The sequence below is a fragment of the Streptomyces sp. NPDC048606 genome, from assembly GCF_040650855.1.
Lineage (GTDB): Bacteria > Actinomycetota > Actinomycetes > Streptomycetales > Streptomycetaceae > Streptomyces.
Map to the genome: position 1 here is coordinate 55,247 of NZ_JBEZIB010000034.1, position 50,148 is coordinate 105,394.

The 50,148-nt window shown below is 74.2% G+C and carries 42 protein-coding genes, 3 tRNA genes and 1 pseudogene (1 of these 46 running past the window's edge); 26 read left to right on the forward strand and 20 right to left on the reverse strand.

Annotated features, from left to right (window positions below):
• Positions 1 to 1,192, reverse strand: the 5' portion of a protein-coding gene (locus AB0D01_RS30495; RefSeq protein WP_363060878.1) for a glycoside hydrolase family 3 C-terminal domain-containing protein. The gene continues 1,286 nt to the left of window position 1, outside the view; 1,192 of the gene's 2,478 nt are visible here — the first part of the coding sequence; the start codon lies at positions 1,190 to 1,192; its stop codon lies beyond the left edge, outside the window.
• A 201-nt stretch (positions 1,193 to 1,393) separates the two neighbouring features.
• On the opposite strand from AB0D01_RS30495, the gene AB0D01_RS30500 reads away from it, so the two are divergent.
• Both AB0D01_RS30500 and AB0D01_RS30505 read left to right on the forward strand, forming a co-directional pair.
• The gene (locus AB0D01_RS30500; RefSeq protein ID WP_363060880.1) at positions 1,394 to 1,969 is read left to right on the forward strand and encodes a TetR/AcrR family transcriptional regulator; all 576 of its coding nucleotides are present in this window, start codon (positions 1,394 to 1,396) and stop codon (positions 1,967 to 1,969) included.
• 67 nt (positions 1,970 to 2,036) lie between these two features.
• A complete protein-coding gene (locus AB0D01_RS30505) occupies positions 2,037 to 2,780 on the forward strand; it encodes a carbon-nitrogen hydrolase family protein (RefSeq protein ID WP_363060882.1) in 744 nt (247 codons plus the stop codon).
• 4 nt (positions 2,781 to 2,784) lie between these two features.
• Here AB0D01_RS30505 and AB0D01_RS30510 read toward each other — a convergent pair whose 3' ends face one another.
• Positions 2,785 to 3,120, reverse strand: coding sequence for a helix-turn-helix domain-containing protein (locus AB0D01_RS30510; RefSeq protein ID WP_363060884.1), 336 nt, complete (start codon positions 3,118 to 3,120; stop codon positions 2,785 to 2,787).
• 97 nt (positions 3,121 to 3,217) lie between these two features.
• On the opposite strand from AB0D01_RS30510, the gene AB0D01_RS30515 reads away from it, so the two are divergent.
• A complete protein-coding gene (locus AB0D01_RS30515) occupies positions 3,218 to 4,117 on the forward strand; it encodes an NAD(P)-binding domain-containing protein (RefSeq protein ID WP_363060886.1) in 900 nt (299 codons plus the stop codon).
• A gap of 33 nt (positions 4,118 to 4,150) precedes the next feature.
• Here the strand turns inward: AB0D01_RS30515 and AB0D01_RS30520 are convergent, their stop codons facing one another.
• From AB0D01_RS30520 to AB0D01_RS30530, 3 genes are all read right to left on the reverse strand, one after another.
• Positions 4,151 to 4,999: an EI24 domain-containing protein gene (locus tag AB0D01_RS30520; protein ID WP_363060888.1), complete on the reverse strand. Its 849-nt coding sequence runs from the start codon at positions 4,997 to 4,999 to the stop codon at positions 4,151 to 4,153.
• Positions 5,000 to 5,065: 66 nt separating this feature from the next.
• Positions 5,066 to 5,488 (reverse strand): organic hydroperoxide resistance protein, encoded by a 423-nt coding sequence (locus AB0D01_RS30525; protein ID WP_363060890.1) that lies wholly within the window; start codon positions 5,486 to 5,488, stop codon positions 5,066 to 5,068.
• Between the two features lie 64 nt (positions 5,489 to 5,552).
• Positions 5,553 to 6,575, reverse strand: a complete 1,023-nt coding sequence (locus tag AB0D01_RS30530) for an NADP-dependent oxidoreductase (RefSeq protein WP_363060892.1) — start codon at positions 6,573 to 6,575, stop codon at positions 5,553 to 5,555.
• Between the two features lie 94 nt (positions 6,576 to 6,669).
• Here AB0D01_RS30530 and AB0D01_RS30535 point away from each other — a divergent pair, with 94 nt between their 5' ends.
• Positions 6,670 to 7,092: a MarR family transcriptional regulator gene (locus AB0D01_RS30535; RefSeq protein ID WP_363060894.1), complete on the forward strand. Its 423-nt coding sequence runs from the start codon at positions 6,670 to 6,672 to the stop codon at positions 7,090 to 7,092.
• A gap of 217 nt (positions 7,093 to 7,309) precedes the next feature.
• Here AB0D01_RS30535 and AB0D01_RS30540 read toward each other — a convergent pair whose 3' ends face one another.
• On the reverse strand, positions 7,310 to 8,059 hold the full coding sequence (locus AB0D01_RS30540; protein WP_363060896.1) for a hypothetical protein: 750 nt from the start codon (positions 8,057 to 8,059) through the stop codon (positions 7,310 to 7,312).
• A 78-nt stretch (positions 8,060 to 8,137) separates the two neighbouring features.
• Here AB0D01_RS30540 and AB0D01_RS30545 point away from each other — a divergent pair, with 78 nt between their 5' ends.
• Positions 8,138 to 8,743, forward strand: coding sequence for a hypothetical protein (locus AB0D01_RS30545; protein WP_363060898.1), 606 nt, complete (start codon positions 8,138 to 8,140; stop codon positions 8,741 to 8,743).
• 16 nt (positions 8,744 to 8,759) lie between these two features.
• On the opposite strand, the gene AB0D01_RS30550 is transcribed toward AB0D01_RS30545, so the two are convergent.
• Complete coding sequence (locus tag AB0D01_RS30550) at positions 8,760 to 9,515, reverse strand: triacylglycerol lipase (RefSeq protein ID WP_363060900.1); 756 nt, start codon at positions 9,513 to 9,515, stop codon at positions 8,760 to 8,762.
• Between the two features lie 220 nt (positions 9,516 to 9,735).
• Here AB0D01_RS30550 and AB0D01_RS30555 point away from each other — a divergent pair, with 220 nt between their 5' ends.
• The 3 genes from AB0D01_RS30555 to AB0D01_RS30565 all read left to right on the forward strand — a co-directional run bounded on the left by AB0D01_RS30555 (position 9,736) and on the right by AB0D01_RS30565 (position 14,187).
• Positions 9,736 to 10,773, forward strand: coding sequence for a rod shape-determining protein (locus tag AB0D01_RS30555; RefSeq protein ID WP_363060902.1), 1,038 nt, complete (start codon positions 9,736 to 9,738; stop codon positions 10,771 to 10,773).
• A gap of 113 nt (positions 10,774 to 10,886) precedes the next feature.
• Positions 10,887 to 12,404 carry a GAF domain-containing protein gene (locus tag AB0D01_RS30560; RefSeq protein WP_363060904.1) on the forward strand — a complete coding sequence of 506 codons (1,518 nt, stop codon included), beginning with the start codon at positions 10,887 to 10,889 and terminating at the stop codon, positions 12,402 to 12,404.
• 403 nt (positions 12,405 to 12,807) lie between these two features.
• Positions 12,808 to 14,187 (forward strand): carboxyl transferase domain-containing protein, encoded by a 1,380-nt coding sequence (locus AB0D01_RS30565; protein WP_363060906.1) that lies wholly within the window; start codon positions 12,808 to 12,810, stop codon positions 14,185 to 14,187.
• On the opposite strand, the gene AB0D01_RS30570 is transcribed toward AB0D01_RS30565, so the two are convergent.
• Both AB0D01_RS30570 and AB0D01_RS30575 read right to left on the reverse strand, forming a co-directional pair.
• A complete protein-coding gene (locus AB0D01_RS30570; protein WP_363060908.1) occupies positions 14,184 to 15,248 on the reverse strand; it encodes an esterase-like activity of phytase family protein in 1,065 nt (354 codons plus the stop codon). The genes AB0D01_RS30565 and AB0D01_RS30570 overlap by 4 nt on opposite strands.
• 209 nt (positions 15,249 to 15,457) lie before the next feature.
• Positions 15,458 to 16,717: an MFS transporter gene (locus AB0D01_RS30575; RefSeq protein ID WP_363060910.1), complete on the reverse strand. Its 1,260-nt coding sequence runs from the start codon at positions 16,715 to 16,717 to the stop codon at positions 15,458 to 15,460.
• 219 nt (positions 16,718 to 16,936) lie between these two features.
• Between AB0D01_RS30575 and AB0D01_RS30580 the strand changes: the two genes are divergently transcribed.
• Positions 16,937 to 18,124, forward strand: a complete 1,188-nt coding sequence (locus AB0D01_RS30580; RefSeq protein ID WP_363060912.1) for a glutamate--cysteine ligase — start codon at positions 16,937 to 16,939, stop codon at positions 18,122 to 18,124.
• Between the two features lie 148 nt (positions 18,125 to 18,272).
• On the opposite strand, the gene AB0D01_RS30585 is transcribed toward AB0D01_RS30580, so the two are convergent.
• From AB0D01_RS30585 to AB0D01_RS30595, 3 genes are all read right to left on the reverse strand, one after another.
• Positions 18,273 to 18,346, reverse strand: a tRNA-Ile gene (locus tag AB0D01_RS30585).
• Positions 18,347 to 18,529: 183 nt separating this feature from the next.
• Positions 18,530 to 18,602 (reverse strand) — tRNA-Asn (locus AB0D01_RS30590).
• A gap of 5 nt (positions 18,603 to 18,607) precedes the next feature.
• Positions 18,608 to 18,680 (reverse strand) — tRNA-Asn (locus tag AB0D01_RS30595).
• Positions 18,681 to 18,825: 145 nt separating this feature from the next.
• Here AB0D01_RS30595 and AB0D01_RS30600 point away from each other — a divergent pair.
• The 4 genes from AB0D01_RS30600 to AB0D01_RS30615 all read left to right on the forward strand — a co-directional run bounded on the left by AB0D01_RS30600 (position 18,826) and on the right by AB0D01_RS30615 (position 24,511).
• Positions 18,826 to 19,134 carry a YtxH domain-containing protein gene (locus AB0D01_RS30600; protein ID WP_363060914.1) on the forward strand — a complete coding sequence of 103 codons (309 nt, stop codon included), beginning with the start codon at positions 18,826 to 18,828 and terminating at the stop codon, positions 19,132 to 19,134.
• Between the two features lie 53 nt (positions 19,135 to 19,187).
• The gene (locus AB0D01_RS30605; protein WP_363060916.1) at positions 19,188 to 20,651 is read left to right on the forward strand and encodes an FGGY family carbohydrate kinase; all 1,464 of its coding nucleotides are present in this window, start codon (positions 19,188 to 19,190) and stop codon (positions 20,649 to 20,651) included.
• Positions 20,652 to 20,858: 207 nt separating this feature from the next.
• A complete protein-coding gene (locus tag AB0D01_RS30610; RefSeq protein ID WP_363060918.1) occupies positions 20,859 to 22,592 on the forward strand; it encodes an ABC transporter ATP-binding protein in 1,734 nt (577 codons plus the stop codon).
• Positions 22,589 to 24,511 (forward strand): ABC transporter ATP-binding protein, encoded by a 1,923-nt coding sequence (locus AB0D01_RS30615; protein WP_363060920.1) that lies wholly within the window; start codon positions 22,589 to 22,591, stop codon positions 24,509 to 24,511. The genes AB0D01_RS30610 and AB0D01_RS30615 overlap by 4 nt, the downstream gene beginning before the upstream one ends.
• A 133-nt stretch (positions 24,512 to 24,644) precedes the next feature.
• Here the strand turns inward: AB0D01_RS30615 and AB0D01_RS30620 are convergent, their stop codons facing one another.
• The gene (locus tag AB0D01_RS30620) at positions 24,645 to 25,826 is read right to left on the reverse strand and encodes an RNA polymerase sigma factor (protein ID WP_363060922.1); all 1,182 of its coding nucleotides are present in this window, start codon (positions 25,824 to 25,826) and stop codon (positions 24,645 to 24,647) included.
• 174 nt (positions 25,827 to 26,000) lie between these two features.
• Here AB0D01_RS30620 and AB0D01_RS30625 point away from each other — a divergent pair, with 174 nt between their 5' ends.
• A complete protein-coding gene (locus tag AB0D01_RS30625; RefSeq protein ID WP_363060924.1) occupies positions 26,001 to 26,624 on the forward strand; it encodes a hypothetical protein in 624 nt (207 codons plus the stop codon).
• Between the two features lie 52 nt (positions 26,625 to 26,676).
• Here the strand turns inward: AB0D01_RS30625 and AB0D01_RS30630 are convergent, their stop codons facing one another.
• The 3 genes from AB0D01_RS30630 to AB0D01_RS30640 form a co-directional block, all read right to left on the reverse strand.
• The gene (locus AB0D01_RS30630; protein WP_363060926.1) at positions 26,677 to 28,770 is read right to left on the reverse strand and encodes a molybdopterin oxidoreductase family protein; all 2,094 of its coding nucleotides are present in this window, start codon (positions 28,768 to 28,770) and stop codon (positions 26,677 to 26,679) included.
• A gap of 400 nt (positions 28,771 to 29,170) precedes the next feature.
• Complete coding sequence (locus tag AB0D01_RS30635) at positions 29,171 to 29,935, reverse strand: glucose 1-dehydrogenase (protein WP_363060968.1); 765 nt, start codon at positions 29,933 to 29,935, stop codon at positions 29,171 to 29,173.
• Positions 29,936 to 30,006: 71 nt separating this feature from the next.
• The gene (locus AB0D01_RS30640; RefSeq protein WP_363060928.1) at positions 30,007 to 30,714 is read right to left on the reverse strand and encodes an ElyC/SanA/YdcF family protein; all 708 of its coding nucleotides are present in this window, start codon (positions 30,712 to 30,714) and stop codon (positions 30,007 to 30,009) included.
• Positions 30,715 to 30,934: 220 nt separating this feature from the next.
• On the opposite strand from AB0D01_RS30640, the pseudogene AB0D01_RS30645 reads away from it, so the two are divergent.
• The 4 genes and pseudogenes from AB0D01_RS30645 to dnaG all read left to right on the forward strand — a co-directional run bounded on the left by AB0D01_RS30645 (position 30,935) and on the right by dnaG (position 36,544).
• Positions 30,935 to 31,863, forward strand: a pseudogene (locus AB0D01_RS30645) (sirohydrochlorin chelatase).
• Between the two features lie 57 nt (positions 31,864 to 31,920).
• On the forward strand, positions 31,921 to 33,237 hold the full coding sequence (locus AB0D01_RS30650) for a deoxyguanosinetriphosphate triphosphohydrolase (RefSeq protein ID WP_363060930.1): 1,317 nt from the start codon (positions 31,921 to 31,923) through the stop codon (positions 33,235 to 33,237).
• 93 nt (positions 33,238 to 33,330) lie between these two features.
• The gene (locus tag AB0D01_RS30655) at positions 33,331 to 34,605 is read left to right on the forward strand and encodes an FAD-dependent oxidoreductase (protein ID WP_363060932.1); all 1,275 of its coding nucleotides are present in this window, start codon (positions 33,331 to 33,333) and stop codon (positions 34,603 to 34,605) included.
• Between the two features lie 34 nt (positions 34,606 to 34,639).
• A complete protein-coding gene (gene dnaG, locus AB0D01_RS30660) occupies positions 34,640 to 36,544 on the forward strand; it encodes a DNA primase (protein WP_363060934.1) in 1,905 nt (634 codons plus the stop codon).
• A gap of 171 nt (positions 36,545 to 36,715) precedes the next feature.
• Here the strand turns inward: dnaG and AB0D01_RS30665 are convergent, their stop codons facing one another.
• Positions 36,716 to 37,183 (reverse strand): gamma-glutamylcyclotransferase family protein, encoded by a 468-nt coding sequence (locus AB0D01_RS30665; protein WP_363060936.1) that lies wholly within the window; start codon positions 37,181 to 37,183, stop codon positions 36,716 to 36,718.
• A gap of 113 nt (positions 37,184 to 37,296) precedes the next feature.
• Here AB0D01_RS30665 and AB0D01_RS30670 point away from each other — a divergent pair, with 113 nt between their 5' ends.
• From AB0D01_RS30670 to AB0D01_RS30685, 4 genes are all read left to right on the forward strand, one after another.
• Positions 37,297 to 38,007: a hypothetical protein gene (locus AB0D01_RS30670; protein WP_363060938.1), complete on the forward strand. Its 711-nt coding sequence runs from the start codon at positions 37,297 to 37,299 to the stop codon at positions 38,005 to 38,007.
• Positions 38,004 to 39,716, forward strand: coding sequence for an ATP-binding protein (locus AB0D01_RS30675; RefSeq protein WP_363060940.1), 1,713 nt, complete (start codon positions 38,004 to 38,006; stop codon positions 39,714 to 39,716). The genes AB0D01_RS30670 and AB0D01_RS30675 overlap by 4 nt, the downstream gene beginning before the upstream one ends.
• Positions 39,717 to 39,834: 118 nt before the next feature.
• Positions 39,835 to 40,380, forward strand: coding sequence for a hypothetical protein (locus AB0D01_RS30680; RefSeq protein WP_363060942.1), 546 nt, complete (start codon positions 39,835 to 39,837; stop codon positions 40,378 to 40,380).
• Between the two features lie 156 nt (positions 40,381 to 40,536).
• Complete coding sequence (locus tag AB0D01_RS30685; protein ID WP_363060944.1) at positions 40,537 to 41,151, forward strand: class F sortase; 615 nt, start codon at positions 40,537 to 40,539, stop codon at positions 41,149 to 41,151.
• Positions 41,152 to 41,179: 28 nt separating this feature from the next.
• Here AB0D01_RS30685 and AB0D01_RS30690 read toward each other — a convergent pair whose 3' ends face one another.
• Together AB0D01_RS30690 and AB0D01_RS30695 are read right to left on the reverse strand one after the other, a co-directional pair.
• Positions 41,180 to 41,956, reverse strand: coding sequence for a TSUP family transporter (locus AB0D01_RS30690; protein ID WP_363060946.1), 777 nt, complete (start codon positions 41,954 to 41,956; stop codon positions 41,180 to 41,182).
• A 419-nt stretch (positions 41,957 to 42,375) separates the two neighbouring features.
• The gene (locus AB0D01_RS30695) at positions 42,376 to 43,671 is read right to left on the reverse strand and encodes a ferredoxin reductase family protein (RefSeq protein ID WP_363060948.1); all 1,296 of its coding nucleotides are present in this window, start codon (positions 43,669 to 43,671) and stop codon (positions 42,376 to 42,378) included.
• Positions 43,672 to 43,828: 157 nt separating this feature from the next.
• Between AB0D01_RS30695 and AB0D01_RS30700 the strand changes: the two genes are divergently transcribed.
• From AB0D01_RS30700 to nirD, 3 genes are read left to right on the forward strand one after another with little or no spacing between them, the layout of a single operon-like run.
• Complete coding sequence (locus AB0D01_RS30700) at positions 43,829 to 45,253, forward strand: FAD-dependent oxidoreductase (RefSeq protein WP_363060950.1); 1,425 nt, start codon at positions 43,829 to 43,831, stop codon at positions 45,251 to 45,253.
• 1 nt (position 45,254) lies between these two features.
• On the forward strand, positions 45,255 to 47,789 hold the full coding sequence (nirB, locus tag AB0D01_RS30705; protein ID WP_363060952.1) for a nitrite reductase large subunit NirB: 2,535 nt from the start codon (positions 45,255 to 45,257) through the stop codon (positions 47,787 to 47,789).
• A complete protein-coding gene (nirD, locus tag AB0D01_RS30710) occupies positions 47,786 to 48,118 on the forward strand; it encodes a nitrite reductase small subunit NirD (protein ID WP_363060954.1) in 333 nt (110 codons plus the stop codon). Before nirB ends, nirD begins: the two co-directional genes overlap by 4 nt.
• A gap of 14 nt (positions 48,119 to 48,132) precedes the next feature.
• Here nirD and AB0D01_RS30715 read toward each other — a convergent pair whose 3' ends face one another.
• Positions 48,133 to 48,540 (reverse strand): VOC family protein, encoded by a 408-nt coding sequence (locus AB0D01_RS30715; protein WP_363060956.1) that lies wholly within the window; start codon positions 48,538 to 48,540, stop codon positions 48,133 to 48,135.
• 385 nt (positions 48,541 to 48,925) lie between these two features.
• On the opposite strand from AB0D01_RS30715, the gene AB0D01_RS30720 reads away from it, so the two are divergent.
• Complete coding sequence (locus tag AB0D01_RS30720; RefSeq protein ID WP_363060958.1) at positions 48,926 to 50,086, forward strand: alkaline phosphatase PhoX; 1,161 nt, start codon at positions 48,926 to 48,928, stop codon at positions 50,084 to 50,086.
• Positions 50,087 to 50,148 lie beyond the last annotated feature (62 nt).

Genomic DNA, 50,148 nt, shown 5'->3' on the forward strand with positions numbered 1-50,148 from the left:
TGAGTTCCTCGCTGGGGTCGGCGCCGATCGCGTACGTGAGGGTGCCGGGCGGGAGCGCGGCGGTGAGCCCGTCGAGCGGGGAGAGCACCCGCTCGGGGAAGACGGTGGCGCTGCCGCCGCCCAGGATGCGGGCGTCGCGGGCGGCGGCGCCGATCAGGGCGACGGTGCGGCCGGAGCCGGCGTCCAGGGGCAGGACGCCGCCGGCGTTGCGTACGAGGACGCAGCCGCGGGCGGCCAGCTCCCGGGCCAGGGCCTGCCCGTCGATCGCCTCCGGGGGCTCGGCCACGACGGGCGGGGCGCCCTCCAGGAGGCCCACGCGGGCGGCGAGGCGCAGCACGTTGCGCACGGCGGCGTCGACGGCGCCCTCGGGGACCTCCCCGGCGCGGACGGCGGCGGCGAGGGCGGGGCCGTAGACGGTGGTGGGGCCGGGCATGGCCACGTCGAGGCCGCCGAGGATGTCGCCGACGGTGGAGCGGGCGGCCATCCAGTCGGAGACGTTGTAGCCGTCGAAGCCCCATTCGTCGCGCAGGACCTCGTTCACCAGGTGCCGGTTCTCGGTCATGCTCGTGCCGTTGACCCGGTTGTAGGAGGTCATGACGCCCCAGGGGCGGGCCTGGGTGACGATGGCCTCGAACGGCGCCAGGTACAGCTCGCGCAGGGCGCGCGGGGCGATGACGCAGTCGACGGTGAATCGTTCCGTCTCGGCGTCGTTGCCGACGAAGTGCTTGACGGTGGTCCCGACGCCGCCGTCCTGGACCCCCTTGACGTAGCCGGTGCCGACGGCTCCGGTGAGGTACGGGTCCTCCGAGTAGCACTCGAAGTGCCGGCCGCCCAGCGGGGAGCGGTGCAGGTTCACGGTGGGGGCGAGGACCACGTGGACGCCCTTGCGGCGGGCCTCCTGGGCGAGGAGCCGGCCCGCGCGGCGGGCGAGGGCGGGGTCCCAGGCCGCGGCGAGCGCGGTGGGCGAGGGCAGGGCGATCGAGGGGTCGTCGGCCGTCCAGCGCACGCCCCGGACCCCGACGGGCCCGTCGGACATCACCAGGGATCCCAGCCCGATCTCGGGGATCGCGGGCAGGGACCACATGTCCTGGCCGGCCAGGAGCCGGGTCTTGGTGTCGAGGTCGAGCTTGCCCAGTGCCGTCTCCACGGCGTGTTCGCGGGCCTGGTCACGGGTCTGATCGGCGTCGGTCACGGCCGTGCCTCCTCATCGATGCGGGTGCGGTGCGGGTGTGGTTCAGCGCGGTGCTGCGTGGCGCGATCGGTGCGATGGGAGCCATCGTGGACCCGGTCCCTGTAGAGCGGTAGGGTTCGTTATCTTTATGTGATAATCGAATGCCGTACGGTCCTGCTGGCGGCGTGCGAGAGGCAGTGCGCAAGGAAGGGGTGCCGGGCGATGGCGCGGGCGAAGAGCGAGGAACGGCGCGGCGAGATCGTCCGCGCGGCGGTCGAGGTGATCGCGGAGCGGGGCTACCGGGGCGCTTCCCTGGGCTCCGTCGCCGAGCGCGTGGGCCTGACCCAACAGGGGCTGCTGCACTACTTCCCGACCAAGGAGGCGCTGCTCGTCGCCGTCCTGGAGGAGCGCGACCGCTGGGACACGGGCGGCGGCTCCCGCGCCGACGCCGGCACCTGGCGGCTGGACCTGCTGGCCTCCCTGGTGGAGTACAACGCCATGCGCCCCGGCATCGTGCAGACCTTCTCGGCGCTGCTCGGCGAGAGCGTCACCGACGGGCACCCGGCCCGGGAGTTCTTCACCGAGCGCTACGCGCAGGTGCGCGGCGAGATGGCCGCCGTACTGCGCGCCGAGTTCGGCGAACGCCTGCCGTCCGGCCTGACCCCGGAGCAGGCGGCCCCCCTGCTGACGGCGGTGATGGACGGCCTCCAGTACCAGTGGCTGCTCGCCCCGGAGTCGGTGGACATGCCCGGCGCCTTCCGGGCGTTCCTCACCCTGCTGCGCGGCCCCGGGGCCTGACCCCGCGCCCGGCACGGCCCCCGGGCGGGGGTTCGGACGCCGCGGGCCCGCCGGCATCCTGGACCCCATGAAGATCGCCGCGGCGCAGCTCACCTGCGCCCCTTCCGACGTCACCGCCAACGCCGGCCTCGCCGAGGCCCTCGCCGTACGGGCCCGCGACCAGGGGGCGGAGCTGGTGGTCTTCCCCGAACTCACCCTCACCGGCTACGAGTTGGACTCGATCGGCGCGGACCCCGGCCTGTGGCTGGACGGCGCGGACGACCCCCGCCTGGACGGCCTGCGCTCCACCGGGACCGCCGTGGCCGTCAACGCCGCCCTGCGCGCCGAGGGGCCGCTGCCCACCCTCGCGACGCTGGTGTACGACGCGCACGGCGCGCACGTGACCACGTACGCCAAGCAGCACCTCTACGGGCACGAACAGGACTTCTTCGCGGCGGGCGATACCGACGGGCGTTTCGAACTCGGCGGGATCCGCTTCTCGCTCGGGATCTGCTTCGACAACCACTTCCCGGACCTCGCCGACCGGGCGCGGGCCGACGGCTGCCGCGTCCACCTGGCCGGCTCCCTCTACGGGACCGGGGACGGCCGGGCCGAGCGGGCGAGCGTCTACCCCGGGATCGCGCGGGAGTACGGCCTCTACGTGGCCCTCGCCAACCACGTCGGCCCGGCGGGCCCGTGGTCGGGCTGCGGCGGCGCCGCCGTGTGGGCGCCGGGCGGGCAGCCGCTCGTCGAGGCCGACGACCGGACGCCGGACGTGGTCGTCGCCGACGTCCCGGTACGCACCGCCCCCGCGGACGGGCCCGCCCGGTAGCGGCTCAGGCCGAGTCCGGCAGGAGGTGTTTGGCGCCCCACTCCCCCAGGGCCTCCAGGGCGGTGCTCAGGTCCTGTCCGAGCGGGGTCAGGGAGTACTCGACGCGCGGCGGGACCTCGTCGTGGACCTCGCGGTGGACGATGCCGTCGGCCTCCAACTCGCGCAGCTGCGCGGCGAGGACCTTCTCCGAGACCCCCGGGAGCTGTCTGCGCAGTTCCCCGAAACGGCGCGGGCAGCCCTCCAACACCCACAGGAGCGACACCTTCCACTTCCCGTCGATCACGGACATGGCCGCCGCGATCCCGCACTCGTCCGCCCCCGGCCTTCGCGTCAACGCCATCGCGCCACCCCTCCCACCTGCTCGCTCACCTCGGGGTAACCACCCACTCCGAAGTGCGTACTTGAGTACCTCACGGCCTGCCACCAGGCTAAACGCCATGACCGACACACACACCACGAAGCGCCCCCTGGCCCTGCTCGGACTCGGCGACATGGGCACCGTCCTCGCCCGCACCTGGCTCGCCGCCGACCACCCCCTCACCGTCTGGAACCGCACCGCCGCCAAGGCCGAGGCCCTGGCCCCCGAGGGCGCCCGCGTCGCCGCGACCCCCGCCGAGGCGGTGGCCTCCGCCGGGCTGATCGTGCTGTGCCTGCTGGACGACTCCACCGTCGGCTCGGTGTTGGAGGGGCTCGACCTGACCGGCAAGGACGTGGTCAACCTGACCACCGGCACCCCGGCCGAGGGGCGGGCCCGGGCGGCCTGGGCGGCGGAGCGCGGCGCCCGGTTCGTGGACGCGGGGATCATGGGGACGCCGGCGATGGTCGGTGCCCCCGATGGGGGCGCCTACGTCCTCTACAGCGGCTCCCTCCCGCTGTTCGAGGAGCACCGGGCGACCCTGGAGGTGCCCGCCGCCGCCCGCTTCGTCGGCGAGGACGCGGGCCACGCGGCCCTGTACGACGTGGCCCTGCTGAGCGCGATGTACGGGCTGTTCGGGGGGATCTCGCACGCCTTCGCCCTGATCGAGGGCGAGGACGTCGCCCCGAAGGAGCTGGCGCCGCTGCTGTCGGAGTGGCTCGGGGCGATGGGCTTCTTCGTCGGGAGCACCGCCGAGCGGCTGACCTCGCGGGACTTCACGAGCGGGGTGGTGTCGAACCTGGCGATGCAGGTCGCCGCCTCCGGCACGCTGCTGCGCACCGCCGCCGACCAGGGGGTCAGCCCGGAGCTGATCTCCCCCTACCTGGACCTGATGCGCGAGCGCCTGGAGGCAGACCCGGCGGCCCACGGGGGCGAGGACACGGCGGGGGCGCTCACCCTCCTGCACCGCCGCTCGCGCTAGGTCGCCCGGCGGGGCGGGCCCCCGGGCCCGGAGCTACTTGAACGAGGGCGGCGGAGGGCCGAACCCGGGCGCGGGATCGCCGGGCGCCGGGGCGTCGGCCGCCCGGTCACCGGTCGCCCGGTCCTCGTCCGGCTCCTCGGCGGCGTTCTCGCCCGTCAGCTCGCGGGCCATCAGCGTCGCCCCCGCCACGGCCCCCGGCATGAGGAAGACCGCGACCAGCGGGACGAGGAAGGCCAGCACCAGCGGCACGCCGAAGCCCAGCGCCAGCGCGCGGCGGCCGCGCAGCAGCCGCAGCTGCTCGTCGAGGTCCACCCGGCGGCGCTGGAGGGCGACGGAGGTCAGTTCCTGGGCGAGGAAGAAGCCGGAGACGCAGAAGCCGAGCGCGGGGACCACCGTCTGCCCGATGACCGGGATGAACCCGAGGGCGAACAGCAGGATCCCGAAGAGGGCCACCCGCACCAGCAGGCGCAGGCTGTCCCTGGCGGAGATCCACAGGTCCTCCCACAGGGAGCGGCCCGACTCCGGCACCTCGCCGCCCTCGGTGCGGTCCACCTGCTCCGAGAGGGACTCGTAGAAGGGCTGGCCCACCAGCAGGGTCACGGCGGTGAAGGTGATCACCGCGAGGAACAGGCCGAGGGCGTAGACCAGGCCGGTCAGGAAGCCGCGGAAGAGGCCGAGCCAGGGCGAGGACCAGTCCGAGGCGAAGGGCGTCGCCCAGGCGGTGAAGTCGTCGGCGACGTGGAAGAGGCCGAACAGCGCGGCCGCGTAGAGCACCAGGGAGACCAGCCCCGGCAGCAGGCCGAAGCCCAGCCAGCGGCCGTGGCCCAACACCCATCTCTGCCCGGCCAGCAAGTACCGGAAGCCCCCCGCAAGATCACGCATGGGGGCAGTGTACGGCGAAGGCCGCACCCCCCGACGGGGGGTGCGGCCCACGAGCGCGGAGCGCGATCAGCCGGCCAGCTCGACCGTGATGTTGCCGCGGGTGGCCTTGGAGTACGGGCAGACCTGGTGGGCCTTCTCGATGAGGTCCTTGGCGGTGGCGGCGTCCACGTTCGGGATGGAGGCCGAGATCTTGACGATCAGACCGAAGCCCTCGTCGTTCTTGCCGATGCCCACCTCGGCGGTGACGGTGGAGCCGGAGATGTCGGCGTTCTCGTTCTTCGCGACGACACCGAGGGCGCCCTGGAAGCAGGCGCTGTAGCCGGCGGCGAACAGCTGCTCGGGGTTGGTGCCCTCGCCGCTGCCGCCGAGCTCCTTCGGCGGGTTCACGACGACGTCGAGCTTGCCGTCGTTGGTGGCGACGCGGCCGTCGCGGCCGTTCTCGGCGGTGGCGACAGCGGTGTACGCGACGTCGGACTGCGTGATGGACATGAAGTGGATCCTCCAGGTGTATCGCCGTGACTCGCGCCCACGATCACGACGGCATGGAGTGAGCCTAGCGGGTGAAAGAAACGATCATCTTTCCGGTGTTCTCTCCGCGCAGCATTCCGAGGAAGGCCTCGGTGGCGTTCTCGACGCCCTCGACGACCGTCTCGTCGTAGCGCAGCTCGCCGGAGGCGAGCCAGCCGGCCACGTCCTTGACGAACTGGTCCTGGAGGCCGGCGTGGTCCCCGACCAGCACGCCCTGCAGGCGCAGGCGCTTGCCGATGATGGCCATCATGTTGCGCGGACCGGGGGCGGCGTCCGTGTCGTTGTAGTGGGCGATGGCCCCGCACAGGGTGGCCCGGCCGTGCACCTTGAGGGAGGAGATGGCCGCCTCCAGGTGGTCGCCGCCGACGTTGTCGAAGTAGACGTCGATGCCCTCGGGGGCGGCGTCGCGCAGCTGCTCGGCGACGGGGCCGTTCTTGTAGTTGAAGGCGGCGTCGAAGCCGTACTTCTCCGTGAGGAGCGTCACCTTCTCGTCCGAGCCGGCGGAGCCGATGACCCGGGAGGCGCCCTTGATCCGCGCGAACTGGCCCACGAGGCTGCCGACCGCGCCCGCCGCGCCCGAGACGAAGACGGCGTCGCCCTCCTTGAAGGACGCGACCTCGAAGAGGCCGGCGTAGGCGGTCAGGCCCGGCATGCCGAGGACGCCGAGGTAGGTGGAGAGGGGGGCGAGCGAGGCGTCGACCTTGGTGGCGTACTGCGCGTCGAGGTCGGCGTACTCGCGCCAGCCCAGGTGGTGCAGAACGTGGTCGCCCACCGCGAAGCCCTCGGCGGCGGAGGCCACGACCTCGCCGACCGCGCCGCCCTGCATCGGCTCGTCGAGCCGGAAGGGCGGGACGTAGGACTTCACGTCGTTCATGCGACCGCGCATGTACGGGTCCACGGACATGTGGAGGTTGCGGACCAGGATCCGGCCGGGGGCGGGCTCGGCGGACACGGGGACCTCACGGAGGGCGAAGTCCTCGGCGACGGGCCAGCCCTGCGGGCGACGGACGAGGTGCCACTCGCGGCTGACGGCGGGGATCTGAGACATGCGGGGCTCCTGAACGAGGGGAAATGCTTCAGAACGTGAAACAACCATGCGCCTGGATATTTCATGTTGTCAAGTAAATGGGTACGCTGGTGTCATGCCCAGTCGCCGCACAGACCCAGTGACCGTCGAGGTCGTCGAGCTCATCGGCGACGTCGTGGCCCGCTACCACATGGAGTACGAGGACGCGGCTGCCCGCCACCAGCTCACGGGGGCCCAGGCCAGGGTGCTGACGCTGCTGGCCGTGGAGCCGCTGCCGATGCGCCGCATCGCGCGCAAGCTGCGCTGTGAACCGTCGAACGTCACCGGCATCATCGACCGACTGGAGAGCCGCGGGCTGGTCGCGCGCCACCCGGACCCGGCGGACCGCCGGGTGAAGCTGGCCGCGCTCACGGAGGAGGGGGCGCAGACCGCGGATCGACTGCGCGAGTCCCTGGACTTCGCGAGGGAACCGCTGGCCGGCCTCTCGGCACAGGAGCGGGAGGCCCTGCGGGACCTGCTCAGGCGGATGCTGGCCTGACAGGCGCGCGGGGCCGGGGCCCTGCCGGGCGGGCCCGTGCCAGGCGGGGCCGCGTCACGCCGGGCGGCCATCGCGGGACGTACCGGGCCGGGGCCGTACCAGCGGGCCCGTGCCGGCCGGGGCCGGGCCGCCGCGCGGGGCCGCATCGGGCCGGGTCGCGGTGCCGGGCCGCATCCGGGCGGGGCCGGGCCGGGCGGCCCCGGGCCGGGTCACCGGCTCAGAGGCAGTTCCACCAGTCCCAGATGCTGCAGCTCTCCGTCTGCGTCGGCGTCGGGGTGGGCTTCGGCTTCGGCCCCTTGCCCGGCTTGGTCGCCGTCGGCGTCGGGGTCCGCCCGGGCGGCTGCGCCGAGCCGGTCGCGCCCGACGTGGGCGCTCCCGGCTTCGTGGGCCGTACGACTCCCTCCGCCCCGGTGGCACCGGGCGTCGGCCCCGTCCCCGCGGAGGCGGAGGCGCTCCCGCTCGCACCCGGCTGCGCGGTGCCGCCGGTGCCGGACGCGGGACCGGGCGTCTTCGCCACCCGCCCGGAGGCCTTCGCCGAGGGCAGGGCGGAGGGCGCCGCGGGCAGACCGTCGGCGTCGGGCGGGGTCTGCGGGTCCCGTGGGCCCGCGTCGTCGGTGAGCACCACCTCGTTGGCCCGGTCCACACCCTGGTCGTCGGTCACGATGCGCCCGACCGCGATGGACCCGCCGGTCGCGAGCACGAGCCCGAGCCCGACCGTGAGCGCGGTACGGCCGCCCCACCGCCGGCCCGCGCCGCGCCGCCGGGCGCCGGCGCGGCCCCCGTCGGCGGGGCCGGACAGGACGACCAGGGAATCGGCGAAGACCTCGGCGAGCGCGGGCTGCGGGACGGGGGCGGCCGTCGGGGCGGGGCCCGGCGCCGCGGTCGTCAGGTACTCGGCCGGGGTTCCGCACCCGGCGCACGCGAGCGCGCCGTTGAGGTGTCTGCGACAGGAGGGGCAGTAGTTCATGGCGCCCGCAGGCTATGCGCTTCCCGGCAACAGCAGTATTCCGGGAACGTAAGGATCCTGTGTGGAATCGTTTCGTCCATGACCGCGACCCCGCCTGCGGGCGCCCGGGGAACCTTCGGGCCGTACGCCTTCCAGCTGGTGCTCCTGCGCAGGATGGCCGACTTCCGGCCGGACCTCGCCGAGGAGGCGCGGCTGCGGCTGGGGGCCTCGCTCGCCGAGCAGCGGGAGGCGAACCGGCGCTGGCAGGCGATGGTCCGCTCGCCCCGCTCGCGCGGGGCCCTGGCCCGCTACCGGTCGGTCCTGGGGCCGCCGGAGTCGACCGACTCCCGCCGGATCGGCGACCTGCGGTGCGAGGCCCTGCTGTGGCCGGTGGGACTCTGGCCGGACCTGCGCTTCGAGGTGCTGGCGGGTCCGGACGGGGCGGTGTGGAACGAGTGGCTGGTCCGGGCCCCGGGCGCGCGGGGCCCGGTACTGGAGTCGGCCGCGGACCTGAGGCCGTGGTCCGCGACCGTCGACGAGGTGGCCCGGGCCTTCGCGCCGGTCCGGCCGATGGAGGGCACCGCGCCGACCCGATGGCGCCTCGCCTTCACGGCCGGTGGCGAGGCACTGGTGGCGGAGTTCACGTACGGACTGCTCCAGCGGGTGTCGCCCGCGAGCGGGCCGCGCCCCGGCGGCCCGGCATGAGCCGGCCGCCGCCTTCCTAGCCGGCCAGGAAGGCGCGGACCCCGGCCGAGGTGGGTTCGTCGCCGAGTAGGTCGTTGTGCTTCAGGCAGCCGACCGGGGTGTTGAGCGCGCCGGCGAGGGGGACGCTGTCGTCCGGGTTGACCACCTCGTCGCAGTTCGACCAGAAGGTGGCGTACTTCACCGCGCCGGGGGTCTCGTCGCCGGAGGCCAGGTTCCGCACCACGTACGAGCCCGGGGTCATGTCCCGGCAGGCCTGGTCCCACAGGGCGCACGCCCACGCGGTGGAGGTGCCGCGGTTGGGGCCGGCCAGCGAGACCCAGTGGTCGACGACCCGGTCACCGCCGCCGTACTTGACGTACCAACGGCTGACGAGGGATCCGAAGGAGTGGCTCACGATGTCCACCCGCGCCGCGCCGGTGCGCCGCCGCACCTCGTCGACGTGGGCGGCGAGGCGGCCGGAGAGCACCTCGTTGACGGACTGGTGGGTGTCGTAGCCCCAGGAGGAGATCCTGTCGTCGGCGTACCCGTCGGCCCTCAGGTCCTCGCGCAGCGACCCCCAGACCCCCGGGTCGGCGTTGTACCCGTGGACCAGGACCACGGGATTGCGGGTCGCCCCGGCTCCCGCTCCGGCTCCCGCTCCGACTCCCGCTCCGGCTCCGGCTCCCGGGGCGACCTGATCGGCCGTCCGTTCCGAGGCCTGCGCCGGCAGGGGGGCGAGGAGGGCGAGAGCGAGGGTCGGGAGGGTCAGGATCTTCTGGCGGGCCGTCAGCATCGGGTCCCCTTTACCTTGTTACGCGCGAGTAGCGCGGACGGTGCGCGCATCGTCGTGCCTGTCGGTACAGAAATCCACCCCCGTGCAGCACTTGCGGCCCGCCCGCCTCACCCCGGCCGGAGCATCTCAACGGGCGACATACCCCATTTACCCGAGAAGATATGAATTGCGACCAGCAACCGCCGGTCGCATCGCGTCAGCGCACTCGGGAGGAACTGCCGTGACCGTCAGTCTTGAGCAGCTGCGCCGCTGCCACGTCGCCGTCGACCTGGGAGCCGCCAGGACCCGTGTCTACGTCAAGGGCGCCGGACTGGTCGTCGACGAGCCCAGCGTCGCCGCGGTGAACACCCGCACCGGCGCGCTCATCGCCGTGGGCACCTTCGCCGAACGGATGACCGGCCGCACACCCGACTACATCCGCGTCGCCCGCCCCGTCTCCGGCGGCACCGTCGTCGACATCGAGATGGCCCAGCGGATGCTGCGTCACCTCCTCGGCGAGAAGCTCCGCCGCGCGCTGCGCCGCAAGCCCCGCCTGCGGGCCGCCGCCTGCACCCCGCACGACGCCGACCCGCTGGCGCAGCGCGCGACGGTGGAGACGCTGGTCGGGCTCGGGGCGCGCCGCGTCGAACTCGTCGACACCCTGATCGCGGCGGCCGTCGGCTGCGGCCTGCCCGTGGAGCAGCCGACCGCGACGATGATCATGGTGTGCGGGGCGGCGACCACCCAGGTGGCCGTCCTCTCCCTCGGATCGATCGTCACCGCGGAACGGATCCCGGTCGGCGGCGAGGCCATCGACCACGCGGTGGTCCAGCACCTGCGGCACGCGCACGAACTGATGCTGCCGAGCCAGGCCGTCCGCCCCCTCCAGCTGGCCCTGCACGGCAACGGCATCACCGCCCAGGGCCCGGCGTCCACCCTGATCCACGGGCGCGACGTCGCCACCGGACTGGCCCGCTCCGTACAGGTGGACACGGCCGCCGTCCGCGACGCCATCCACACCCCCCTGACCGCCGTCCTCGACGGCATCGGCAAGGTGCTGCGGGACTGCCCGCCCGACCTGGTCGCGGACCTGACGGACCGGGGGATCATGATGGTGGGCGGCAGCGCCCGGCTGCCGGGGCTGGACCAGATGCTGCGGGACGCGACCGGAATGCCCGTGGCCATCGCGGAACGGCCTGACGTGTGCGCCGTGCAGGGGCTCGGCGCGATGCTCGAAGGGAAGATCGCACCCATGGTCCTCAACCCGCTGTCCGAATGACGCCTGACGCACGTCCGCGGGCCGGGCGAACAGCCGGTCAGACGGGACCCGGCCCCGGTCCCGTCCACGACGGTGACGGTGACGGTGACGAACCGTCGCCGTCCACCCTGCCCGTGCTGTTGGAGGCTGTCCTCAGCGTCGGCTCGGACCTGGAGCTGCGCACCACCCTCCAGCACATCGTGGAGTCGGCGACCGACCTGTGCGGCGCACGGTACGGGGCGCTCGGGGTGGTCGACCCCGAGCGCGGCCGGCTCACCGAGCTGTTCACCGCCGGGATCACCGACGCCGAACGGGAGGCGATCGGCCGACTGCCCGACGGGCACAGCGGCGTGCTCGGCGCGCTGATCACCGACCCGCGCCCGCTGCTGCTGGAGGACCTCACCCTCGACCCGCGCGCGACGGGCTTCCCGCCCGGGCACCCGCCGATGCGCGGGTTCCTCGGCGTCCCGATCCGGGTGCACACCGAGGTCTTCGGCAACCTCTACCTCACCGAGAAGCACGACGGGGCGCCCTTCACCGACGAGGACCTCGCGCTGGCCCGGGTGCTCGCGGCGCAGGCCGGCATAGCGATCGGCAACGCCCGGCTCTACGAGACCGCGCGCCGGCGGGAGCGGTGGATCGAGGGCGCCGCCGCCGTGACCACCACCCTGCTGGCCGGCAGCCCGGCCGCCGACGCGCTCATGTGCGTGGCCGAACGCGCCCGGCTGCTGGCCGACGCGGCGGCCGGGGTGGTGCTCCAGCCGACCCCGGAGGGCGGTATGGAGATCGTGGCCGCGTCCACCCACGGGGACCCGGGGGACCTGGTGGGCACCGCCATCGCGCCGGGCTCGCCGGTGCTGGTCCAGCTCCTGGGCGGCGAACCCGTCTTCATCGAGGACTCGGCGACGGATCCCCGGATGACCACGCACGTGAGGGAACGTTTCGGCCCGAGCATGATGCTGCCGCTCCAGAGCGGCGGGCAGCTCATCGGGACGCTCGCGCTGCCGCGCGCCCGGGGCGGCCTCCCGTACGACGCGGTGGACCGACTGCTGGCCTCCCAGTTCGCCTCGCAGGCGGCGCTGGCGCTGGTACTGGCCGACGCCCAGCACGACCGCGAGCAGTTGGCGGTGTACGAGGACCGGGACCGCATCGCGCGGGACCTGCACGATCTGGTGGTCCAGCGGCTGTTCGCGACGGAGATGATGCTGGAGAGCACCCGGCGCCGGTCCTCCAACGCGCCGGCCGGGGACACGGTGGGCGAGGAGCTGAGCCGGGCCGTGGACGAGCTGGACTCCACGATCCAGGAGGTCCGCACCGCCATCTTCGCCCTCCAACAGCCGCCCACGGACGCCCCCACGACGTTCCGGGGACGGGTGCTGCGCGAGACGGGCGGGGCGGCCGTGCTGCTGGGCTTCCAGCCGTCGGTGCACTTCGCGGGCGCGGTGGACGCGCTGCTGCCGGACCCCGTGACCACGGAGCTGCTGTCGGCCCTGCGCGGCGCCCTCGCGGCGGCGCACCGGCGCAGCGGGGTCGGCTCGATCGAGGTCGAGATCGACGCGACGGCCTCCCGGGTCCGCCTCACCGTCTCCGACGACGGCGCGACGGAGTCGAGCACCCGGGGCACGACGGTGACGTGGGAGTCCCCGCTGTAACGCCGGCACCGCGACCGCGACGGAATCGGCACCGGAAGCGGAAGCGCGACCGCAACGGGACCCGCACCGGGAACCGGACCGCCCCGGCCGGGGCCCGGGGGTGCGCCCGCACAGCCCGGCACCGCTCCCACCCGGGGACCCCGACCCGGAACCCCTCCCACCGCGGCCGGGATCGCGCCCCGACGGGCCGCGGACTTCCCGGCCGTGCCCCCCCCGGGGGTGCGCCCGCACGGCCCGGATCGGATCCCGCCCCGGAACCCCGACCGCCCGGGCCCCGGGTGCGCCCGCCGCGCCCCGGCGGGGACCCCGGCGCGGGATCCCCGCCCGGCTCCCGGGCCCGGGTGTCTTGTGGATCACGCCACGGCCCCGGCCCGAACCGTCCGTCACCACCTAGTGTGTGGGCGTGACGACCCGCCTCTCGGCCCGCGCGGCCATCGCCTCCTTCACCGACCCCGGCAGCTTCGTCGAACTCCCCGCGCCACCACGGGAGTCACCGGACGACGGCCCCCTCGGCTGGACGGGCTACGACGCCTCCCGCGCCCGGGCCACCGCGCGCACCGGTGAGACCGAGTCCGTCGTCACCGGTACCGCCCTCATCGGGGGCCGCCCGGCCGCGGTGATCTCCTTCGAGTTCGGCTTCCTCGGCGGCTCGCTCGGGCAGCGCACCGGAGACCGGCTCGAAGCCGCGTACACCCACGCTCGGGAACGCCGCCTGCCGCTCGTGTCCCTCATCGCCACCGGCGGGTCCCGGATGCAGGAGGGGATGCTCGCGCTGTCCCAGCTCCAGCGCGTCGCCCGGCAGGGCGTGCTGACCCGCGCCGCCGGGCTGCCGCAGATCGCCGTGCTGCGCGACCCCACCACCGGCGGCGGTTGGGCCACCCTCGGCGCCGGCGCCGACGTGGTGCTGGCGCTGCCCGGTGCGCAGGTCGGCTTCGCCGGGTCCCGGGTGCGGCCCGCCGACGCCGACCCGGCCGCCTACACCGCCGAGGGCCAGTACGCGGCCGGGCACGTCGACGCCGTCGTGCCCGCACCGGAGCTGTCCGGCGTCCTCGCCGACTGGCTGCGGGTGTTGGCCGCGCCCCGCCCGACCGCTCCGGTCGACCCCCCGGCCGCGCCGGCCGACGTGGCGCCCCCCGCGACCGGCTGGGAGGCCGTCCTCCAGGCCCGCCACCCCGACCGGCCGCACGCCGAGGCCTACCTGGACGCCTGGTTCGAGCTGCGCCTGCCGCTGTCCGGAGACCGCGCCGGCGGCGTCGACCCGGGCATGCTGTGCGGGCTCGGGCTGCACGAGGGGCGGGCCGTGGCGTACGCCGCCCAGTGCGGCACCGCCACCCGCCCGGCCGGCTACCGTACGGCCGCGCGCGTCATCCGCCTCGCCGACCGGCTCGGTATCCCGGTGCTCACCCTGGTGGACACCCCCGGCGCGGCCAACGACGCCGCGGCCGAGCACGCGGGCGCGGGCGCGGCCATCGCCGACACCTTCGCGGCGGTCGCGGCGGCCGGCGTCCCGGTGACCACCCTGCTCATCGGCGAGGGCGGCTCCGGCGGCGCCCTCGCCCTCGCCGCGCCCGGGAACACCTGGGTGACCCCGGACAGCTACTTCTCGGTCATCGCCCCGGAACTGGCGGCGGCCATCCTCAAGCGCCCCGCCGAGGAGGCCCCCGCCACCGCCGACCAGCTCCGCGTCCGCCCCCAGGACCTGGTGGCCCTGGGGGTGGCCCGCGGCGTCGTGACCCCGACGGCTGCGCCGCCGCAGCAGCAACAGGAGCAGCAGGAGGGCTAGAAGCGGCGCGGCAGCTTCACGTCCACCGCGTACAGGCGGGTGATCTGCTGCGGGAACTCGTTGTCGTCGCTGGCCAGCAGGAGCCGGATCCGCCCGGATCCCCCGTCCCGCGTCACGACCATGGCCTCGACGTTGTCGACGAGGGGGTGGTTCTGCGGCAGCTTCGAGGGGGCGCCCAGCGTCGGGCAGTCGTTCAGGTCGCCGATCGGCGTCTTGCGCGCGACCCGCAGGCGCGGGCCCTCGGTCAGGGTCTCCACCTTCGAGGTGTCGCTCGCGCCCAGGGGGTCGGCGACGTACAGCCGTACCGTGATCGCGAACTCCCGGGTGAAGCCGCGCTCCAGCACGATCAGCCGGCCGTCGCGGGTCGGGGCGAGTTCGACCAGGCCGTGGCCCGGGTCCACGGGGTAGGCGTACTGCCGGCCGAGGGTGAACTCCCCGTTCGCGCGCCGCTCCCAGGTCTGGATCCGCTGGAGGGTGCGGCCCCGCGCGTCCTTGCCGTCCCCGGCCAGGGGGCCCTCCACCCCGGCGACCAGGGTGCGGCCTCCGGGCAGCAGGGTCAGCGATTCGAAGGTCTGGTTCGGCGTGGCCCGCCCCGGGGCGGTCGTGGCGAACGCCGGCGGGACGGGCAGTGTCGCCAGCACCCGGCCGTCGCGGGCGTGGCGCCGGATCGCGGGGGCCGTCTCGTCGGTGACGAGGTAGGTGCCGTCGCGGTCGACGACCAAGCCCTCGGAGTCGAGGACCCGTCCGGCGCCGTCGCTCAACGGCAGGCGGGCGCGGGCCGTGGCCGTCGGGGCGTCCCCGCGGGCGACGTCCAGCCGGTACAGGGCCGACTTGTCGGAGACGGCGGCCACCGTGCCGTCCCGGTCGAGGGCGAGCCCGGAGAGGCCCCCGACGAGCTTCCCGTCGAGCACGGCCTTGTCGAGCGCGTCGGAGTACCCGCGCACGGACAGGTGGGGCGAGCAGGCCCGGTCGTCCTGGGGGGCCGCGACGGCCGGCGGCGCGAGCGCGCCGGCGAGGGCCGCGGTGGCCACCGCGGCGCTGAGGAGCGTACGAAGACGCATGGAGGTGTTCTCCCGGAGGGTTCGGCGGGGGCGCGGACGGGCGCGGACAGTACTGCCGAACTGTCATATGGCTGATCGAAACCAAACGGAAGACGCGGCAACAACACCGCAAAGAACCCGCCGACTCCCGTTCACATCCGGCCCGTCCGCGGGATCCGCGCCCGCCCGGCCACCCGGCCGCCCGGCCGGGGCCCGGGCTGCCCCCGCCCTCAGGCCTGCGGGGAGCGGGCGTCGTAGCGGGCGAAGTTCCGCCAGCGCGCGGCGAGCAGGACCACCACCAGCACGCACGCCAGACCTCCGCCGGTGATGGCCACGGCCGGGGAGGTGAGGTCGGCGGCGGTCCCGGCGAGGAAGTCGCCGAGTCGGGGACCGCCCGCGACGACCACGATGAACACGCCCTGGAGCCGACCCCGCATGCCGTCCGGGGTGGCCGTCTGGAGCATCGTCGTACGGAACACCATCGAGACGGTGTCCGCGCACCCGGCGACGGCCAGGAAGAACAGCCCGAGCCAGAGGTTGCGCGTCAGCCCGAAGACGGCGATGGCCAGCCCCCAGGCGGCGACGGACAGCAGGATCGCCAGCCCGTGCCGGTGGACGCGGCCCTGCCAGCCGGAGAACAGGCCGCCCAGCAGCGCCCCCACGGCGGGCGCGGCCACCAGCAGGCCGACGGTGCGCGCGTCACCGCCGTACCAGAGCACGGCGACGGCCGGGAACAGCGCCCGCGGGTGGGCCAGCACCATGGCGGCCAGGTCGGAGAAGAACGTCATCCGGATGTTGGGCCGGGTCCCGAGGAAGCGCAGCCCGTCCAGCACCGAGGCCCGCCCCTGCCGCGCCCCGCCCTCGGGCAGCATCGAGGGCAGCCGCCACATGGCGTACAGGGCGGCGGCGAAGGTGACCGCGTCGATCAGGTACGCCGCCTGGTAGCCCCACCAGCCGACGATCAGCCCGCCGAGGACGGGGCCCGCCATCGTCCCGGAGGTCATGGTGACGGAGTTCAACGCGTTGGCCGCGGGCAGCTGCTCGGCGGGCAGCAGGCGCGGGATCATCGCCGAGCGGGCCGGTCCGGCCAGGGCCCCGCACAGGGCCTGGAGGGCGACGACCGCATAGAGGAGCCAGACCCGGTGGTAGTCGAGGAGGGCGGCCGCCGCCAGGGCCACGGAGAGCGCGGTGAGGCCCAGCGAGCTGTACAGGCCGAGCTTGCGCCGGTCCACGCTGTCGGCGATGGCGCCGCCGTAGAGACCGAAGGCCACGAGCGGGACCAGGGAGAACAGCCCGACGAGGCCGACCGCGAAATTGGATCCGGTGATGTCGTAGACCTGGAGCGAGATGGCGAGCGCCGTCATCGCCTGGCCCGTCCACGAGACCGTGCCGCCGATCCACAACCGCCGGTAGTCCGCGGAGGTGCGCAGGGGCGTCAGGTCGGCGAGTATGCGGCGCCGCGGGCGGGAGGGGGTCGTCGTACCGGTCACAGCGGATGATAACCACCGCCCGCTCGAAGGCCCCTGGGGTCGAGGGGGGGACGTTCACACACACCCGCAACGTCCTCCCCACCCGAATCCACGGCCCCAGAGCGGTGTCCCCCTTGCCGCTAACCCGCCACTATCACCGGACATTTGACCGAATCGACGTACCCTTCCGGCCTCCCGTTCAGCTCATGATGAAAAGACTCGTATGTCCAGGGAGGCGTAGTGATCGAACCTGGCAACAGCACCACGAGCACCAGCGACACCGGCCGCACGGGCCACCTGAACCACGGCCCGCGCACCGCCGCCGGCGTCACCACACCCCTCACCGTCGGGGTGGAGGAGGAGTTCCTCCTCGTCGACGTCGACACCCTGCGGGTGGTCCCCGCCGCACCCCGCGTCCTCGCCACCGCCGCCGGGCTCCCCCAACAGCTGCACGCCGAGGGCACCCGGTACCAGGTGGAGATCTCGACCCCGGTCGCCGACTCCTCGGCCACCCTCCGCGAGGAGCTGGCCGCCCTGCGGCGCGCCCTCGCCGCGGCGGCCCGCGAGCACGGCTGCCGCCTGCTGGCCGCGCCCTCGCCCGTCGTGGCGGTGCAGGGGCCCCTGCACCTGACCGACGACGAACCGCGCCAGCGCGAGCAGCACCGCCGCTTCGGCGCCCTGACCGACACCCTGGTCAGCTGCGGCCGACACATCCACATCGGCACCCTCGACGTGGACACGGCGGTCGCGGTCTCCAACCGGGTCAGACCATGGCTGCCCACGCTGATCGCGCTGGCCGCCAACTCCCCCTTCTGGGGCGGCCGCGACACCGGCCACGCCAGTTGGCGGGCGATGGCCTGGTCGGGCTGGCCCTCCGCGGGCCCGCCCCCGCACTTCACGTCCACGGCGCACTTCCGGCGCTCGGTGCAGACCCTGCTCGGCTCCGGGGCGGCCCTGGACACCAAGATGGTCTACTGGGACCTCCGCCCGTCCGGGAACTGGCCCACGCTCGAGATCCGGGCCCCCGACATGTCCCCGGACATCGACACGGCCGTGCTCCAGGCGGAGCTGGCCCGCGCCCTGGTCGCGACGGCCCTGCGCGAGATCGCGGAGCAGCGCCCCGATCCGCCGGTACGGGACGACGTGCTGCGCCTCGCGCGCTGGCGGGCGGCGCACGACGGCCTGGAGGGGTTCGGGCTGGACCCGTACACGGGCGCCGAACTCCCTGCGGCCGACCTCGCGGAAGGCCTCCTCGACCTGGTGGCCCCGGCCCTGGCCGCCGCCGGCGACCTCGACCACGCGGCCAAGACCCTGGGCGGGCTGCTGCGCGACGGCTCGGGCGCCGCGCGCCAACGCGCGGCCTACGCGCGCCGCGAGGACCTGACGGACGTGCTGCGCCACCTGGTGGAGGAGACGGAGAAGTCCTAGCCCGCGCGGGGTCCCCGACCGGGGCGGGCCCGACGGGGACCCCGCCGGCGGGAAACCCTCGCCGACGGCCGGGGGTGAGGACGGCCACACCCGGCCCCGCAAACGCCGAAGCCGCAGGTGCAATCGTTTCTGCACCTGCGGCTTGCGGTGGGGCGGGTGGGACTCGAACCCACGGCCGACGGATTATGAGTCCGCTGCTCTAACCGGCTGAGCTACCGCCCCTTTACGGCGTGGCGCGTACATGTGTGCGCGCCGTCTGCCGCAGCATAGCCGCTCATACGATCTCCTGCCTCGGTTGCCTCGCATGATCGGCCGCGCCTGTTCAGTGAGACCGCGCTGAAGGCTGCCCGGTTCCCGGATCAGGGCAAAAAGAAAGAGGACCCTCCCGGGCCCTCTCCTTTTCTGCTCCCCCGACTGGACTCGAACCAGTAACCTGCCGGTTAACAGCCGGCTGCTCTGCCAATTGAGCTACAGGGGACCGAGCTCCCCCGACTGGACTCGAACCAGTAACCTGCCGGTTAACAGCCGGCTGCTCTGCCAATTGAGCTACAGGGGAATGCTGCGGTGCATCGAACAGCCCACCTCCGGCCTTGCCGGGGGGCGAGCGCCCGTTGCGAGTCATAGATTAGCGCAAGCAGGGGGGTGCTCCGCCAATCGGTATCGACAGCCGGCCGGGCACCACACGACGAAGGGTGGCAGGCATGCGCTACAAGGTCGCTTTCGTGGTCGGACTGGCCCTCGGCTACGTGGTCGGGACCCGGGCCGGACGCGAGCGCTACGAGCAGATGAAGAAGTCCGCCCGGCAGATCGCGCAGAACCCCGCCGTGCGCAACGCGGCCGAGACCGCGGGGCAGACCGGGCTCCAGTACGCGGGCAAGGCCTTCGCCGCGGTCGGCGAGAAGGTGGGCGACGCGCTGCCCGACTCCCTGTCCGCCCGGGTGCGCGGATCGCGCTCGCGGACCGCCGGCGGCGGCGCCGGCGAGGACGAGTGGGGCACGAGCAACACCTGAGAGCCACTTCCGGACGGGTCGGATCCGGCCCGGCGTGCGGCAGAATTCTCCGCATGGGGATAGTCGCCGGGCTGGACAGCTCTTCCACCTTCACTCGCATCGTGGTCTGTGACACGGACACGGGCGCCGTGCTGCGCCAGGGCTACGCGCCCCATCCGCAGCCCGCCGGTGAGGCCGTCCCCCACGAGACCGATCCGCAGGGCTGGCTGCTCTCGCTCGGCGAGGCCGCCGGCGGCGGACTGCTGGAGGGCGTCCAGGCCATCGGCGTCTCCGCCCAGCAGCAGGGGGTGCTGCCGCTCGACACGCAGGGCGCCCTGGTGCGACCGGCCCTCGTCGGCAACGACCGGCGCGGCCAGGTCGCCGCCGCCGACCTGATCGAGGCGCTCGGCGGCCGGCAGGCCTGGGTCCAGGCCGTGGGCTCCGTACCGCACGCCGCGCAGCCGATCGCCAAGCTCGCCTGGATGGCCCGCAACGAGCCGGAGGCCGCCCGACGCGTGGCGGTCGTGCTCTCCCCGCACGACTGGCTCGTCTGGCAGCTCCTCGGCCGTCCCGCCCGCCGCACCACCGACCGGGCCGGCGCGTCCGGCACCGGGTACTGGTCGGCGGCCTCCGGCTCCTACCGCCCCGACCTGGTGGAGCTCGCGCTCGGGCACCAGGCGCTGCTGCCCGAGGTGCTCGCCCCGTGCGAGGCCGCCGGGATGACCCCCGAGGGGCTGCTGATCTCCGCCGGCACCGGCGAGACCCAGGCCGCCGCGCTCGGTCTGGGCATGGGGCCGGGGGACGCGGTGGTCTCGCTGGGCGCGTCCGGGTCGGTGATGGCCGTGCACCACGAGGCGCTGTCGGAGCCCGGCGGTCTGATCACCTCCCTCGCCGACGCGGGCGGCATGCACCTGCCGGTGGTGAACACCTCCAACGCCGTACGGGCCCTGCGCGGCACCGCCGACATGCTCGGCACCGACCTGGAGGGGCTGAGCGCGCTCGCGCTGAAGTCGACTCCGGGCGCGCACGGCCTCGTCCTGCTGCCGTACCTGGAGGGCGAGCGGACCCCGAACCTGCCGCACACCGCCGGCACCCTGTCGGGGCTGCGCCGGGACTCGATGAAGCCCGAGCACCTCGCGCGGGCCGCGTTCGAGGGCATGCTGTGCGGGCTGGTGGACGCCCTCGACGTGCTGCGGCACCGGGGCGTGCCGATCCGGCGGGTGTTCCTGCTGGGCGCGGCGGCCGAGCTGCCCGCCGTACAGGTGGCGGCTCCCGGTCTGTTCGGCACGCAGATCGTGGTGCCGGCGCCGGCGGACTACGCGGCGCTGGGCGCGGCCCGGCAGGCGGCGTGGGCGCTGGGCGTGCAGCACGGCACGCTGGCCCCGCACACCCCGCCGGTGTGGCCCGCTCCGGCGGCGCAGGTGTTCGAGCCGGGCGAGGACTTCCCGGCGTGGCAGGCCGTGCGGCAGCAGTACGTCACCACGCGCGAGCAGCTGCACCCGGGCGCGTTCGCGGGCGCGTTCTCGCCGTCGTACTGAGCCGTCGTACCGATCCGACGTACCGATCCGTCGGCGGGGCCCCGGCCCTCGTCGGCGGGAGCACCGGAGCCGGTAGGGCCCCTGGGACCAAGGTCTCGGGGGCCCTCCTCCTTTTGACCGGCCTTTGCGAAAACCGGTGGGGTCGGGACCCGCGGTTGGCCGAAGATGGACCGAACCCCCTCGAATCATGCCGACCGGAGCCTGCGCGTGCTCATACGACTTCTGCGGACCCACCTCGGTCCGTACCGCAAACCCATCGCTCTGCTGGTGCTGCTGCAACTGCTGCAGACCAGTGCGAGCCTCTACCTGCCGACCCTGAACGCGGACATCATCGACACCGGCGTCGTCAACGGCGACACCGGCTACATCCTGCGCTTCGGCGCCCTGATGCTGGGCGTCTCGCTCCTCCAGCTCGTGTGCAACACCGGGGCCGTGTACTACGGCGCCCGTACCGCCGCCGCCCTCGGCCGGGACGTGCGCGCCTCGGTCTTCGACCGGGTGCAGAGCTTCTCCGCGCGGGAGCTGGGCCAGTTCGGCGCCCCCTCGTTGATCACCCGTACGACGAACGACGTCCAGCAGGTCCAGATGCTGGTGCTGATGACCTTCACCATGATGGTCTCGGCGCCGATCATGTGCGTCGGCGGCATCGCGATGGCCCTGTCGCTCGACGTGAGCCTGTCGAGCGTGCTGCTGGCCGTGGTGCCCGTGCTGGGCATCGCCGTCGGCGCGATCGTGTACCGGACCCGGCCGCTGTTCCGGCAGATGCAGGAGCGGCTCGACGTCGTGAACCGGGTGCTGCGCGAGCAGATCACCGGCAACCGGGTGATCCGCGCGTTCGTCCGCGACACGTACGAGGAGGAGCGCTTCCGCACCGCCAACTCCGAGCTGACGGACGTCTCCCTGGCCTCCGGCAGGCTGCTGGCGCTGATGTTCCCGACGGTGATCGTGGTCGTGAACATCTCCAGCGTGGCCGTCATCTGGTTCGGCGCGATGCGCGTCGACAGCGGGGACATGGAGATCGGCCAGCTGACGGCCTTCCTGGCCTACCTGATGCAGATCGTGATGGCCGTGATGATGGCCACCTTCATGTTCATGATGGTGCCGCGCGCCGAGGTCTGCGCCGAGCGCATCCAGGAGGTCCTGGACACCGAGTCCAGCGTGGTCCCGCCGAGCGACCCGGTCCGTGAGCTGGGCCGGCGCGGCCTGCTGGAGCTGCGCGGCGCGGACTTCCGCTACCCGGGCGCCGAGGCGCCGGTGCTGCGCGGGATCGACCTGCTGGCCCGGCCCGGCGAGACCACCGCGGTGATCGGTTCCACGGGCAGCGGAAAGTCCACGCTGCTGGGTCTGGTGCCCCGCCTGTTCGACGCGACCGACGGCTCGGTGCTGGTGGACGGTGAGGACGTGCGCCGGATCGACCCCGAGCTGTTGGCGAAGACGGTCGGGATGGTCCCGCAGAAGCCGTACCTGTTCTCCGGAACCGTCGCCTCCAACCTGCGCTACGGGCGCCCGGACGCCACGGACGAGGAGCTGTGGCAGGCCCTGGAGGTGGCGCAGGCGAAGGAGTTCGTGTCCGCGCTGGACGGCGGGCTGGAGGCGCCGATCACGCAGGGCGGTACGAACGTCTCCGGCGGCCAGCGCCAGCGGCTCGCGATCGCCCGCACGCTCGTGCAGCGTCCGGAGATCTACCTGTTCGACGACTCGTTCTCGGCCCTGGACTACGCGACGGACGCGGCGCTGCGCGCGGCGCTGGCCGAGGAGACCCGGGAGGCGACGGTGGTGATCGTGGCGCAGCGGGTGTCCACGATCCGCGACGCCGACCGGATCGTCGTGCTCGACGAGGGTCAGGTGGTGGGCGAGGGGCGCCACCACGAGCTGATGGCCGGCAATGAGACCTATCGGGAGATCGTGCTCTCCCAGCTGACGGAGGCGGAGGCCGCATGAGCGGGCCCGGAGGACGGATGATGATGGGGCCGGGTCAGCGGTCCCTGGACTTCAAGGGGTCGGGCAAGCGGCTCCTGGGTCAGCTCGCGCAGGACAAGGCGAAGCTGTGGGGCATGGTCGCGGCCGTGTTCGGCAGCGTGGCCTGTTCGGTCGTGGGCCCGAAGATCCTGGGCGAGGCCACCGACCTGGTGTTCGCGGGGATCGTCGGCCGCGAGATGCCGGCGGGGCTGACCAAGCAGCAGGCGCTGGACGGGCTGCGGGCGCGGGGCGAGGACGGCGCCGCGGACATGCTGTCGGGTACGGACTTCACCCCGGGGCAGGGCATCGACTTCGGCGCCGTCGGGGTCGTCGCGCTGTGGGCGTTGGCGGTGTTCGTGCTGGCGGGGCTGCTGATGCTGGTGGCGACGCGGCTGTCGAACCACGTGATGAACGGCACCGTGTTCCGGATGCGCGAGGAGCTCCAGGCGAAGCTGTCGCGGCTGCCGCTGTCGTACTTCGACCAGCAGAAGCGCGGCGAGGTGCTGAGCCGGGCGACGAACGACATCGACAACATCGGGCAGACGCTCCAGCAGACGCTGGGGCAGCTGATCAACTCGCTGCTGACGATCGTCGGCGTCCTGGCGATGATGTTCTGGATCTCGCCGCTGCTGGCGCTGGTGGCGCTGGTGACCGTGCCGGTGTCGGTGGTCGTCGCGTCGCGGATCGGCAAGAAGTCGCAGCCGCACTTCGTGGCGCAGTGGAAGAGCACGGGCTCGCTGAACGCCCACATCGAGGAGATGTACTCCGGCCACACGCTGGTGAAGGTGTTCGGGCGGCAGAAGGAGTCGGCGGCGCTGTTCGCCGAGCAGAACGAGGCGCTGTACCGGTCTTCCTTCAAGGCGCAGTTGGTCAGCGGGATCATGCAGCCCGTGATGATGTTCATCTCGAACATCAACTACGTGCTGATCGCGGTGGTCGGTGGTCTGCGGGTGGCCTCGGGCACGCTGTCGATCGGTGACGTGCAGGCCTTCATCCAGTACTCGCGGCAGTTCTCGATGCCGCTGACGCAGGTGGCCTCGATGGCGAACCTGGTGCAGTCCGGTGTCGCCTCGGCGGAACGGGTCTACGAGCTGCTGGACGCGGACGAGCAGGAGCCGGACGTCGAGGTCCCGGAGCGGCCGGCCGAGCTGCGCGGGCGGGTCACGCTCGACAAGGTGGCCTTCCGCTACGAGCCCGACAAGCCGCTGATCGAGAACCTGTCGCTGGACGTGGAGCCGGGCCAGACGGTCGCGATCGTCGGCCCGACGGGCGCCGGCAAGACCACGCTGGTCAACCTGCTGATGCGGTTCTACGAGGTCACGGGCGGGGAGATAGCCCTGGACGGCGTGGACATCGCGAAGATGACCCGCGCGCAGCTGCGCGGCGGGATCGGGATGGTCCTCCAGGACACCTGGCTGTTCGGCGGGACCATCGCGGAGAACATCGCGTACGGGGCCGCGCGGGAGGTGACGCGGGCCGAGATCGAGGAGGCCGCGCGGGCGGCGCACGCGGACCGGTTCGTGCGCACCCTGCCCGACGGCTACGACACGGTGCTGGACGACGAGGGCGCCGGGGTCAGCGCGGGCGAGAAGCAGCTGATCACCATCGCGCGGGCGTTCCTGTCGGACCCGGTGATCCTGGTGCTCGACGAGGCGACCAGCTCCGTCGACACCCGCACCGAGGTGCTGATCCAGAAGGCGATGGCCCGGCTCGCGCACGGGCGCACGTCGTTCGTGATCGCGCACCGGTTGTCGACGATCCGGGACGCCGACGTGATCCTGGTGATGGAGAGCGGATCGATCGTGGAGCAGGGGACGCACGAGGAGCTGCTGTCCTCGGGCGGTGCCTACTCCCGGCTGTACGCGGCGCAGTTCGCGCAGGCGGTGGTCGAGGTCGACTGACCGCCCGGCTCGCGGACCGGTCGGGGATCGGTCCGGGAGCGGTCGTGGACGGGTCGTGACGGTCGTGGACCGGGAGAGGGGCGTCCTTCGGGGCGCCCCTCTCCCGTGTCCCGTGCCCGTCCGGGCGCGCGGGTCAGTCGAGGTAGCCGCGCAGTTGGTCGGCGAAGGCGTGGTCGCGCAGTTTGTTGAGGGTCTTGGACTCGATCTGGCGGATCCGTTCGCGGGTGACGCCGAAGATCCGGCCGATCTCCTCCAGGGTGCGCGGGCGGCCGTCGGCGAGCCCGTAGCGGAGCTGGACGACCTTGCGTTCGCGCTCGCCGAGGGTGGAGAGCACGGCCTCCAGGTGCTCGCGGAGCAGGAAGAACGCGGCGGATTCGACGGGCGAGGCGGCGTCGCCGTCCTCGATCAGGTCTCCGAGCGCCACGTCGTCCTCCTCGCCGACCGGGGCGTGCAGGGAGACCGGTTCCTGGGCGAGGCGGAGCACCTCCAGGACGCGTTCGGGGGTCAGTTCGAGGTGGACGGCGACCTCTTCGGCCGTGGGTTCGTAGCCGCGTTCCTGGAGCATGCGGCGCTGGACGCGGACGACGCGGTTGATCAGTTCGACGACGTGGACGGGCACGCGGATGGTGCGGGCCTGGTCGGCGAGGGCCCGGGACATCGCCTGCCGGATCCACCAGGTGGCGTAGGTGGAGAACTTGTAGCCGCGGGCGTAGTCGAACTTCTCGACGGCCCGGATGAGTCCGAGGTTCCCCTCCTGGACCAGGTCGAGCATGGTCAGGCCGCGGCCGACGTAGCGCTTGGCGACGGAGACGACGAGGCGCAGGTTCGACTCGATGAGCCGGCGCTTGGCCATCCGGCCCAGGACGACGAGCCGGTCGAGGTCGAGGGCGAGCCGGGAGTCCAGGTCGGGGGTGTTGCCGAGCTTCTCCTCGGCGAAGAGTCCCGCCTCCACGCGGCGCGCGAGGTCCACTTCCTCGGCGGCGGTGAGCAGCGGGATCCTGCCTATCTCGCGCAGGTACTGGCGGAAGAGGTCGGCGGAGGGGCCCGATCCGCCGGTGTCGTCCCGGGTGCGGGAGCGGGGTCCGGGTCGTTCGGGCTCGATCAGTTCGAGGACCTCGGGTTCGTCCGGCTCGGTCTCGTGCGGCTCGGTCTCGTCCGGCGCCGCCCCGTCCCGGACCGTCCCGTCGGGGACCGCCTCGTCCCGCACCGTCTCGTCCACCGGTTCGTCCCTCGCCTCGGACTCGGGGACGCCGACCGCGGCGGGCGCGTCGGCGGCGGGGCGGCTCACGTTCACGGTCAGGGTCTGGGTCTGCACGAGGGCGACCTCCAGGGCTCCGAGGACGGGGGCACCGCACCTCAGTGTGGGGTAAGACACATCGCCGCCACGAGGGGTGTGCGAGCACTTTCTGAGTCCGGTGCGTGACCGGATGGTTACCCCCCGGCGGCAACCCCGATGCGGATCGGACGCATGTCCGAGATGATCGACATCATGTCTTCGCACGGAACCTACGAAACGCACGTGACGGTCCGCTGCCCGGACGCGCGGGAGTTGGCCCGGCTCGAATCCTGGGCCGACGCGCGGGAGTTGAGGGTCACCCACCCCCGACAGACCCGCGGTCGTCCCTCCTGCCAACCGATGCTGACGCTGCCCGACCGCACGGGGCACGAGCGGCTGGTGCCCCAGTTACGGGCGGCCGGCTTCCACCCGATCAGGGTCAAGATCGAGACGGTGCCCTGGACCACGGACCTGCCCGGCCCGGGCGGCGGGTACTACGAGCACCACCTGAGACTGCTGCTGCCGGACGCGTACGACCACGGGGCGCTGGAGGCGCTGGTGGTCCCGCACGGGGCGCACCTGTCCGCGCACTCCCGGCGGGCCCCGTCCGGGACGCCGGACGGCCAGGAACGTTTCGTCACCCAGCGCTGCCGGGGCTCGGCCTCGCGGGCGACGGCCGCCTGCGACACCCTCATCGCGGAGCTGGTGGAGGCGGGGTACGAGATCGGCTCGGAGGAGAGGGAGTTCGTGCTCTACGACAGCGACCTGTCGGTGGAGGAGCTGTGGACCGGGGGGCGGGACGACGGGCGGGGCGACGGGCGGGCCCCGACCGGCTGAGCCCGACGACCGTCCGGGCCCGACGGCCGCGCGCGGGGCGGGCCCCGCGCCCTCAGGCGGGCTCGACCCGGACCGCGCACACCTTGAACTCCGGCATCCGGGACACCGGGTCCAGGGCGTCGTTGGTGAGGCTGTTGGCGCGCCCCTCCCCCGGCCAGTGGAAGGGCATGAAGACCGTGTCGGCGCGGATCGCGTCGGTGATCCGGGCCGGCGCCACCGCGCGCCCCCGGCGGGAGGTGACGGCGAGCGGAGCTCCGTCGTCGACCCCGAGGCGGGCCGCGAGCCGGGGGTGCAGTTCCACGAAGGGTCCCGGGGCCGCGGCGTTGAGCTCGTCCACCCGTCGGGTCTGCGCACCGGACTGGTACTGGGCGACGACCCGGCCGGTGGTGAGCAGCAGCGGGTAGTCGGCGTCGGGGGTCTCGGCGGCGTCGCGGTGCGAGACGGGCACGAAGCGGGCCCGGCCGTCATCGGTCGCGAAGCGGTCCAGGAAGAGGCGGGGCGTGCCCTCGGAGCCGGTCGGGCAGGGCCAGAAGACACCCTGCTCGGCCTCCACGCGGGCGTAGGAGATGCCGGAGTAGTCGGCCGGTCCGCCCGCGGAGGCGCGGCGCAGTTCCTCGAAGACCTCCTCGGGGTCGGTGGGGAAGCCCTTCTCCACGCCCAGGCGGGAGGCGAGCCCGTGCAGCACGTCCAGGTCGCTCCGCACGCCGGGTGGCGGGGTCAGGGCGCGGCGGCGCAGCAGGACCCTGCCCTCCAGGTTGGTGGTGGTGCCGGTCTCCTCCGCCCACTGGGTGACGGGCAGGACCACGTCCGCGAGCGCGGCGGTCTCGGAGAGGACCACGTCGGCGACGGCGAGGAAGTCCAGGGAGCGGACGCGTTCCTCGACGTGGGCGGCGCGGGGGGCGGAGACCACCGGGTTGGAGCCCATGAGGAGCAGGGCCCGTACGTCGGTGCCCAGGGCGTCGAGGAGTTCGTAGGCGCTGCGGCCGGGTCCGGGCAGGCCGGCGGGGTCGACGCCCCAGACGCCGGCGACGTGGGCGCGGGCGGCGGGGTCGGTGAGCTTGCGGTAGCCGGGGAGCTGGTCGGCCTTCTGGCCGTGTTCGCGGCCGCCCTGGCCGTTGCCCTGGCCGGTGAGGCAGCCGTAGCCGGAGAGGGGGCGTCCGGCGCGGCCGGTGGCGAGGCACAGGTTGATCCACGCGCCGACGGTGTCGGTGCCCTTGGACTGCTGCTCGGGGCCGCGCGCGGTGAGGACCATCGCGGACTCGGGGGCGCAGAACAGCTCCACGGCGCGGCGCAGCCGGGGTACCGGGACGCCGGTCAGGCGCTCCACCAGCTCGGGCCAGTGGGCCATGGCGGCCGCGCGGGCTTCCTCCCAGCCGGTGGTGCGGGTGGCGATGAACTCCGTGTCGGTGCGGCCCTCGGCGACCACGAGGTGCAGCAGGCCGAGGGCGAGGGCCAGGTCGGTGCCGGGGCGGGGGGCCAGGTGCAGGTCGGCCTGTTCGGCGGTGCGGGTGCGGCGGGGGTCGACGACGATCAGGGTGCCGCCGTTCGCCTTGAGCTCGGTGAGGAAGCGCAGGGCGGGGGGCATCGTTTCGGCCAGGTTGGAGCCGACGAGGATCACGCAGCCGGTGCGCGGGACGTCCTCCAGGGGGAAGGGCAGGCCGCGGTCGAGGCCGAAGGCCCGTTGGTGCGCGGCGGCGGCCGAGGACATGCAGAAGCGGCCGTTGTAGTCGATCTGCGAGGTGCGCAGGGCGACCCGGGCGAACTTGCCGAGGGCGTACGCCTTCTCGTTGGTCAGTCCGCCGCCGCCGAACACGCCGACGGCGTCGGGCCCGTGGACGCGGGCGGTGCGGGCGAGGCCGGCGGCCACGGCGTCGAGGGCCTCCTCCCAGCCGGCCGCTACGAGCGGCCCGCCGGCGTGGGTGCGCACGAGCGGCTCGGTCAGGCGCACGCGGGAGGAGAGCACGGCGGGCGCGGTGCGTCCCTTGCCGCACAGCGCGCCCCGGTTGACGGGGAACTCCGTCCGCTCCTCGACCGTGACGCCCGTACCGTCCGGCGCGGGGCGCAGGTTCATCCCGCACTGGAGCGCGCAGTACGGGCAGTGCGTGGCGGTGACGCCGGGGGCGGGGGCGGAGTGCGGGGTGGGCATGCGTCCAGCGTGCGACGCGGGTGTTACGCGGGCCGCGCCGGCGCGTTACGGCCAGGGGTGCGCGACCTCAGCACGCCCACCCCCGCCCGGTGAGGCCCCACCCCACCCCACCCCGCGCCGCGCCGGCCCGGCCCGCCCGTCGGGCGGGGCACCCCCGCGGAGCGGCCGCGTCCGGCCGTCGCCGAGGGTGGCGCCGGCCCCGGTCCGGGGGCGCGGCGCCCGCTGCCCGGGGCCGACCTCGGCCGACGCCATGCGCGAGACCATGCGCCGGCGCCGCGGTGGCGCGGGGGCGGTGGCTCGGCCCGGCGGCGAGGGCCCGGCGCTCGGGCCCGGTGGCACGGCCCGGTGGCGCGGCCCGGCGCTCGGGCCCGGTGGCTCGGGCCCGGTGGCGCGGGGCGGGTCACTGCCCCGTGAGGTGCCGTACCGTCAGGCCCGCCGTCCAGCCGCCGTCCACGGCGAGCTCCGCTCCCGTCACGTACCCGGCGGCGTCGGAGAGCAGGAAGGCGACGGCGGCGGCTATCTCCTCGGGCACCGCGACGCGTCCCAGCGGGGCGCCGGGGTAGTTGCCCTCGCCGGTCCGGATCCCGACCGGGGCGGTCATCGGGGTCAGTGTCATCCCGGGGTGGACCGAGTTGACCCGGATGCCCGCCTCGGCGAGCTCGACCGCCCCGATCTTCGACAGCCCGCGCACCCCCCACTTGGAGGCGCCGTACCCGGCGGTGAGGGCGAGCCCGGTGAGACCGGCGGCGGAGGAGATGTTGACGATCGACCCGCCGCCGTTCGCCCGCAGCAGCGGGATCGCGGTCTTGATCCCGATGAAGACGCCCACCAGGTTGATCTCGACCACCCGGCGGAAGTGCTCGACGCTCTCGTCCTCCAACAGCCGGCCGGTGGCGACGCCCGCGTTGTTCACGAGGCCGTCGATCCGCCCGAACTCCGCCACGGCGTGGGCGAGGGCGGCGTCCCAGTCGGCCTCGCTCGTCACGTCGTGTCGCAGGAAGCGGGCCGCTTCCCCGAGTTCGGCGGCCGTCTTCGCGCCCTCCGCCTCCAGCACGTCGGTGATCAGCACCCGGCCGCCCCCGTCGACGACGGCCCGCGCGGCCGCCGCGCCCAGTCCGCGGGCCCCTCCGGTGACGACGACGACCTTGCCGCTCAGATCCACCACAGCCACGGTTCCACACCCCTGCCACAGACACTTCGACATATGACTAATCGGCATACGCCGATCGCCGCGCGTCAGTGTGCCAGAGCCGCCAGCACCCGCGACACCCCCTCCTCCTTCGGTCCCAGGAACCGGGGGCTCGGCTCGAAGGCCGCGTCCAACGCCGCCTTGCCCGCCGCGAAGACCTCGCGGACGCCGCCGTAGTACCAGGTCGCGTCGTGCACGTCGGCGACACCAACCCCGAACGACTCCACGCCCGCCGCCTGGCACAGCGCGACGGCCCGGCGTATGTGGAAGCCCTGGCTGATCAGGATCGCCCGGTCCACCCCGAAGATCTCCCGCGCCCGTACGCAGGAGTCCCAGGTGTCGAACCCCGCGTGGTCACTGACGATCCGGTCCTGCGGCACCCCCCGCTCCCGGAGGTACGTCCGCATCGCGTCGGGCTCGTCGTACTCGACGCGGCTGTTGTCCCCGGTGACGAGGACGACCTTCACCCGGCCCGCGCGGTACAGCTCGACGGCCGCGTCCAGCCGGTCGGCCAGGTACGGGGTCGGCCGGCCGTTCCACAGCCCCGCCCCGAAGACCACCGCGACCTCCGCCGCCGGCGCGTCGGCGGTCGTGCGCAGCCGGTCCGCGGCCACCGCGTGCGTCCAGGCCGAGGGCAGCAGCGCCAGCACGCACCCCGCCATCACCAGCCGCACCGCCCGCCGGCGGGCCCGCACGCTCCGCGGCAGCCGGGGGCGCCACCACGCGCCGCCCCGCTTCCCCTCCGACTCCCCCATGACCCGTCCCCCCTCGCTCCCCGCCACGCACACCGCGCGACACCCGCACGCCCGACACCTCGACATCACACGCGCCCTTCGCACGGATTGACGAACCGGCCCCGACCCGCAGTTCCCCGCCCCCGGCCTTTCACCCGTACGAACGACCGAGTGAGCAGGAGGAAAAGACCCGTCACCCCACCGCAACGCCCCCGCAACCTGGCCCCCTCAGGATCGATCCATGACGGAGCCGGTGCACCCTCCCGAAGCCCCTTCCCCCGCCTTCCCCGCCCTCCCCTTCGGCAGCGCGGCCGAGCTGCTGACCCGGATAACCGACCAGCTCGGCACCCAGCTCAGCGGCCTGCGCCCGCCACGCGCCCGGCACCACGGAGCCCACCCATGCAGCCCACCCTCGTCGCCGTGGCACACGGCAGCCGCGACCCGCGCGCCCTCCCCGCCGTGCTCGCCCTCCTCGAACGCGTCCGCGAGCTGCGCCCGCGCCTCGACGTCCGCCTCGGACACGTCGAGCTGAACGCGCCCCTGCTCGCCGAGACCCTGGACGGCCTGTCCGCGGAGGCGGAGGCGGACGCCCGCACCGGCCGCCGACCGGACCGCGCCCCCGACGCGGTGCTCGTCCCCCTCCTCCTCGGGCGCGGCACCCACGTCAAGCGGGACCTCCCCGCCGGCGCCGCCCGGGCGGCCCGCCTGCGCACGCGGGTCGCGGCCCCCCTCGGCCCCCACCCGCTGCTCGTCGAGGCCCTCTTCGAGCGCCTCCTGGAGGCCGGTTGGACCCCGGGCACCGCGGTTGTCCTGGCCGCCGCCGGATCCCGCGACCCCGACTCCGCGGCCGACACCCGGCAGGCCGCCGCCCTGCTGTCCGAACGCCTCGGCGGGGTCGCGGTGCTCCCCGGCTACGCCTCCGCGGCGACGCCCGGCGTACCGGAGGCGGTGCGCGCGCTGCGCGCCGCCGGCCACCACCGGGTCGCGGTGGCCTCGTACTTCACGGCGCCGGGCCGGTTCGCCACCGCCTGCGCCGCCGCCTCACCGGGGCCCGCCTCCGCCCCGCTCGGCGCCCACCCGGCCCTGGCCCGCCTCGTCCTGCGCCGCTACGACGAGGCCCTGGCCCGGATCCGCAACCCGCGTGTACCGGCCGTCGCCGCCCTCGCGTAGCCGACCGGACAGCTCCCGGTCGCCCGGAATGTCGGCGGCTGCGGTTACCGTCGGAGCATGGAAGGCACCCCGCACGCTCCCGCCTACGACTCCTACGACCCGGCCGCCACCGAGCGGTTCGCCGCCGAGCCCGACAAACGGCCCGGCCGCACCGCCTTCCAGCGGGACCGCGCCCGCGTGCTGCACTCCGCCGCGCTGCGCCGCCTCTCCGGGAAGACCCAGGTCGTCACCCCGGGCACCCGCTCCTACGACTGGGACGCGAGCCCCCGCACCCGACTGACGCACTCCCTGGAGTGCGCCCAGGTCGGACGGGAGCTCGGCGCGGCCCTCGGCTGCGATCCCGACCTGGTCGAGGCGGCCTGCCTCTCCCACGACATGGGCCACCCGCCCTTCGGGCACAACGGCGAGGAGGCGCTCAACGAGTTCGCCGCCGACTGCGGCGGCTTCGAGGGCAACGCCCAGTCGCTGCGCCTGCTGACCCGGCTGGAGCCCAAGCGGTTCGTCCCGGACCCGGCGACCGGCTCCCTGGTCAGCGTCGGCCTCAACCTCACCCGCGCCAGTCTGGACGCCGCCACCAAGTACCCGTGGGCGCGCGGCGGGCACCCCACGGACCCCGGCTCGGTCAAGTTCGGCGCCTACGAGGACGACCTGCCCGTCTTCGAGTGGCTGCGGCGGGGGGCGCCCGCCGACCGCAAGTGCTTCGAGGCCCAGGTCATGGACTGGTCGGACGACGTGGCGTACTCCGTGCACGACTTCGAGGACGGCCTGCACGCCGGGCACATCGACCCCAACCTGCTGTTCGCCGAGCCGGAGCTCAGCGCCATCTGGCAGGTCGCCATCGGCCGCTACGTACCCGCCGACACCGACCCCGAGGAGCTGCGCGAGGCGCTCGACCGGCTGATGGAGGAGGAGTGGTGGCCGCACGGCTACGACGGCTCCGCCGTGGCCCAGGCCCGCCTGAAGGACGCCACCAGCCAGCTGATCGGCCGGTTCTGCCTGGCGGCGGAGAGCGCCACCCGCGAGGCGTTCGGTTTTGGCCCCCTCACCCGGTACACCGCCGAGCTCGTGGTCCCGCGCGCGGCCCGCAACGAGTGCGCCGTCCTGAAGGCCGTCGCCGACCTGTACGTCATGCAGCGCGACGAGCAGGAGCGGTTGCGCGCCGACCAGCGCGTGGTCCTGGCCGAATTGGCCGAGGCGCTCAGTGCCCGCGCGCCCGAGGGGCTGGACCCGCAGTTCCGGGCGATCTTCGACGCCGCGCCGGACGACCGGGCCGCGAAACGCGCGGTCATCGACCAGATCGCCTCCCTCACCGACGCCTCCGCCCGCTCGCTGCACGCCCGCCTCACCCGACGCCCGCGACGCGCCGAAGGGTGAGCCGATCGGGCCACTCCCCCTTCACGCGGCAGGCTGGGTGCGGGACGCTCGCATGTGGTCGCATGTGGCGGAGAGGTTATGAGGAGGCATCAGGTGGTCGACGCACACCAGACGTTCATCATCGTCGGCGCGGGGCTGGCCGGGGCGAAGGCAGCCGAAACCCTGAGGTCCGAGGGGTTCACCGGCCGGGTCATCCTGATCGGCGACGAGCGCGACCATCCGTACGAGCGCCCGCCGCTGTCCAAGGGCTACCTGGTGGGCAAGGAGGACCGGGACAGCGTCTTCGTCCACAAGCCGTCCTGGTACGCGAGCGCCGACATCGAACTGCACCTGGGGCAGCCGGCCGTCCACCTGGACCGTGACGCCAAGACGGTCCGGCTGGGCGACGGCACCCTGCTGCACTACGACAAGCTGCTGTTGGCCACCGGCGCCGAACCGCGCCGGCTGGACATCCCCGGCACGGGCCTGGCCGGGGTCCACCACCTGCGCCGGCTCGCCCACGCCGAGCTGCTGCGCAAGGCCCTGACCTCGCTGGGCCGCGACAACGGCCACCTGCTGATCGCGGGAGCCGGCTGGATCGGCCTGGAGGTCGCCGCCGCGGCCCGCGGCTACGGCGCGGAGGTCACCGTCGTCGAGCCGGAGGCCGGCCCCCTGCACACGGTGCTCGGCCCGGAGGTCGGCCGGCTCTTCACCGACCTGCACACCGAGCACGGGGTGCGCTTCCACTTCGGCGCCCGGCTGACGGAGATCATCGGGCAGGACGGCATGGTGCTGGCGGCCCGTACGGACGACGGGGAGGAGCACCCGGCGCACGCGGTGCTCGCCGCGATCGGGGCGGCCCCGCGCACCGCCCTCGCCGAGACCTCCGGGCTGGCCCTGGTCGACCGGGAGCACGGCGGCGGCATCGCCGTGGACGCCTCGCTGCGCACCTCCGACCCGGACGTGTTCGCCGTCGGGGACGTGGCGGCGGCCCACCACCCGACCCTCGGGACCCGGCTGCGGGTCGAACACTGGGCCAACGCCCTGAACGGCGGACCGGCCGCCGCGCGGGCCATGCTGGGGCGGGAGGTCTCGTACGACCGGGTCCCGTACTTCTTCTCCGACCAGTACGACGTGGGCCTGGAGTACTCCGGGCACGCCCCGGCGGGCGGCTACGACCAGGTGCTGATCCGGGGTGACGTGGCCAAGCGCGAGTTCATCGCCTTCTGGCTGTCGGACGGCCGGGTCCTGGCGGGAATGAACGTGAACGTGTGGGACGTCACCGAGCAGATCCAGGCCCTGATCAGGTCGAAGACCCCGGTGGACCGGGAAAAGCTGGCGGATCCCTCCGTTCCGCTTTCGGCGTTGGTGCCGGCTGAGGGGGCCTGACGGGTTTGTCGGCGCCCGGCCGTAGAATTCACGCGTGGCAGGACGGATCAACGACGACGACGTGAAGGCGGTACGGGACGCGGTCCCGATCGACGCCGTGGTCTCGGAGTACCTCCAGCTGCGCAACGCCGGCGGCGGCAACCTCAAGGGCCTGTGCCCCTTCCACGACGAGAAGTCCCCGTCCTTCCAGGTCAGCCCCAGCAAGGGCTTCTACCACTGCTTCGGCTGCCAGGCGGGCGGGGACACCCTCGACTTCATCATGAAGATCGACCACCTCTCCTTCTCGGAGGCGGTCGAGCGCCTGGCCGGTCAGGCCGGCATCACCCTGCGGTACGAGGAGGGCGGCTACACCGCCGGCACCAGCGGCCGCGGCGAGCGGATCCGCCTGGTCGAGGCCCACAAGGCCGCCGCCCTCTTCTACGCCGACCAGCTCGGCGGCGCCGAGGCCGAGATCGCCCGCCGCTTCCTGGCCGAACGCGGCTTCGACCAGGCCGCGGCCAACCACTTCGGGGTCGGCTACAGCCCGGCCGGCTGGGACCACCTCACCCGGTTCCTGCGCGGCAAGGGCTTCTCCGACAAGGAGCTGATCCTCTCCGGCCTGGCCCAGGACAGCCGCAGCGGCAAGCCCATCGACCGCTTCCGCGGGCGGCTCATGTGGCCGATCCGGGACATCAGCGGCGAGGTCGTCGGCTTCGGCGCGCGCAAACTGCGCGACGACGACAACGGCCCGAAGTACCTGAACACGCCCGAGACGGCGATCTACAAGAAGTCCCAGGTCCTGTACGGCATCGACCTGGCGAAGAAGGAGATCGCGAAGACCTCCCGCGCCGTGGTCGTCGAGGGCTACACCGACGTCATGGCCTGTCACCTGGCCGGCGTCACCACCGCCATCGCCACCTGCGGCACCGCCTTCGGCGGCGACCACATCAAGATCCTCCGCCGGCTGCTGATGGACAACGCGACCGCCGAGGTGATCTTCACCTTCGACGGTGACGCGGCCGGACAGAAGGCCGCGCTGCGGGCGTTCGAGGACGACCAGAAGTTCGCGGCGGAGACCTCCATCGCGATCACCCCCGGCGGCATGGACCCGTGCGACCTGCGTCTGGCGCAGGGGGACGCGGCCGTGTCCGGCCTGGTGGAGTCGCGCACCCCGCTGTTCGAGTTCGCCCTGCGGCACATCGTGGCCCGGCACAACCTGGAGAACCCGGCCGGCCGCGCCGCCGCGCTGGACGAGGCGGCGCCGGTCGTCGCGAACATCAAGAACATCGCCATCCAGCACGAGTCGGCCGTCCAGCTCGCGGGGATGCTCGGCATCCGCGACGAACAGTTCGTCGTCAAGCGCGTCGCGCAGCTGGCCCGCTGGGCCCGCGAGCGGGGCCGGCAGCCCGAGCAGCAGGGCCGGGGAGCCTCCCGCACCCCCGAAGCGGCCGCCGCCCCGCCGGCCGCGCCCGCCGGCGGCCCCGCGCTGAACCTGCGCAGCCCCGCCCACCGCACCGAGCGCGAACTGCTCAAGCTGGCGCTCCAGCGACCGGCCCTGGTCTCCCCGACCTTCGACGCGTACGGCATCGACGAGTTCACCGCCCCGCCCTACGCGGCGGTCCGCCAGGCCATCCAGGACGCGGGCGGCGCGGCCCAGGACACCGACGACTACCTGGTCCGCGTCCGCGCGGCCGCCCCGAACGACACCGTCCGCGCCCTGGTCACGGAGCTGGCGGTGGAGGCCATCCACGCCAAGACGGTGGACGAGGTGTACGCGGGGGTCCAGCTCGTCCAGGTCCGCCTGCGCGCCGTCGACCGCCGCGTCCACGAGATCCAGGGCACCATGTCCCGCCTCGGCCCCCAGGCCCCGCCCGAGCAGCACGCGGCGGTCCAGGAGGAGCTGTGGGTCCTCCAGCAGTACGGCCGCCGGCTGCGCAACCGCGGCGCCGAAGGGCTCTAGGGCCTGTCGTCAAAATCCCGTCTGCCCCGCAACGCCCGGCACGCGCTCTCGCCGCACCGGGCGAAAGACCGAGTACGTCCAGTACACGGGCTTCCGCCCGGCACGCCGAGAGCACGCACCGGACGCCACGGGGCCGCCCTCCGGGCGACGACGGGAGTTTGACGACAGGCCCTAGGGCCCGGGATTCGGGCCCGGCCGGTGGTGCCAGTCGCCGCCCGGGATCTCGGTGCCCGTGCGGGCGAGGCGTCGGGCCACGGGGGCTGCCGCCACGTAGACCCAGGCCCGCACCCGACTGCCGTCGGGGCGGACGGCCTCGCGCGCGACCCGGTCGTAGACGTTGTCCGACCGTTCCGGACCCGCGTACTCCTCCAGCAGGTCGAGGGCGACCAGCAGGTCCGCGTAGGCGCCCGGAGCGGCCGTGATCAGCTCCCCGGCTATCGCGGAGCCGGGCCGCTCGACGGCGTACGGGTAACCGGGGCCCTCGTAGAGCACCGCGTCCGGCAGCAGCGCGGGTTCCTCGACGGCCGTCCGGCCCCGCAGGAACAGGTCGTGGTTGACCTCGCCGGGCCGCAGGGTGCCGTAGACGAAGAACGGCAACACCTCGAACGCGCCGGATCCTGGCCGATCGGCCGATGTCACGGGGCCCTCCCTCGACGAAGACTGGACAGTCGCAGGTCGGGCCGCGCGGCCCGTCCTGCCTGCGCACCACCACGGTACGCACCGCCGTCTCCGACCCCACGGTTGCCCGCCCCATGACCCGTCCGCCCCGCTTCCCGACCGCCGCGGCGCCGCTCTGCGCCCTCGCCCTGGCCATCGGCTCCGGTGTCGCCGGCTGCGCCTCACCCGGGGGGCTCGCCGCCGGCGAACCCGCCCCGCCGGTGTCCGCGCAACCGCGGCCCGAGGCCCTGTGGCCCGCCTGGGCCCAGGAGTCCCCCCACGCGCCCGGCGCCGAGACCGCGACCCGGCAACCACCCCCGGCGGCCCTGAAGGACGGCCCCCGCGTGGGGCCCGGGGGCCTCGCGGCGGTGGACCCGCTGGCGGTCGTCCGAGCGGACCGGCGGATGCGGCCCTACCTCGGCAAGGGCACGATCGACGCGCCGGGCCGGGTCGGCGTACGCCCGGCGGTCCTCCTCGACCTGACCGGCGACGGACACGAGGAGCTGGTCGTCGCCGCCGACACCGAGACCGGCCGGACGGCCCTGAGCGTGTACCGGGCCGACGGCGAGCGCGTCGTGCCGATCCTGTTCACCCTCGGCCGCCGGATGGCCGCCGACTCCATCGGCCGGGACCTGCTGGTGCGCACCGCCGCCGACGACGGCTCCGAGCAGGCCGTCCGCTTCCACTGGGACGGGCGACGGATGACGGTCGTCAGCGACGAACGGCGCTGGAACAAGGACCTGTCCCCCGCCCCGGGCGCGAGTTCGGGCGCGCGGGCGGGCGCGGCCTCGGAGAGCGAACGGTGAGACTGCCCCCGGCGCTCCGGCGCGGCCCGTTCCGGGGCTTCGGCCTGCGCGGGAAGATCGCCGTACTGCTGGCCGTCGGCTGCTCGTTGGTCGCGGTCACCATCGGCGTGCTGATCCACGAGGCCCGGGTGGGCCAGGTCGCGGACGCGGCCCGCAAGGGCGCGATCGAGCAACTGGTGCGCGTACGGCAGGTCTACGAGCTGACCGGCCGGCTCGACCCCGACAAGGTCGGGGAGGCCGACGCCCGCATCGACTGCCCCGGCACGCCCGAGCCCCTGCGCGAGGCGGCCCTCGCGGGTCGTCGCACCACGTACCTGGACCTGGAGGGGCCGCACCCGACGGTGTGGGCGGCGCGGCCGGTGGGCGGCGAACACGTGCTGTCGGTACGGCAGTCCCTGGCCGCCGAGAAGGCCGAACTGGCGGAACTGGACGGCCGGCTCGTGGTGTTCGGGACCGCGGTGGTGGCCCTGGCGGCGGTCGGCGGGGCGTTGATGGCCGGCCGGCTGAGCAAGGACCTGCGGACGGCCGCCGAGACGGCCCGGCGGATCAGCGCGGGCGACCTGGACGCGCGGATCGGGCCCTCCGGGGTGCCGGGCACCCGCGACGAGGTGGCGGCGCTGTCCTCGGCGGTCGACACGATGGCGGCCAGTCTCCAGGGGCGGTTGGAGGCCGAGCAACGGTTCACGGCGGACGTGGCGCACGAGTTGCGGACCCCGCTGACGGGGCTGCACACGGCGGCGGAACTGCTGCCGGCGGGGCGGCCGACCGAGCTGGTCCGGGACCGGGTGGCCGCGCTGCGGACGCTGACGGAGGACCTGTTGGAGGTGGCCCGGCTCGACGCGAACCGGGAGGAGGCCCGACTGGAGGCGCACCGGCTGGGGCCGCTGGTGCGGTCGGCGGTCCGGCGTTCGGGGGTGACGGCGGAGGTGTCCGGCGGGGACGGGGCGTGGGTGCGTACGGATGTCCGGCGGCTGGAGCGGATCCTGACGAACCTGCTGGTCAACGCGCGGCGCCATGGCGGCGGCCGGGTGTCGGTGGAGGTCGGGGGAGCCTCGGTGACGGTACGGGACCACGGCCCGGGATTCCCGGAGAGCCTGCTGCGCGACGGACCCCGGCGGTTCGTGACGGGTACGGCGGAGCGGGGCCAGGGCACGGGGCTCGGGCTGACCATCGCCTTCGGCCAGGCCCAGGTGATCGGTGCCGAGGTACGGCTGTCGAACGCGCCGGCGGAGTCGGCCCCGGCCCCGGGTCCGACCCCGTGGCCGCCCCCGGGCGGGGCGGATCCGGGCACGGCCGGGGCCGGCGCGGGCCGGGCGGCGTACGGCGGCGCGGCGGCGACGGTGACGCTCCCCGAGGCGACGGAACCCCCGCACGCGACCCCGTCGCTCGGGACGGGGTCGGCGGGTGCCCCCTCGCTCGGGAGGGCCTCGGCGGAGACCCCGTCGCTCGGAACGGCTTCGGCCGGGACCCCGTCGGCGGGTGCCCCGTCGGCCGGGACGGCTTCGACGGAGGCTCTGTCGGCCTCGGCGGGGGCCCAGTCGGCCCCGGCGGCCCCGGTCGAGGGTCGCCCCTGCGGAGCGGGTCCGGGCCCGGACCCGGGCGGGACGCCGTCGACCGGAGCGCCCGCGGTCGAGCCCGCGCGGGCCGCGCGCGGCGGCGGCTTCACCCGGACGGGGTGGGGGGACACGGATGCCGGATCGGGCCTCTGACGTGCGCTGACGTCGTCCCGGCGGGTGGCGCGGGGCCCGTTCCCGCGGTCGGTCGGCATGCGGAGTCGCGGCCCGCCGGTTTACCTCGGAACACGACCCCGTGTCCCCAGGAGTTCTGATGCGCCGCAGTACCGCCCACGTGCTCACCGCCACCGCGTTGACCGTCGCCGCGTTCGCCGGCCCGGTCGCCGGAGCGGTGGCCGCCGCGGACCTCGGCATGGCCGCGGGCTTCTCCCCCGGGGACTTCGCCAAGCTGGAGGTCTGGCCGAAGAACGCCGCCGGCGGGGTCACCGTCACCGTGAGCACCACCGCCTGCGGATCGGGCTCCCTCGCGGAAGGTGACGCCACCACGGTGGGCGGCGGCCGGTTCAAGCTGACGCCAGGTGCCCACAAGGAACAGGTGACGGGGCGGTTCCAGGTCTCGCACCACGTCCGGCCCGGCACCTACGGCATCGGCGCGACCTGCGCGAACGGCAAGTTCGCCACCGGCGACCTGGTCGTCACCGAACGCGGCCCGCAGGGCCCCGTTCGCACCGGGGTGGGTGGTGGGACGACCACCACCACCGACCCCGCCATGATCGCGGCGGGGGTGGCCCTGTTGGCCACCGCCGCCGCGGGCGGTACCTGGCTCATGCGTCGCCGGGCGAGCGGCACGCCGAGCTGACGGGCGCCCACCGCGGCCCGAGCCGCGGTCCGACCGGTACCGTCCCCCGTCGCCCGCCCCGCGAGGTCCCCCCCGTTCGCGGGGCCGGGCGACGGCCACGTCCCACACGAAGTCCCACGCACCGAGTCCCACGTACGCCACGACGAGGGGGCACCCATGGCAACCTCCGGCCGCGCGGGGCTGGTCGCCCTCGCCGCCTGCGTCGGCGTCTGGCTCGTCAACAGCGGCTCGGGCGAGACCGTCCGGCCCCCGCTGCCCTCGCCGGCCGAGGCGCTGAGCGGGCAGGCCTCGTACGCCGCGAGCATCGATCCGCTGCCCGGCTCGCCGCCCGTCCGGATCAGGATCCCGTCCCTGCGCGTCGACGCGCCGCTGGCCGGGCTGGGTCTGGAGCGCGACGGCAGCCTCGAAGTGCCGCCGCCCGCCCGGGCCGACCTGGCGGGCTGGTACCGCGACGGCACCACGCCGGGCGCGTCGGGCACCGCCGTGGTGGCGGGCCACGTCGACGACGCCGGCGGCCCGGCCGTGTTCTACCACCTGGGGGCGCTGCGGCGCGGGGCCTCGATCGAGGTGGCGCGCGAGGACGGGCGGACGGCCGTGTTCACCGTGCACGCGGTCGAGGTCCACGACGCGCGCGCCTTCCCGGACGAGCGGGTCTACGGACCTTCACCGCGCGCGGAGCTGCGGGTGATCACCTGCGGCGGCGGCTTCTCCCCGCGCACCGGCTACCAGGGCAACGTGGTGGTCTTCGCACACCTCACGGGGACGTACTGACGAGCCCGCGGCCGGCGCCCGCCACCGGCTACCCCCACTGTTCGAAGCCGAGCTTCACGACGAGGGCGCCGACCACCGTGAGCAGCACGCCCCGGACGAACCCGCTGCCCTTCTTGAGCGCCATCCGGGCGCCGATCATGCCGCCCGCCAGGTTGAAGGCCGCCATCAGGGCGGCCAACTGCCACAGCACCATGCCCTGGTAGGCGAACATCGCGAGGGCGCCGGCGTTGGTGCACACGTTGACGATCTTGGCCGTCGCGGAGGCGGTGACGAGGTCGAGGTGGAGCAGGGCGGTGAGGGCGAGGACCAGGAAGGTGCCGGTGCCGGGGCCGATGAGGCCGTCGTAGAAGCCGATGCCGAGCCCCGCGAGGGCGATGGCGAGCACGACGCGCTGTCGGGAGACGGGCGAGGTGGACGGGGCGGTGCCGAATCCGGGCTTGAAGATCACCACCGCGCCGACCACCACGAGGACGGCCATGATCAGCGGGCGCAGGGCGTCCTTGCTGATCCCGCCGGCGAGCGCGGCCCCGCCCATCGAGCCGGCGAGCGCGGCCAGGCCGATCCGGACGGCGAGCTTCACGTTCACCGGGGCCTTGCGGACGTAGGTGACGGCCGCTCCGGTGGTTCCGACGATCGCCACCGCCTTGTTGGTCCCCAGTACGGCGGCGGGATGGGCGTTCGGCAGGCCGAGCAGCAAGGCGGGCAGGAGCAGCAGGCCGCCGCCGCCCACCACCGCGTCGATCCAGCCGGCCGCCGCGGCGGCCACGCACAGGACGATGATCATGGTCGTTGATATGTCAGGCACGGGCCGACCCTATGGACAAGATCCATGCAGGGCCCATCAATCTCCGGAAACTTGCGCAAAGGTTGAGCTTTGCCGGGCGGGCATCCGGTCCGGGGCCGGCGGAGCGGCCGGTTCCACCAGGGCGGTCAACGCACTCGCCGCCACCACACTGGCCAGCCCGAGCCCCGCCGCGAGCCGCCGCGCGGGCGGTACGCGCGACAGCGCGGCGGCCCCGACCCGCCAGGCGGGCTCCCGACGGGGCTTGCGGTGCCGGGACCCGGCCGGCCCGGTCGGGGTCACGGGCACGGGGACGTGGAGCGGGTGGCGCATGGACGCGGGGCCTCTCGTGAGGGCGTGGCGGGGGGAGGGCGCGGCTCCGGCCGGGGGATCGCGGAGCGCGGGGTGCGCACGGGCGCACAGACGGGTGGGTGCGGCTCCGGTCAGGCGGTGAAGCACTCGGAGTGGACGTGCGCGGCCGGCACCCCGGCCCGCAGCAGCGCCGTTCGGGTCGCCTCCGCCATCCCCGGCGGCCCGCACAGGTACACGTCGTGCTCCGCCAGGTCCGGCACCAGCGCCGTCAGGGCCCGCGGTGCCAGCGGGTCCCAGGCGGCGTCGGAGGGCCCGAGGAGGTAGTGCAGGCCGGCCTGCCGCCCGGCGGCGATGGCCTCCAGCTCGGCGCGCAGGACGAGGTGCTCCTCGGCCCCGGCGCGGTAGAGCAGGGTGAGGTCCCCGGGCCCGCCGGGCAGCGTCTCGAACAGGGCCCGCAGCGGGGTGATCCCGACCCCGCCCGCGATCAGCAGCACCTTGCCGCGGGTGCGCCGGGCGGCCGTCAGCGCCCCGAACGGGCCGGTGGCCAGGACCCGCGTGCCGGGGCGCAGCCGCCGGATCCGCCGGGAGTGGCCGCCGAGCGCCTTGACGGTGATCCTCAGCCCTTCCTCGCCCACCGGGGCGGACAGCGAGAAGGGCAGGGCGGTGTACCAGAGCCGCCGCTGGAGGAAGCGCCAGCGCAGGAACTGTCCGGGCTCGGCGCGCAGCTCCGCGAGGTGCCTGCCGCGGATGACGACGGAGACCACCCCGGGCCCCTCGCCGCGGACCTCGGCGACCCGCAGCCCGTGCCGCAGGGCCTGGCGTACGGGGACCACGGCGCGGTACCAGATCAGGAGCACCGTCACGACGGCGTGGGCGAGGGACCAGAACCAGGCGACGACCGCCAGGTCGGGGCCCGCGAGCTGGTGCCAGAAGCCGAGGGCGGCGGCGACGTGGACGAGGAGGTGGACCCCGCGCCAGGTCTCGTGCGGGATCCGGCGGCGCACGGCGCGGGCGGAGGTCGCGCCGACCGCGACCAGCAGGGCCGTCGCGGCCGCGGCGGCGGCGAGCGCCGGGTAGCCGAGCAGGTCCCGGGCGGCCGAGAGCACGTCGACGCCCGCGTGGACGGCGTAACCGAGCAGGGCGAGGACGCCGTGGGCGAAGCAGAGCGTCAGGACGTGCCGGCCGATCCGCGCGTGCAGGCGGGCGAGCCGGTCGGCGCCCACCCCGTGTTCGACGGCGGGGATCCGGGCCATGAGGAACAGCAGGACGAGGATCCCGTAGCCGGCGAGGAGGCCGGTGAGGTGGGCGGCCGTGGCGAAGAGCGCGTCGAGCCGGGCCGACGGGCGCACCTGGGCCGCCCAGAGCAGGACCACCAGCCCCGCCCCGCACGCCGTCGCGCCCTCGACCCGCCCCGCCACATCTCGCATGGGGCCCACGCTAAGCGGCCCCGGACAGCTCCCGGCGGCCCTTAAGGCGGCCTTGAGGATGGCCTCACGGACGCTTAACCACGGCGCTGAGGTCGGCGTTCCGTCCGGGTAACAGGAGCGATCCCGAGGGGAAACAGCCGGGCCGCACGCTCGTGCCATGACCTCGAACCAGCGTGTGGTGGTGATCGGCGGCGGCCTGGCCGGCCTTCGGCTCGCCGCGCGGCTGACCGGCGCCGACACGGGCGCGGGCCACGCCGCCGGCGCCCCGGCCCCGGACGTGACCGTCCTCGGCGAGGAGACGCGTGCCCCGTACAACCGGGTGCTGCTCGCCGAGGTCCTCGCGGGCCGCTACGCGCCCGAGGTGATCGCGCTCCCCCACCCCGGCCCGACGTTGCGCCGGGGTGTGCGGGCGGTGCGCGTCGACCGCGCGGAGCGGCTGGTCCACTGCGACGACGGCTCCGTGGAGCGGTACGACACCCTGGTGCTGGCCACCGGGTCGAACCCGGTGCTCCCTCCGCTGCGCGGCCTGTTCACCCCGCGGGGCCGGGAACTGCCCGAAGGGGTGCACGCGTTCCGCACCATGGACGACTGTCTGGCGTTGGCGGCGGCCGTACGTCCGGGCGTGCGCGCGGTGGTGATCGGCGGCGGGCTCCTGGGGGTGTCCGCGGCCCGCGCGCTGACCGCCCGGGGCGCGCAGGTCGTCCTCGCGCAGCAGGCGGAGCGGCTGATGGAACGCCAGCTGGACGAGGACGCCTCGACGCTGCTGCACGCCCACCTGAGCGGCCTCGGCGTGGAGATCCACACCCGGTGCCGGGTCCGCGGCCTGATCACCACCGCCGACGCCCCCCGCACCACCGCCGCCACCGCCGGCACCGAAGCCCGCACCGGCCGCACCACCCCCACCCACACTCCCGCCCGCGCCGCCGAGGCCCCCGGCCGCCGCGAGGTGACCGGCGTGGAACTGGCCGACGGCTACCGGCTCGACGCCGACCTGGTCGTCCTCGCCTGCGGGGTGCGCCCCCGCGTCGGCCTCGCCCGGGCCGCCGGGATCGAGGTCCGCAAGGGCGTCGTGGTCGACGACCGGCTGCGCACCAGCGATCCCCGCGTCCACGCCATCGGCGACTGCGCCGAGCACGCGGGCCGGGTGTACGGACTGGCCGGCCCCGCCCTGGAGCAGGCCGAGGCCCTCGCCGCCCTGCTGACGGCGGCCCCCTACCCCACCGACCCCACCGATCCCGCCGACCCCACCGGCGGTCCGGGCCGGTCGGGCCCGGACCGGCCCGCGTACGGCGGCACCCGCGCCCTCACCCGCCTCACCCTCACCACCCTCACCCCCGACGGCCCCGGCCACTTCGACCTCGCCGCCTTCGGCGAACCGACGCCGCTCCCCGGCGACGACGTGGTCCGCCTCGCCGACGCCACCCGCCGCACCTACCGCAAGGTCGTCGTCCGCGGCGACCGGCTGGTCGGCGGGGTCCTGCTCGGCGAGCTCTCCACGGTGGGCGCGCTCGCCCGCACCTGGGAGGGCGACGAGACACCGCACGACCTGTTCCACCTGCTCACCGACGACGGAGGCCACTGAGATGACCGAGCCCCTGCCCGCGATCGTGTTGATCGGCCACGGCATGGTCGGCCAGCGCTACCTGGAGGCGCTCGCCGAGCGCGGGGCCACCGCCACGCACCGCGTCACCGTGCTCTGCGAGGAATCCCGCCCGGCCTACGACCGCGTCCACCTGACCTCGTACTTCTCGGGCAGCAGCCCCGAGGAGCTCTCCCTGACCCCGGACGGGTTCATGGAGCGCAACGGCATCGACCTGCGCCTCGGCGACCCCGCCGAGAGCATCGACCGCGACGCCCGCACCGTGACCTCCCGCTCCGGGCAGGTGTTCCCGTACGACGTCCTGGTCCTGGCGACCGGCAGCCACCCCTTCGTGCCGCCCGTCCCCGGCAAGGACGCCCCCGGCTGCTTCGTCTACCGCACCATCGAGGACCTCCTGGCCATCGAGGAGTACGCGAAGGGCCGCACCGGCGGCGCGGTCGTCGGCGGCGGGCTGCTCGGGCTGGAGGCGGCGGGCGCGCTCCAGGGCCTCGGGCTGGCCACCCGGGTCGTGGAGTTCGCCCCGCGCCTGATGCCCGTACAGGTCGACGAGGGCGGTGGCGCGGCCCTGCTGCGCACGATCGAGTCGATGGGCCTGACCGTGCACACCGGCGTCGGCACGCAGGAGGTCCTCACCGGCGAGGACGGCCGCGTCAGCGGCATGCGGCTCTCGGACGGCTCCACCGTGGAGGCCGACCTCGTCGTCTTCTCCGCCGGGGTCCGCCCCCGCGACCAGCTGGCCCGCGACTGCGGGCTTCAGGTCGGCGAACGCGGCGGGATCGGCGTCGACTCCCGCTGCCGGACCTCCGACCCGCGCGTCTACGCCATCGGCGAGTGCGCGCTGGCCTGCGACGGCCGGGTCTACGGCCTGGTCGCGCCCGGCTACGAGATGGCCGAGACCGCCGCCGAGGACCTGCTCGGCCGCGACAAGGAGTTCACCGGGGCCGACCTGTCCACCAAGCTGAAACTGCTCGGCGTGGACGTGGCCTCCTTCGGCGACGCGCACGGAGCCGCCCCCGACAGCCTGGACGTCGTCTGGTCCGACTCCCGCTCCGGGGTCTACAAGAAGCTCGTCGTCTCCCCCGACGGGGTCCTGCTCGGCGGCGTGCTCGTGGGCGACGCCGACTCCTACGGGCTGCTGCGCCCCCTGACCGGGAGCGTCCCGCCCGTCGCCCCCGAACAGCTGGTGCTGCCGGCCGGACTCGGGCCCGCCGCGCAACTGGGCCCGTCGGCCCTGCCCGACAGCGCGGTGATCTGCTCCTGCCACAACGTCACGAAGAAGGCCGTCACCGCCTGCTCGACGCTGCCCGAGGTCAAGAAGTGCACCAAGGCCGGCACCGGTTGCGGCAGCTGCCTCAAGGTGATCGGCCAACTCCTGCCGGCCGCCGTGGACAAGGGGCTGTGCGGCTGCTTCCCGTACACCCGTGCCGAGCTCTACGAGATCGTCCGCACCCGGCGACTGACCTCCTACCGGGAGATCCTCGACGGCCACGGTCGGGAGGCGGCGCGCGGCGGCGACGGCTGCGAGGTGTGCAAACCGACCGTCGGCTCCGTCATCGCCTCGCTCGCCCCCTCCCTGGGCGCCAGCGGCTACGTGCTCGACGGCGAGCAGGCCGCCCTCCAGGACACCAACGACCACTTCCTCGCCAACCTCCAGCGCAACGGCTCCTACTCGGTCGTCCCGCGGATCCCGGGCGGCGAGATCACCCCCGACAAGCTCATCGTGATCGGCGAGGTGGCCCGCGACTTCGGCCTCTACACGAAGATCACCGGCGGGCAGCGCATCGACCTCTTCGGCGCGAGCGTCGACCAGCTCCCCCGGATCTGGGCCCGCCTGGTCGACGCCGGGTTCGAGTCCGGGCACGCCTACGGCAAGGCCCTGCGGACGGTGAAGTCCTGCGTGGGGCAGACCTGGTGCCGCTACGGGGTCCAGGACAGCGTCCGCATGGCCATCGACCTGGAGCTGCGCTACCGGGGTCTGCGCGCCCCGCACAAGCTGAAGTCGGCGGTCTCCGGCTGCGCCCGCGAATGCGCCGAGGCGCAGAGCAAGGACTTCGGGGTCATCGCGACGGCGAGCGGCTGGAACCTCTACGTCGGCGGCAACGGCGGGGCCACCCCGCGCCACGCGGACCTCCTCGCACAGGACCTGTCCGACGCCGAACTGATCCGGCTCATCGACCGGTTCCTGATGTTCTACATCCGCACCGCCGACCGGCTGGAGCGCACCTCGACCTGGCTGGACCGGATGGAGGGCGGCCTCGACCACCTGCGGGACGTCGTCGTGCACGACTCGCTGGGGCTGTGCTCCGAGCTGGAGGCGCTGATGGCCGACCACGTCGCCCACTACCGCGACGAGTGGGCCGAGACCCTCCGGGACCCGGAGCGGCTGAGCCGGTTCGTGTCCTTCGTCAACGCGCCGGGCGCCCCGGACCCGACGGTGCGGTTCGTGCCCGAACGCGACCAGGTCAAGCCCGACCTGGCCGTCCTGACCGTCCTGCCCGTGGGAGGTACCGTCCGATGACCGTCGAACTGAAGCTGTCCGAGGGCTGGCTGACCGTGTGCGCGCTGTCCTCCCTCACGCCCGGGCGCGGGGTCGCGGCCCTGCTGCCGGACGGGAGCCAGGCCGCGGTGTTCGTCGACCGCGCGGGGCGCCCGTACGCCATCGCCAACCAGGACCCCTTCACCGGGGCGCACGTGCTCTCCCGGGGGCTGGTGGGCTGCGCCGAGGGTCGGCCCTTCGTGGCCTCGCCGCTGCTCAAGCAGCGCTTCGACCTGGAGTCGGGGCGCTGCCTGGACGACGAGGAGGTGGCGGTCCGGACGTATCCGGTGCGGACCGCCGCCGGCTCGTAGGGGCCGGGGGCCGGTCAGCCCTGGACCATCGCCGGGTCCATCCACATGATCTCCCAGGTGTGCCCGTCGAGGTCGTCGAAGGCGCGCCCGTACATGACGCCGTGGTCCTGCGCGGGACGGGGCTCCGTGGCCCCGGCGGCCAGGGCGCCGTCGACCAGGACGTCCACGGCGGCGCGGCTCTCGGCGCTGAGACACAGGAGCACCTGGGAGGTGGTCCGGGCGTCGGCGATGGCCTTGTGGGTGAAGTCCTTGTAGCGGGCCTCGGTGAGGAACATCGCGACGATGGTGTCGCTGATCGGCATGGAGGCGCAGTTCTCGTCGCTGAACTGGGCGTTGAAGGTGTAGCCGAGCTTGCCCCAGAAGGCCTTGGTCGCCTCCAGATCCTTGACGGGCAGGTTGACGAAGATCATGGTGGCGGACATTGCGGTCCCTCTTCCCTCGGTGTTCCGTGCACCCGGGTGTCGGGCGCTTTCGAGAGGTAGACCGGCCGCCGCGGAAGAACTCATCGGCGTTGGCGAGATTTCTTCGAAGTTTTTTCCGAGGGTCGGACACCGCAGGTCACAGGGGTGGTCGGAGGGCTCCGGGAGCTCCGTGGGGCCGCCGGGGCCGTCGGGGGCTGGTGGGGCCTCGGCAGGCCGCGGAGGGGCGCGCGTCCTGCCGAAGTCGTCGCGGGGGGATTGACCCCGCGCCGGTCGCTCCCGCGTCATGAGGAGTTGATGTGACGTCAACTCGACGCCTCTAGGTTCCTCGACGCGTGCGACCCCGCGCCCGACCGGACGCGGGGCTCCCCCTCCCTCAGGAGTGACCGTGGAACGTCGTACCTTCCTGCGCGGTGCCGTGATCGGCTCCTCGGCGGCCGCCTTCGGCGGCACCCTCATGCACGGGGCCGCCTACGCGGCGCCCGCCCAGCCCGGAGCGGGCCCGTACGGGGCGCTGGGCACGGCGGACGCGAACGGCGTCATGCTGCCGGCGGGCTTCACCAGCCGGGTGATCGCGCGCTCCGGCCAGACCGTCCCGGGCACCTCCTACTCCTGGCACAGCGCCCCCGACGGCGGCGCGTGTTTCGCCGACGGCTCGGGCTGGATCTACGTGTCGAACTCGGAGATCAACCCGAGCGGCGGCGCGAGCGCGATCCGCTTCGACTCCTCCGCGAACGTCACCGGCGCCTACCGGATCCTGTCGAACACGCGGCACAACTGCGCGGGCGGCAAGACCCCGTGGAACACCTGGCTGTCCTGCGAGGAGGTCAGTCGCGGCTTCGTCTACGAGACGGACCCGTACGGGGTGAACGCCTCCGTCCAGCGCCCGGCGATGGGCCAGTTCAAACACGAGGCGGCCGCCGCCGACCCGGTCCGGAAGGTGATCTACCTGACGGAGGACGAGAGCGACGGCTGCTTCTACCGCTTCGTGCCGACCACCTGGGGGAACCTGTCCTCGGGCACGCTCCAGGTGCTCAAGGCCTCCACCGCCACCTCGGGCTCCTTCACCTGGGCCAACGTCCCGGACCGCGACGGCTCGCCCACCGCCACGCGCAGCCAGGTGTCGGGCGCGAAGAAGTTCAACGGCGGCGAGGGCTGCCACTACGCGAACGACACCGTCTGGTTCACCACCAAGGGCGACAACCGCGTGTGGCGGCTGAACCTCGCGAACAGCACCTACGAGCTGGCCTACGACGACTCCCTCGTGCCCGGCGGCGCGGCCCCGCTGACCGGCGTGGACAACGTGACCGGGTCCTCGTACGGCGACCTGTACATCGCCGAGGACGGCGGCAACATGGAGATCTGCGTGATCACCCCGGACGACGTGGTGGCGCCGTTCCTGCGGATCACGGGGCAGTCCTCCTCGGAGATCTGCGGTCCGGCGTTCTCCCCCGCGGGCAACCGGCTGTACTTCAGCAGCCAGCGCGGTACGAGCGGCAGCTCCACCGGGGGCATCACCTACGAGGTCACCGGCCCGTTCCGGGTCTGAGGCCGGGCGGGGCGGCGGCGGGCCCTCAGGCGGGGCGGCGGGTGGCGGCCCTCGGGCGGGGC

Coding starts and splice junctions, on each gene's coding strand:
- AB0D01_RS30500 (WP_363060880.1), top strand. CDS start 1,394: ATGGCGCGGGCGAAGAGCGAGGAACGGCGCGGCGAGATCGTCCGCGCG.
- AB0D01_RS30505 (WP_363060882.1), top strand. CDS start 2,037: ATGAAGATCGCCGCGGCGCAGCTCACCTGCGCCCCTTCCGACGTCACC.
- AB0D01_RS30510 (WP_363060884.1), bottom strand. CDS start 3,120: ATGGCGTTGACGCGAAGGCCGGGGGCGGACGAGTGCGGGATCGCGGCG.
- AB0D01_RS30515 (WP_363060886.1), top strand. CDS start 3,218: ATGACCGACACACACACCACGAAGCGCCCCCTGGCCCTGCTCGGACTC.
- AB0D01_RS30520 (WP_363060888.1), bottom strand. CDS start 4,999: ATGCGTGATCTTGCGGGGGGCTTCCGGTACTTGCTGGCCGGGCAGAGA.
- AB0D01_RS30525 (WP_363060890.1), bottom strand. CDS start 5,488: ATGTCCATCACGCAGTCCGACGTCGCGTACACCGCTGTCGCCACCGCC.
- AB0D01_RS30530 (WP_363060892.1), bottom strand. CDS start 6,575: ATGTCTCAGATCCCCGCCGTCAGCCGCGAGTGGCACCTCGTCCGTCGC.
- AB0D01_RS30535 (WP_363060894.1), top strand. CDS start 6,670: ATGCCCAGTCGCCGCACAGACCCAGTGACCGTCGAGGTCGTCGAGCTC.
- AB0D01_RS30540 (WP_363060896.1), bottom strand. CDS start 8,059: ATGAACTACTGCCCCTCCTGTCGCAGACACCTCAACGGCGCGCTCGCG.
- AB0D01_RS30545 (WP_363060898.1), top strand. CDS start 8,138: ATGACCGCGACCCCGCCTGCGGGCGCCCGGGGAACCTTCGGGCCGTAC.
- AB0D01_RS30550 (WP_363060900.1), bottom strand. CDS start 9,515: ATGCTGACGGCCCGCCAGAAGATCCTGACCCTCCCGACCCTCGCTCTC.
- AB0D01_RS30570 (WP_363060908.1), bottom strand. CDS start 15,248: ATGCGTCTTCGTACGCTCCTCAGCGCCGCGGTGGCCACCGCGGCCCTC.
- AB0D01_RS30600 (WP_363060914.1), top strand. CDS start 18,826: ATGCGCTACAAGGTCGCTTTCGTGGTCGGACTGGCCCTCGGCTACGTG.
- AB0D01_RS30605 (WP_363060916.1), top strand. CDS start 19,188: ATGGGGATAGTCGCCGGGCTGGACAGCTCTTCCACCTTCACTCGCATC.
- AB0D01_RS30615 (WP_363060920.1), top strand. CDS start 22,589: ATGAGCGGGCCCGGAGGACGGATGATGATGGGGCCGGGTCAGCGGTCC.
- AB0D01_RS30625 (WP_363060924.1), top strand. CDS start 26,001: ATGTCTTCGCACGGAACCTACGAAACGCACGTGACGGTCCGCTGCCCG.
- AB0D01_RS30630 (WP_363060926.1), bottom strand. CDS start 28,770: ATGCCCACCCCGCACTCCGCCCCCGCCCCCGGCGTCACCGCCACGCAC.
- AB0D01_RS30640 (WP_363060928.1), bottom strand. CDS start 30,714: ATGGGGGAGTCGGAGGGGAAGCGGGGCGGCGCGTGGTGGCGCCCCCGG.
- AB0D01_RS30650 (WP_363060930.1), top strand. CDS start 31,921: ATGGAAGGCACCCCGCACGCTCCCGCCTACGACTCCTACGACCCGGCC.
- AB0D01_RS30670 (WP_363060938.1), top strand. CDS start 37,297: ATGACCCGTCCGCCCCGCTTCCCGACCGCCGCGGCGCCGCTCTGCGCC.
- AB0D01_RS30680 (WP_363060942.1), top strand. CDS start 39,835: ATGCGCCGCAGTACCGCCCACGTGCTCACCGCCACCGCGTTGACCGTC.
- AB0D01_RS30685 (WP_363060944.1), top strand. CDS start 40,537: ATGGCAACCTCCGGCCGCGCGGGGCTGGTCGCCCTCGCCGCCTGCGTC.
- AB0D01_RS30695 (WP_363060948.1), bottom strand. CDS start 43,671: ATGCGAGATGTGGCGGGGCGGGTCGAGGGCGCGACGGCGTGCGGGGCG.
- AB0D01_RS30700 (WP_363060950.1), top strand. CDS start 43,829: ATGACCTCGAACCAGCGTGTGGTGGTGATCGGCGGCGGCCTGGCCGGC.
- nirB (WP_363060952.1), top strand. CDS start 45,255: ATGACCGAGCCCCTGCCCGCGATCGTGTTGATCGGCCACGGCATGGTC.
- nirD (WP_363060954.1), top strand. CDS start 47,786: ATGACCGTCGAACTGAAGCTGTCCGAGGGCTGGCTGACCGTGTGCGCG.
- AB0D01_RS30715 (WP_363060956.1), bottom strand. CDS start 48,540: ATGTCCGCCACCATGATCTTCGTCAACCTGCCCGTCAAGGATCTGGAG.